Genomic DNA, 56,427 nt, shown 5'->3' with positions numbered 1-56,427 from the left:
TAATCGGCATGGCAAACTGGTACAAGAAGAGAGCTAGCGTGCTCCGGGGTCGGTGAAAGTCCGAACCGGCGGTTACAGTCCGCGACCCGGCCGATGCCATCGGCCGGTTGACCTGGTGAAATTCCAGGACCGACGGTTAAAGTCCGGATGGGAGGAAGCGCGCGAGGTGTCCGGCGTCCCAGCCGGGCTCCTGACGTGGTGCCGTGCCGGCACCCGAAAACCCCCCGGGGCCCGCCGTGGCTTGAAGCTACTGGCGAGTAGGAGACCCGGGTGGACATCTCAGCCGCCGACGCCGCGCACATGGCGCGCGCCGTCGAGCTGGCCGCGCGCGGACACGGCGGCACCAGCCCCAACCCGGTCGTCGGCTGCGTCGTGCTGTCGGCCGCCGGGCAGGTCGTCGGCGAGGGCTTCCACGCCTACGCGGGCGGGCCGCACGCCGAGGTCGTGGCGCTGGCGCAGGCGGGCGAGCAGGCGCGGGGCGGCACGGCGTACGTGACGCTGGAGCCCTGCGACCACACCGGCCGCACCGGGCCGTGCAGCCGGGCGCTGCTGGCCGCGGGCGTGGCCCGCGTGGTCGTCGCCGTCGCCGACCCCAACCCGAAGGCCGCCGGCGGCGCGGCGCGGCTGCGCGCGGCCGGGGTGAGCGTGACGCAGGGCGTGCTGGCCGAGGCGGCCGAGCGGGTCAACGAGGAATGGCTCACCTACGCCCGGCTCGGCAGGCCGCACGTGACCTGGAAGTTCGCCGCGACCCTCGACGGCAGGTCGGCCGCCGCCGACGGGACCAGCCAGTGGATCACCTCGCCGCAGGCGCGGGCCGACGTGCACCGGCTGCGCGCCGCCTCCGACGCGATCGTGGCCGGGATCGGCACCGTGCTGGCCGACGACCCCCACCTCACCGTCCGCCTCCCGGAGAACGCCGGGGCGCAGGCGGGGGAGGGCGACGCGGGGGCGCTGCTGGCCGGCAGCCCGCCGCTGGCCGGCCGGCCGCTGGGCGCCCGCCCGCCGCTGCGGGTCGTCGTGGACACCGAGGGCAGGACGCCGCCCGCGGCCCGCGTCCTCGACGACGAGGCCCCCACGCTGGTCGCCGTCGCCGACGACGCCGTGACGGGGCTCAAGGCCGGCCTGCTGCGCCTGCCCCGGCACGCCGACAGCGGCCTCGACCTGCACGCCCTCCTGCGCGAGCTGGCCGCCCGCGAGGTGGTCGCCGTGTTCCTGGAAGGCGGCCCCACCCTCGCCGGCGCGTTCCTGCGGCAGGGCCTCATCGACCGCGTCTACGCCTACCTCGCCCCCGCCCTCCTCGGCGAGGGCAGGGCCGCGCTCGGCCCGGCGGGCGTCGCCACGATCAGCGGCGCCCACCGCCTCACCTTCGACGAGTTTTCCCCCATCGGGCCGGATCTGCGGCTGACCGCGCGGCCCGCTCCGCATCAAGGCAGGGAGAAGTGATGTTCACCGGAATCATCGAGGAGAAGGGCGAAGTCGTCGCCATCGAGCCGGCGGGCGGGCAGGCCGGCGGCGGCGCCCGGCTGTCCGTACGCGGCCCGCTCGTCACCTCCGACGCCGCCCACGGGGACTCGATCGCCGTCAACGGCGTCTGCCTGACGGTCGTCGAGGTCAAGGACGACGTGTTCACCGTCGACGTCATCAGGGAGTCGCTGGACCGCAGCTCGCTCGGCGGCCTCACCGCGGGCTCGGCGGTCAACCTCGAACGGTCCGTACGCGCCGACCAGCGCCTCGGCGGCCACATCGTCCAGGGCCACGTCGACGGCACCGCCCGCCTGCTGTCCCGCGCCCCCGGCGAGAACTGGGACGACCTGCGCTTCTCCCTGCCCGGCCCGCTCAGCCGGTACGTGGCCGAGAAGGGCTCGATCGCCATCGACGGAATCAGCCTGACCGTCACGACGGTTGACGACGACAGCTTCGGCGTGAGCCTCATCCCGACCACGCTGAAGCTGACCACCATGGGCGACCGCCAGGTGGGCGACGTGGTGAACCTTGAGGTCGACGTGATCGCCAAGTATGTGGAGAGGCTGGTGGGCACCCGATGAGCTGGGTGGACGCATCGATTGACATCTTCGGTCTGCCGGTGAAGTGGACCGACCTGGTGGGCAACGTGTTCGCCCTCGCCACCGTGGCGTTCGCGATGCGCAAGTCCATGTGGACCTGGCCGGTCCAGTTCACCGGCTCGGTGCTGCTGTTCCTCGCCTCGATCAGCGCGCACGTCACCGGCAACGCGCTCAAGCAGGCCCTGTTCGCCGTGCTGGCCGTCTACGGATGGTGGAAGTGGCGGCAGGGCACCCAGGACCACGCCCTGTCCGTCCGGCCCGCCACGGGCGGCGAGCGGTGGCGGATGCTGGCGGCGCTGGCGGTGGGCACCGCGGTGGTGACCGTCCTGTTCAAGACGTTCGACCTGTCGTGGTACCCGGGCGCGCCGGTGTCCGTCGTGGCCTCCGACGCCTACATCTTCGTCGGCGGCGCGGTCGCCACCTGGGCGCAGGGCCGGGCGCTGGTCGACTTCTGGATCGTCTGGGTGCTGGTCGACCTGGTGGGCGTGCCGGTGGCCTTCAAGTCCGAGCTCTACGTCTCCGGCGCCGTCTACGGCGTGTTCTTCGTCATGGTCCTCACGGGCTTCGCCAAGTGGCTGCGCGAGTACCGCGCCGCCGCCCGTCCGGAAGTGGTGGCAGCGGCATGAGCGAGTTCAAGCTCGACCCGATCGAGCGGGCCATCGAGGACATCCGCAACGGCCGTCCCGTCGTGGTCGTGGACGACGAGAACCGCGAGAACGAGGGCGACCTGATCTTCGCCGCCCAGAAGGCCACGCCGGAGCTGTGCACGTTCCTGATCCGGCACACCAGCGGCATGATCTGCGTGGCCATGGACGGCAAGGAGCTCGACCGGCTCGGGCTGCCGCTCATGGTGTCCCAGAACCGCGAGCGCATGCGCACGGCGTACACGATCACCGTCGACGCCCGTGACGGCGTCACCACCGGCATCTCCGCCGCCGACCGCGCCAGGACCATCCGCACCCTCGCCGACTCGGCCACCGAGCCCAACGAGCTGGTCCGGCCCGGCCACATCTTCCCCCTGCGCTACCGCGAGGGCGGCGTGCTGGCCCGGCGCGGCCACACCGAGGCGGCCGTCGACCTGGCCAGGCTCGCCGGGCTGTCGGCCGCAGGGGCGCTGGCCGAGGTGGTCAACGACGACGGCACCATGGCCCGGCTGCCCCAGCTGCGCCGCTTCGCCGACGAGCACGACCTGGCGCTGGTCTCCATCGAGCAGCTCGTCGACCACCGCCGCCGCGCCGAGAGCATGGTCACCAGGGTCGCCGAGACCCGGCTGCCCAACGCGTACGGCATGTGGCGGGCCTACGGCTACTCCAGCGCCCTCGACGGCGGCGAGCACGTCGCGCTCGTCTACGGAGACCTCGGCGGCGGCGAGAACATCCTGGTCAGGGCCCATTCCGAGTGCCTGACCGGGGACGTGTTCGGCTCGCTGCGCTGCGACTGCGGCGTGCAGCTCGACCACGCCATGGGCGCCATCGCGCAGGAGGGCCGCGGCGTCGTCGTCTACCTGCGCGGCCACGAGGGCCGGGGCATCGGCCTGCTGGCCAAGCTCCGGGCCTACAGCCTCCAGGACAACGGCAGCGACACCGTCGACGCCAACGTCGAGCTGGGGCTGCCGGTGGACGCCCGCGAGTTCTCCAACGCCGGGCAGATCCTGGCCGACCTCGGCGTGCGCTCGGTGCGGCTGCTCACCAACAACCCGGCCAAGCTCAAGGGCATGGACGGCTACGGCATCAAGGTGCTCGGCCGCGAGCCCATGCCCGTGGCCCTGAACCCGCACAACGAGCGGTACCTGGAGGCCAAGCGCGACCGGCTCGGCCACGACATCTCCTCCAGCGTCCCGCACGAGATCTCGGAGGCGTCATGAGTGGCGAAGGCCGTCCCGGAGTGGCCGTGGTGGACGCGGCGGGCCTGGTCGTGGGCGTGGTGGCGGCGAGCTGGCACGCCAAGATCACCGACCAGCTCGTGGCGCGGGCCGTGCAGGCGTGCGACGACAGCGGCGCCACCGCGACCGTGGTCCGCGTGCCCGGCTCGCTGGAGATCCCCGTCGTGGCCCAGGCCCTGGCCCGGCGTTGTGACGCGGTGGTCGCACTCGGCGCGGTCATCAGGGGCGAGACCGCCCATTTCGACTACGTCTGCGACTCGGTCACCAGCGGGCTGACCCGCGTCTCGCTCGACGAGGAGACGCCCGTCGGCAACGGCGTGCTCACCTGCGAGACGATGGACCAGGCGCTCGACCGCTCCGGGCTGCCCGGCAGCAAGGAGGACAAGGGTTACGAGTCGGCCCTGGCCGCCCTGGAGACCGCCCTCCTCCTGAGGGACCTCCACTGACCTGCGGTAGGTTTCCCTCGTGCCCGAGCCCGTGACCCCGCCGCCCCTGCCCGTGACCTGGCGTCCCCGCCGGGGCCGGATCGTGCCCTACGCCTTCGCCCTGGTGGTGGTGGCGGGGGCGGTCCTCATGGCGATCTTCATCGCCGACCCGTTCAAGCTGCCCGACCGGGTGGCGATCGTGGGCTTCGGCCTGGCGGTGGCGTACGTGCTCCACCTGCTGGGCCGGGTCCGGGTGGAGGCCGACGAGCAGGGCCTGACCGTCGTCAACGCCCTGCGCGTCCACCGCTACACCTGGCCCGAGGTCATCGACGTCACCCTGCTGGTGGGCGACCCGTGGCCGAAGATCGACTTCTCCGACGGCCGGACGATCGGCGCCATGGGCATCCAGGGCTCGGAGAAGGCCCGCGCCCGCCGGGCCACGGCCGAGCTGGCCGCGCTGATCCACGAACGCGGCGAGGCGTCCGAGTCCGGCGACTGAAACGCGATGATGAGGGCGAGCCGATATCGCAGGGCCGGGGTCGCGACGTAGCCTGAAGGCGTGCTGCGGCGGACAATCAGGGCAATGGACATCGAGTCGCCGGACAAGCTCATCGAGCTGCTCGACCGGCACGACTACCTGGCCGACCGGGGGCTGGCCACGGCCGCCTTCCTGGCGCTGCGGATGGGGCGGCCGCTGTTCCTGGAGGGGGAGGCGGGCGTCGGCAAGACCGAGCTGGCCAAGACCCTCGCGAGGCTGCTCAAGGCCCCGCTGATCCGGCTGCAGTGCTACGAGGGCCTCGACGCGTCCCAGGCCCTGTACGACTGGGACTTCGCCCGCCAGCTCCTCCACCTCAAGGCCGCCGAGGCCGCCGGGATCACCGACGCCGCCCGGCTGGAGGGGGAGATCTACGACCGGCGCTTCCTGATCGCCCGCCCCCTGCTGAAGGCCGTGGAGACCCAGCCGAGCGTGCTGCTGGTGGACGAGATCGACCGGGCCGACGACGAGTTCGAGGCGTTCCTGCTCGAAGTGCTCTCCGACTTCACCGTCTCCATCCCCGAGCTGGGCACGATCAGGGCCGCGACGCCGCCGGTCGTCGTGGTGACCTCCAACCGCACCCGCGAGGTGCACGACGCGCTCAAGCGGCGCTGCCTCTACCACTGGCTGGAGCACCCGAGCTTCGACCGCGAGGTCGCGATCCTGCTGCGCCGCCTGCCCGGCTGCACCGAGGAGCTGGCCCTGCAGGTGGCGCGGGCGGCCGAGCGGCTGCGCCGGGCCGACCTGGTCAAGCCGCCGGGCGTGGCCGAGACCCTCGACTGGACCGAGGCGCTGCTGACGCTCGGGGCCAGGGAGCTCGACCCCGACCTGGCCGCGGCCACCCTGGGCGCCGCGCTGAAGTACCGCGAGGACGTCGCCGCCGTCCTGGGCGACGGGCTGCTGTCCGGTGGATGAGCTGGTCCGGACCGTGACGGGCTTCGTCAGGACGTTGCGCGCGGCGGGCGTGAACGCCGACCACGAGCGGACGCGGAGCCTGCTGCAGGCCCTCGGCCACCTCGACGCCGGGGACCGGGAGGCGTTCTACTGGGCCGGCCGGCTCACCCTGTGCGCCACGCCCGACGACCTGCCCCGCTACGACCGCTGCTTCGCCGCCTGGTTCGGCGGACGGCGGGCGGCGGCGGCCCGTGCCGGGACGACCAGCGTCACCCGGCACCTGGCGGCCGGCGACGGCGAGGAGGCGGGCGCGGGCGAGGACGCCGCCGCCCCGGCCACGGCCAGCCGCGCCGAGGTGCTGCGGCACCGGGACGTCGCCCGGCTCACCCAGGCCGAACGCGCCGAGGTGCACCGCATGCTGGCCCTGCTCGGCCGCGGCCGGGCCGCGCGCCGCTCCCGCCGTTTCGAGCGGGCCCACCGGGGCGGGCTGGACCAGCGCCGCACCGTGCGCGAGGCGCTGCGCAACGGCGAGGTGGCCCGGCTGCGCCGCCGCCGGCACACGACCAGGCCCCGGCAGGTGGTGCTGTTCGTGGACGTCAGCGGGTCGATGGCCCCCTACGCCGAGACCCTGCTGCGCTTCGCCCACGCGCTGGTCAGGAGCGAGCCGCGGGCCACGAGGGTCTACTCCGTCGGCACCCGGCTCACCGAGGTCACCGCCGAGCTGCGCCACCGCGACCCCGGCACGGCGCTGAACGCGGCCTCGGCGGCCATCCCCGACTGGAGCGGCGGGACCCGGCTCGGCGAGGAGTTCAAGGAGTACCTGACCCGGCACAGCGCCCGGGGGGCGATCGTGGTCATCGCCTCCGACGGCTGGGAACGCGGCGACCCCGCGCTCCTGGGCGCCCAGCTCGCCAGGCTGGCCCGGCAGGCGTACCGGCTCATCTGGGTCAATCCGCACAAGGGATATGAGGATTACCAGCCGCTGACCGGAGGCATGCGGGCCGCCCTGCCGCATCTGGACGATCTGGTGGCCGGGCACAGCCTGGCCGCCTACGAGGAACTCAGCGAAAGGCTCGCCCATGCGTGACGTGCTCCCGGAGATCATGCGGTGGTGGAGGTCGGGGCTCAGGTTCGGGCTGGCGACCGTGGTGAGCACGTTCAGCAGCGCGCCACGCCCGCCGGGCGCGGCGATGGCGGTGCGCGGCGACGAGGTGGTGGGCAGCGTCTCGGGCGGGTGCGTCGAGGGGGCGGTCTTCGAGCTGGCCTCCGAGGCCGACGCGCCCGTCCTGCAGCGGTACGGCGTCAGCGACGACGACGCCTTCGCCGTCGGGCTGACCTGCGGCGGCATCATCGACATCCTGGTCGAGCCGGTCTCCATCGAGACCTTCCCGGAGCTGGGCGAGATCTTCGCCTCGGTCGAGGCGCACCAGCCGGTCGCGGTCGCCACCATCGTCGCCGGCCCCGGCCCGATCGGCGCCCGCCGGATCGTCTGGCCCGGCCGCTCCTCGGGCACCCTGGGCCTCGACCGCCTCGACGAGGCCGTGGACGACGACGCCCGCGGCATGCTCGCCCAGGGCCTGACCGGCATCCGGCACTACGGCGGGCACGGCGAGCGGCGGCTGGACGACCTGTCGGTGTTCGTCCAGTCGTTCGCGCCGCCGCCGCGCATGCTGGTCTTCGGCGCGATCGACTTCGCCGCGGCCGTCGCCAAGGTGGGCAAGTTCCTCGGCTACCACGTCACCGTCTGCGACGCCCGGCCGGTCTTCGCCACCGCCAAGCGCTTCCCCGAGGCCGACGAGGTGGTGGTCAAGTGGCCGCACGACTACCTGGCCTCGGTGCGGGTGGACGAGCGCACGGTGATCTGCGTGCTGACCCACGACCCCAAGTTCGACGTGCCGCTGCTGGAGGTGGCGCTGCGGACCGAGGCGGGCTACATCGGGGCCATGGGCTCGCGCCGCACGCACGAGGACCGGCTGGCCCGCCTGCGCGAGTCGGGGCTCACCGAGGCCGAGCTGGCCCGGCTGAGATCGCCCATCGGCCTCGACCTGGGCGCCCGCACGCCGGAGGAGACGGCCGTGTCGATCGCCGCCGAGCTGATCCAGCTCCGGTGGGGCGGCTCGGGCCGGCCGCTGTCGCAGACGGGCGGGCGCATCCACGGGGAGCCGGCGTGATCGCCGGGCTGCTGCTCGCCGCGGGGGAGGGCGCCCGGCTGGGCACGCCCAAGGCGCTCGTGGAGTTCGGCGGCGAACGGCTGGTCGACCGCGGGGTGCGGCTGTTGGCGGAGGGCGGCTGCCGTCCGGTGGTGGTCGTGCTGGGCGCGGCGACTGTGCAGGTGCGCGGGGCGGTCAGCGTGCGCAACCCGGACTGGCGCACCGGCATGGGCTCCTCGCTGCGGGCCGGGCTGGCCGCGCTGCCGCCGGAGGCGACGGCCGTGGTCGTCGCGCTGGTGGACCAGCCCCTCGTCCGGGCGGGCGCGGTGCGGGCACTGGCCGCGTCGGGGGCCGGGCTGGCGGTGGCCACCTACGGCGGACGGCGGGCGAACCCGGTGCTGATCGCGCGCGAGCACTTCGCCGGGGTGGCGGAGCTGGCGGTGGGCGACGTGGGGGCGCGGGCGTTCATGAAGGCGCATCCCGGGCTGGTCACCGAGGTCGCCTGCGACGAGCACGGCGACCCCGCCGACATCGACACGCCGCAGGACCTGGAGCTGCTGGAGGGCCGCTAGAAGCGCAGCGAGGCGATCGCCGCGCGGTGGTCGCTGCCGGTCGCCGGGGCGACCCCCGCCTTGGTCGCCGTCATGCCCCTGAACAGGATGTGGTCGGGCCGGGTGATCGGGAACTCGGCCGGCCAGGTGAACCCGAACCCGTCGCCGGCCACGCTCTGGGCGTCGGTCAGCGGCGGGGTCAGGCCGCGCATGCCGCGGTCGGTGGTGGCGGTGTTGAGGTCGCCGAGCAGCAGGACGCGCTTGCTGGGGTCGCCGTCGACGAGCCGGCGGGCGTGCGCCAGGGAGGCGTCGCGGGAGGCGGTGTGGCCGGGCCTGGCCGAGGCCAGGTGCATGACGTAGACGGTGACCTTGCCCTTGGGCGTGGTCACCACCGCGCGCAGCGCCCGCGGCCAGCCCATGCCGACGTCGAGCGGGCTGGTCTCGCTGATCGGGTAGCGGCTCCACAGGCCGACCGTGCTGACCGGGTAGTGGTAGCGGAACATCTTGTTGAGCTGCTTGGCCGCGGGCCCGCCGGGGGTCAGCTCCTGGGCGGCCAGCAGGTCGAGCCCCTCGGCGATGGCCTTGACCGCCTCGCCGGAGGCGCTGTTGCGCACGCCGACGTTGACCGTGCCGACGGCCAGGTCGCTGGGGCCGCCGGGCGGCGCGGCCAGCAGAGTGGAGCCGAACATCGCCGCCCACACCAGGCCGGGCGCCAGCGCCGCGAGCGCGGCCGCCCTGGACCGCGCCAGCAGGGCGAGGAGCAGCAGCAGCGGCACCGCCACCCCCAACCAGGGGAGCAGGCTCTCCAGGACCGGCGTGAAGCCGCCGAGCGACGGGATCAGCGAATGACCCGCCAGGGCCAGGGCGACCACTGCGGAGGCGACGACGACGACCCGGCTCAGCACCCGAACCAGGCTAGTGCTTCGCCGCGCGACACGCCGACACGCTAACCTGTTGACGTCGCAACGGAACAACATTCGGTTCATCGGGAGCCCGGCATGCGCATCGGTATGGCACTCAACTACTCGGGCGGTTTCAAGGAGACGGTCGCCGAGCTGGCCGACTACGAGAAGGCGGGCCTCGACATCGTCTTCGTGGCCGAGGCGTACAGCTTCGACGCCGTCAGCCAGATGGGGTACATCGCGGCCAAGACCGAGCGGGTGCAGATCGCCTCGGGCATCCTGCCGATCTACTCCCGCACGCCGACCTTGCTGGCCATGACCGCCGCGGGCATGGACTTCGTCTCCGACGGGCGCTTCACGCTGGGCATCGGCACGTCGGGGCCGCAGGTCATCGAGGGCTTCCACGGGGTGCCGTACACCGCGCCGATCGGGCGCACCCGGGAGGTCATCGAGATCTGCCGCAAGGTGTGGCGGCGCGAGCGGCTGGAGCACGCCGGACGCAACTACCAGGTGCCGCTGCCCGCCGGGGAGGGCACCGGCCTGGGCAAGCCGCTGAAGATCATCAACCACCCGGTGCGCCCGCGCATCCCGATCGTGGTCGCCGCCATCGGCCCCAAGAACGTGGAGATGACCGCCGAGCTGGCCGAGGGCTGGGAGCCGATCTTCTACTACCCGGAGAAGGCCGCCGACGTGTGGGGCCCCTCGCTGGCCGCCGGCCGGGCGAAGCGCGACCCCGAGCTGGGCGAGCTCGACGTGATCGCCCAGGCGGCGCTGGCCATCGGCGACGACGTGACCGGGCTGCGCGAGTTCGGCCGGGCGATGGCCGCCCTGTACATCGGCGGCATGGGCGCCAAGGGCAAGAACTTCTACAACGACCTGGCCCGGCGCTACGGCTACGAGAAGGAGGCCGAGCAGATCCAGGACCTCTACCTGGAGGGCAAGAAGGACGAGGCCGCCGCGCTGGTGCCCGCCGAGCTGCTGGAGAACATGTCGCTGATCGGCAGCGAGGGCTTCGTCCGCGACCGGATCGCGGCGCTGAAGGAGTCGGGGGTGACGACGCTCAACGTCGCGCCGCTCGGCCGTACCCACGAGGAGCGCGTCCGCCTGCTGGAGAAGGTCAAGGAGCTGGCCGGCTGATCGGACGGGCTCCGGAAGGGGTGTGACGCACGTCACAATGCCGAGCGGGAATATGCCCCGTTTCGCATGGTGTTGTACGTCCTCGTGAGGTTCTCTGTGGTCATCGTGCGGCTCGTCGAGCGTCTGCACGTGGATCTGTGCCGTCTGCACGGATCCCTTTGTCGCTGATCGGCGCGTCCCCCAGACTCCCCCCTTCCTCACCCGCATGCCCCCTTCGCCGTGGCATGCCTGACTTCCGGAGCCTTCCTCCCGTGAAGAGATTCACCTTCTCCCTTCAGCTGCTGCTCGGCCTGGCCGTCGGCGTCGCCCTGGGGTTCGTCGCCAAGATCTGGGACGTGGCCTGGCTGGCCGAGACGCTGACCCAGGTCGGCAAGATCTTCGTCCAGCTCCTCAAGCTGGCCGTGCCGCCGCTGGTGTTCACCGCCGTGCTGGTCAGCGTGGCCAACCTGCGCAACGTCAACGGCGCCGCCCGTCTGGCCTCCAAGACCCTGCTGTGGTTCCTGATCACCGCGTTCGTCTCGGTGGCCTTCGCGATCGCGCTCGGCCTGATCATCAACCCGGGCCAGGGCGTCACCCTGGACACCGGCGCGGCCAAGGCCGTCGACACCGAGGGCGCCGGCACCTGGCTCGACTTCGTCACCGGCATCCTGCCCACCAACATCGTCACGGCCTTCACCGAGGTGAACGTCCTCCAGATCGTCTTCCTGGGTGTCGTACTCGGCGCGGCGGCCCTGGCGGTGGGCGAGAAGGCCGAGCCGTTCCTCAACCTCAGCCGTTCGGTGCTCGAACTGGTGCAGAAGGCCCTGTGGTGGGTCATCCGCCTGGCCCCGATCGGCACCGCCGGCCTCATCGGCAAGGCCGTCTCCACGTACGGCTGGGACCTGCTGGCCCCGCTGGCCAAGTTCAGCGTCGGCGTGTACGTCGGCTGCTTCATCGTGCTGCTGGCCGTCTACCCGACGCTGCTCGCGGTGTGGGGCAAGGTCAACCCGATCACGTTCTTCCGCAACGCCTGGCCCGCCATCGAGCTGGCCTTCGTCTCCCGGTCCTCGGTCGGCACGCTGCCCCTGACCCAGCGCGTCACCGTCGAGCGCAACGGCGTGGACCGTGACTACGCCTCCTTCGCGGTGCCCTTCGGCGCCACCACCAAGATGGACGGCTGCGCCTCGGTCTACCCGGCGCTCGCCGCGATCTTCGTGGCCCAGGTGTTCGGCGTGCACCTCGGGGTGGGGGACTACCTGCTGATCGCGTTCGTCTCGGTCGTCGGCTCGGCCGCCACCGCCGGTCTGACCGGCGCGATCGTCATGCTGACGCTCACGCTGAGCACGCTGGGCCTGCCGCTCGAAGGCGTCGGCCTGCTGCTGGCGATCGACCCGATCCTCGACATGATCCGCACCGCGACCAACGTGGCCGGCCAGATGGTCGTCCCGGTCCTGGTGGCCCGCTCCGAGGGCCGTCTGGACGAGGCGGTCTTCAACGCGCCGCCGCAGCCGCTCGACGACGCCCCGGCGTCGGCCGCCCGCACGCCGCGCGCGCCGGAGCCCGCGACGGCCTGACCGGAATTCGACCGAGGGCGGGTGGCCGTGCGGCCACCCGCCCTCAGTCGTAGGTGAGCAGATCGCCGGGCTGACAGCCCAGGGCCTCGCACAGCCGGGTCAGCGTGGAGAAGCGGATGGCCTTGGCGTGGCCGTTCTTGAGTATCGACAGGTTCACGACGGTGATCTCCACCTTGTGCGACAGCTCGGTGAGGGTCATGCCGCGCTCGGCGAGCAGTTCGTCCAGGCGTACCCGGATGGTGCCTGCGGGCATCAGATCGTGGCCTCGACCTCGTCGAGCAGGGCCACGCCCCGGCGGACGATCTCCGAGACCCCGAGCGCGCACAGGCCGGCCACCAGGCCCGCGAGCGGCACGCCCGGCGCCGGGACGAACGCCGGACCGGTCGTCAGCAGCATGCCGGACAGTATGGCCTGCGCCGCCGTGCCGAGCCCGGCCGACACGAGCGAACCGGCGATCAGGATCCAGCCCAGCCGCCGCAGGTGCCCGGCCGTCACCGCGGAGAACAGCGCCCGGTCGCCCGACCGCGCCCTGCGCAACGCGCGGACCACGGTGTAGAGCGCGAGCAGCCCGGTCGCCGTGGGCGGCGCCCACAGCAGGAGGTAGAGCAGCGCCGCCGCGGGCGAGGGCCCCACGGGGCGGAGGGTCACGTCGGCCGCGGCGCTGACGATCTCCACCCCCGGGACGGGGGTCACGGGCGGCGTCACGCCGGAGACGTGCAGCGGGACGCCGATGCCGTTGGCCGTGCCGAACACGGCGATCAGGACGGTGGCCCCCAGGGCGGTGAGCGCGCCGAGGCAGCCGAGGGCGAGGCCGATGCTCAACAGGACCTCAAGCCGGTTGATCCACTTCATGGGCATAACGATAATCGTAAATAACGAAAGTCGTTATGTCGAGGGACGGCGGGCGCGGCCTGACGGGGGATGCGAACCGTGGATCATGGGGCGGGGAGGGGCTGGGGGGCCCTATGGTGGGTCGGAAATAGCCCACTTTTCGAGTTTTTGGCGGGGATATGTCCGACGCTACGCCTTCGATGGTCGCCGACCGGTACCGGCTTGACGAGCTCATCGGCAGCGGTCCGATGGGTGAGGTGTGGCGGGCCTACGACACCCGCGCCGACTGGGTCGTGGCCGTGAAGATCCTGGGCGCGGGCGAGGCCGGCGCGGCCGGCGAGGCCGCCAGGGAGGCGCTGAAGCAGCACGCGCAGGCGGTGGCCAGGGTGATCCACCCCAATGTGGCCATGGTCCTCGACGTGGGCGACCAGGAGGGCGCCCCGTTCCTGGTGACCGAGTTCCTCACCGGCACCAGCGTGGGGGAGGACCTGGCGGCCGAGGGGCCCATGCCGATCGTCGAGGTGTGCGACCTGGTCGGCCAGGCGGCCGCCGGGCTGGACGCCGCGCACCGCGCCGGGGTGTTCCACGGGCAGATCGACTCCGGCAGCTTCCGGCGGGCGGCCAGCGGCGTGCTGAAGGTCGTCGGGTTCGGGCTGCCGGACGAGGAGCCGTCCCAGGCCGAGCGCCGCTACCTGGCCCCTGAGCGGGCCTCCGGCCGTCCCGCCACGGCCGCCGCCGACCTGTACGCCCTCGGCGCCGTCTGCTACGAGCTCCTCTGCGGCCGCCCGCCCGCCGCCGCCCCCGACCTGCCGGTGACCGGCATGCGCGCCACCCCGCCGTCCCCGCCCTCCGCCCCCGCAACCCCGGCCCCTGGAACCGAGGCTCCGGAAACCGCAGGCGCCGGGGCCGTGACTCCCGGGACCGTGGGTGGCCCGAGTGCGGCTCCCGGCGCCGCGGCGCCCGGGATTGCCGGGCAGGGGGTCGTCCCGCCCAGTGCGATCCGGCCCGAGATCCCGGCCGAGCTGGACCGGCTCGTCCTCGCGATGCTCGCGCCCGACCCCGCCAGGCGGCCTTCGGGCGGCGAGCCCGTCCGCCGGGCCCTGGCCGCCATCGCCCGGCCCGGCGCGGCCCCGGGAGCGGCCCCGGCGGCCGCCAACCCCGCCGGCGCCCCGGCGGGCCGGCCGGGCGACACCCAGGTCTACGACTTCAACGGCGTCCCGCGGGCCGGTGACACCGCCGTCTACGAGTCCGCCGAGCTGGACCCGGCGCCGCCGCGTACCGGGAACAAGCTGCTGATCCAGATGGGGATCGCCGTCGCGGTCATCGCCGTGGTGGCCGTCGCCATGGTGATGTGGGCGGGCTCGCGCGAGGAGACCCCGGTGGCCGAGCCGAGCGCGAGCAGGCCCCCCACGCCCGTCCTGACGCCGGACGTCGCGCCGCCCGCCCGCCCGACCTCCGAGCCGCCCCGAGCCAGCCCCACCGACCTCACCCCGAGCGACACCGCCACCAGCCTGGTCCAGACCGTCGGCCCCAAGGCGACCCTGGACTCCGGGCAGACCCCGGCGGGCGGCTGGGACCACTGGCTGGTGAAGTTCGACGAGGCGGTGACGGCCCAGGAGGACATCGGCGACATCGACCCCCATGTCGCCGAGAAGGTCCACGACAAGCTCAGGAAGGCCGCCAAGAAGCTCCAGGACGGCCATTTCGAGCCCGCCCGCGGCCAGATCGCCGGCGTCTACCGGGACCTGCGCAAGGCCCAGGTGAAGGGCGACGTCCCCCTGTCGGGCCCCCTCGCCTCCTTCCTGGACGACTTCGCCGTCTCCTGACCGTGACGGGGGGCGGGGGGCCCGTGGTTTCCCCTCTCCTGGCCGGGTGGGGGAGGGGGCGGGGCGCGCGTACATTGGCGGGATGACCATCGACCACGCGGCGCGCCGGGCACGCCTGGCCGCCGCGCTGCCCGCCCACGAGGTCCCCGCGCTCCTCGTCACCTCCCCCGTCAACGTCCGCTACCTCACCGGGCTGGTCAGCTCGAACGCGGCCGTCCTGGTCAGGGCGGACGGGTCGGCGCTGCTGGCGACCGACAACCGCTACATCGACAAGACCCGCGCCCTGGACGTGCCCGCGGTCGAGGCGCCCGACGTGGCCGGCCGGCTGGCGGCGCCGGGCGTGGGCATCGAGGCCGCCGCCATGACCGTGGCGACCTTCCGCCGCCTGGAGGCGGGCCTGGCAGAGAGCGGAGGCGACAGCGAGGGCCAGGGCCTGGTGCCGCTCGGCCCGCTGGTCGAGGAGCTGCGCGCGGTCAAGGACGAGGCGGAGCTGGAGCTCATCCGCACCGCCTGCGCCCTGACCGACCAGGCCTTCGCCGACGTGCTCCCGCTGATCGCGCCGGGCCTCACCGAGCGCGCCCTGGCCCGTCTCCTCGACAACCGCATGACCGAGCTGGGCGCCGACAAGCCGGCGTTCGACACGATCGTCGCCGCCGGAGAGAACGGAGCGATCCCGCACCACGCCCCCACCGACCGCGAGCTGCGCGCCGGCGACCTGGTCACGATGGACTTCGGCGCCCGCTACCACGGCTACCACGCCGACATGACCAGGACGGTCTGCCTGGGCGCGCCCGCCGCCTGGCAGCGTGACCTGTACGACCTGGTCAGGCGCGCCCAGCGGGCCGGCCGGCACGCCCTGACCCCGGGAGCCCGGGCCAAGGACGTCGACGCCGCCGCCCGCGGCCTGATCGAGGCGGCGGGCCACGGCGAGCACTTCCGGCACGGCCTGGGCCACGGCGTCGGCCTGGAGATCCACGAGGACCCGTTCCTGGGCCCCTCCAGGACCGGTAGACTAGAGGATCGAGTTCCGATCACCGTCGAGCCTGGGATCTACCTCCCCGAGCGGGGCGGGGTTCGCATCGAGGACACCCTCGTGACCCGTGAGGGCGGGCCGGAACTTTTCACCAAGACCACCAAGGAGCTGCTCGTCCTTTAGAGCGGCCACACGCGGGAGAGAACGAGTGGCGACGACCAACGACCTCAAGAACGGCATGGTGCTGAAGCTCGAGGGCGGTGAGCTCTGGAGCGTTGTCGAGTTCCAGCACGTCAAGCCGGGCAAGGGCGGCGCGTTCGTGCGCACCAAGCTCAAGAACGTCCTCTCCGGCAAGGTCGTCGACAAGACCTTCAACGCCGGCGTGAAGGTCGACGTGGCCAACGTCGACAAGCGCGAGATGCAGTACTCCTACAAGGACGGCGACGACTTCGTCTTCATGGACACCGAGACCTACGACATGGTCAACGTGCCCGCCCGCACCGTCGGCACCGCCGCCAACTACATGCTGGAGAACACCCTCGCCACGATCGCGTTCAACGAGGGCTCGGCGCTCTACGTCGACCTGCCCGCCGCCGTCGAGCTGCTGATCTCCAACACCGAGCCCGGCCTGCAGGGCGACCGCTCCACCGGCGGCACCAAGCCCGCCACGCTGGAGACCGGCGCCGAGATCAAGGTGCCGCTGTTCATCACCACCGGCGAGAAGGTCAAGGTCGACACCCGCAGCGGCGAATACCTCGGCCGGGCCTGAGGTGTCTGCACGCGGCAAAGCACGCAGGCGCGCCCTTGACATCCTCTTCGAGGCCGAGCTGCGCTCGGAGGATCCGCTGAAGATCCTCGCCGAGCGCGTCGAGCGGCAGGAGCCGCCGGTCAACGAGTACACCTCGGCCATCGTCGAGGGCGTCGCCCGCCACCATGCCCGCATCGACGAGCTGATCACCACCTACTCCGAGGGCTGGACACTCGACCGCATGCCCGCGGTCGACCGCAATCTGCTGCGCGGCGGCACGTACGAGCTGCTGTGGATGCCCGGCGTGCCGGAGGGCGTGGTCATCAGCGAGTGGGTGCACCTGGCGGGCGAGCTGTCGACCGACGAGTCGCCGCAGTTCATCAACGGCCTGCTGGCCCGGTTCAAGCAACTCAAGCCAAGCCTCACCCTTTAGACAAAGGCCGCGAAGGCCGTTTCGGAGTACGTTCCACTCAGACGGTCCGTACGGCTCGCGAAGAGGCGGCGGGAGGCGCGCCGGCGCGCGGCCTTCCGGTGCGGTCCCCGGCCTGGCCGCGGGGCCGTGAGCCGGTCCGGGGAAGTGGCGCGTCACCAGCCGCGACGCGCCCTTTTCCGGCCCTGTCCGGCCTTGTCCGGCTTTCTGGGTGAGCATGGGTCCCATGGTGACCGAAGACGAGGTGCGCGCCCTCGCCCTGGCGCTCCCCGAGACCGCCGAGAAACCCATGTACGGCACGCCCGCCTTCTACGTGCGCGGCAGGTGGTTCGCCCGGATCACACAGGAGGACGGCGTGCTCGCCGTGCCGGTGGGCGGCGTGGAGCTCAAGCACGAGCTGATCGCCGCCGTCCCCGGCACGTTCCTCTCCACACCCCACTACGACGGGCACGCCGTGGTGCTGGTGCGCCTGGCGGCCGTGGCGGCCGGCGAGCTGGCCGAGCTGCTGACCGACGCCTGGCGGCTGCGCGCGCCGAAGAGGATCGCGGCGGCCTTCGACGGTTAGGGTCCGGCCTGCGGGCGACGCCGCGTACGGCGTAGGCTGGGCCCGTCCGCACAGGGCGAGGGCCGCCCGCGGAGGAGAGAGAGGCGAGCCGACGTTGCGAGCAGAAGGCGTCACCACGAAGACCCCGGCGGTGCGCACCGCCGTCGTGTGGGGCGCGTTGCGGTCGGTGCTGGCCGAGCGTGCCGAGGCCGTCGGCCGGGCCACGCTCGACATCGTCGACGCCGGCGGGGGCACCGGCGGGTTCGCCGTGCCGCTGGCCGAGCTCGGCCACACCGTCACCGTCGTCGACCCCAGCCCCGACTCGCTGGCCGCGCTGGAGCGCCGGGCCAAGGAGAAGGGCGTGGGCGTGCGCGGCCTGCAGGGCGACACCGCCGACCTCGGCGACCTGCTCGACCGCGACAGCGCCGACCTGGTCCTGTGCCACAGCGTCCTGGAGTACGTCGACGACCCCACCGGCGCGCTGGCCGCCGTCGCCGGGCTGCTGCGCCCGGGTGGCGCCGTCAGCGTGCTGGCCGCCAACCCCGTGGCCAGCGCGATCCACCGGGCGCTGGCCGGGCAGTTCGACGAGGCCAGGGCCGTGCTGGCCGACCCGCGCGGCACGTGGGGCGACCGCGACCCCACGCCGCGGCGTTTCACCGCCGAGACCCTGGCGCAGCTGCTGACCGCCACGGGCTTCACCGTCGGCGCGGTCCACGGCGTGCGGGTCTTCGCCGACCTGGTGCCCAGCCGGCTCGTCGACGGCGAGCCCGGCGCGGCCGACGCGCTCGTGGCGCTGGAGCAGGCCGCCGCCGTCCACCCCGTGCTGCGGGACGTCGCCACCCAGGTGCACGTCCTCGGCCACCGCCCCTAGTCTGGAACGTCTGTTCGGATAGACTCGCAGGCGTGTCCCGCAAGCAGATCACAGGCATCGGCCCCGCGCCGCGGACCGGGGTCGATGACAGCGGCTGCCCGATTCTCCACGTCGACATGGACGCCTTCTTCGCCAGCGTCGAGCTGCTGGAACGGCCGGAGCTGCGGGGCCGCCCGGTGATCGTCGGCTCGCCGGCCGGGCGCGGCGTCGTGCTCAGCGCCACCTACGAGGCCAGGGCGTCCGGCGTGCACTCGGCGATGCCGATGAGCAGGGCGCGCCGGTTGTGCCCGCAGGCCACGATCATCCCGCCCAGCCACGGCAAGTACTCCGAGGTCTCCCGGGGCGTCATGGAGATCTTCCACTCGATCACCCCGCTGGTCGAGCCGATCGCCTCCGACGAGGCGTTCCTCGACGTCGGCGGCGCCCGGCGGCGGCTCGGCCCGCCCGCGACGATCGCCGCCATGATCAGGGAGCAGGTCCTCGACCGCTACGGCATCACCTGCTCGGTCGGGGTGGCCTCCAGCAAATTCGTGGCAAAGCTGGCCTCCAAGCAGTGCAAGCCCGACGGCCTGCTGGTGGTGCCCGAAGGGCAGGTGGTCGACTTCCTCCACCCGCTGCCGGTCGCGGCGTTGTGGGGCGTGGGGGAGCGCACCGAGCAGTCCCTCGTCCGGCTCGGCATCCGCACCGTCGGCGACCTGGCCAGAGTGCCGCTGGGCACGCTCCAGCGCGAGCTCGGGCAGGCCGTCGGCGGCCACCTGGCGACGCTGGCCTGGGGGCGCGACGAGCGTCCGGTGACCGCGCACGTGCCCGACAAGAGCATCGGCAACGAGGAGACCTTCGCGGCCGACGTCGACGACCCCGAGGTGATCCGGCGCGAGCTGCTGCGCCTGGCCGAGCGCGTGGCGGCCCGGATGCGTAAGGGCGGACACGTGGGCAGAACTGTAAGTGTGAAGCTGCGCCGGGCCGATTTCACCACGATCACCCGGTCGCGCACCCTGCGGGAGCCGACCGACGTGGCCCAGGTGATCTACGCCACCGCCTGCGAGCTGTTCGAGGCCGCCGGTCTCCAGCGGGTGCGCCTGCGCCTGGTCGGGGTCCGGATGGAGAACCTGCGCCCGGCCGGCGAGGCCACCCATCAGCTCGGCCTGGGCGAGCGCGAGACCGGCTGGCGCGAGGCCGAACAGGCGATGGACAAGGCGATCCGGAGATTTGGCCCCGATGCGGTGCTCCCAGCGTCGCTGGTACGTGGCAAGCTTGATGAAATAGAGACATGACGCCCATGTCCTACTCGATCGGTCAGTCGGGTAGGAGAAGGATGTCGCGATTTTGGGGGAAGGGGTGCGAGATGGTCCACAATGGAGCCATGACGTCACCTCCGGTTTGGTCTGCGTTGGACGTTTGCTTTCGCCTACGTCTACAGCCTCGTATTCTGGGGATAACCGACCGCGAGGTTCGGACACCCCGTGTCGTCCGTTGCCGTCTTCCCCGTCCTGGGGCTGTCCTTGGGAGGCGCCGTGCCGCTCTCTGAGCACGAGCAGCGCTTGCTCGACCAGATCGAGCAGGCCCTCTACGCCGAGGACCCGAAGTGGGCCAACACCGTGAGGATCAGTGACCCGCGCAGCCATTACAAGCGTCGCCTGATCAAAGCCTCCATCGGCTTTGCGCTCGGCGTCGTGATCATGATGGTCGGCGTGGTCATGAGTCAGATCCCGCTCGGCGTCGGCGGTTTCGTGGTCATGCTCGCCGCGTGTCTGTGGGGTCTGTCCAGCTGGAAGCGCATGAACGGGTTCGGCGACTCGCCGCCGGCCCCGGGCGCCGGCGCCACGGGCAGGCAGCCCCGGCGCGCCAACCGGGGCACCTTCATGGAGCGCATGGAGGAGCGCTGGCGCCGTCGTCACGACGAGCGCTGACCTCCTCGCCGCTCCTCGCCGGTCCCGAACCTTCCGCCCTACGCGAACGTGCGGCCGTTCCCCTTCCGGGGAGCGACCGCACGCTCGGTCCTGGGCAGGCGGCTCAGGCGCCCTTGTGGGCCGCCGTCCGCCGCAGCCTGATGTTCTCCAGCAGGTCGAAGCCGTCCAGCAGGCGCTCGCCCAGCGCCCGCAGCCGCCGCAGCGTCGAGGGCGGCAGCAGCACCGCCCGCATCCGCCGTCCCCGCGACACCGTCGCCGCCAGGGCCTGCCGCACCTTGCGCAGGTCCTTTCTCATGGGCCCGATCGTGCCCGGATCCCTGGCGAACAGCACCCGCTCGACCGTCGTCGCGATGGCCGTCATGGCGGCCGCCGACTCGGCGTCGAACTCGTACTGCCGGCTCAGCCGCCGGGCCAGCGCCCTGGGGGTCTCGCTGGCGCCGCGGGTCATGCCGTAGTCGCACAGCACGTCGTCCAGCTCGGCCCAGACGGCCGCGATCGACGGGTGGTGGGCGGTCGCGATCCTGGCCGTCAGGTCGTCGGCCGGTTGCGAGACCTTCCAGCCCAGCGCGCGCACCCGCCGGTTCCTGGTGAGCAGCCGCAACGCCGCCGGGACCAGCAGGAGCAGCAGCAACGCGCCCGCGCCGATGCCGATCTTGCCGATCAGCGGCATCGAGTCGTCCGGCGGCAGGCCGCCCGTGGCGATCAGGCCCTCACGGTCGAGCTCGCGCGGGTTGCGCCGGGTGGAGGGGTTGATCGGGTCGTCGGCGCCGGACTCGGTCGCGCCGCTGCTCGGCGAGGTGGACGGCGTCGTCGAAGGCGCCGGCGGGACCGTGTAGTCCGGCACCCGCGCGCTGCCCTGCCCCAGCGACCCGGACGGCGTCGGCTCGAACGGCAGCCAGCCCACGCCCTCGAAGTACAGCTCGGGCCAGGAGTGCGAGTCGCCGGTCGTGACCGTCCAGTTGTCGCCGGCCTTCGTGCCGCCGGTGTAGCCGATCGCCACCCGCGACGGGATGCCGACGATCCTGGCCAGCACCGCCATCGAGGCCGCGAACTGCTCGCAGTAACCCGTGCGGTCGCGCAGCAGGAAGTCCCGCAGCGCGGAGTTGCCGTGCCCCTGCGTGCGCAGGTCGTAGCGGAAGTCGCCGTCCTTGGTGAAGAACTGCTGGAGCTTCACCGCCGCCTCGTAGTTGGAGTTGGTCTGCGCCGTCAGCGAACGCGCCAGCCGGACGATCTCCGGCGGCAGGTTGTCCGGCAGCTTCAGGTAGCGCCGGTCCACGCTCGGCTGGACACCCTCCAGCGACTCCAGCAGCTCCGGCGTGGCGGCCGGCTCGCTGGTGGCGACCTCGTACTCCAGGCCGGCCGCCTCGTCGGGGATGGAGAAGACCATCAGCGTGCCCACGTCGGCGCGCCAGTCGCCGTCCACCCGGATCTGCCGCGGCGGGTACGGCAGCGGCAGGAACTGCAGCCGCTCGATCTCGTCGCTCATCCGGATCCTGGTGACGACGTTGCTGACCTTCGTGCTCGCGCTCAGCCCCGGAGGCGGCGGCAGCGGGCCGTTCTCCGTCCTGTTGTCCGGCGAGCCCTTCGGCTCGGTCATGCCGAACTGCTGGCCGTCGAAGGTGTCCAGCGCGTAGATCCGCAGGTATCTGGGCTTGTCGTCGTTGTTGTTGTAGGTGAGCACCACGCGCCGCTCGGGCAGTTCGAGCTGCCCCCGCAGGCTCGCGATCGGGCTCGCGATGCTGATCGAGTTGCCCTTGCCGCCGCCCCGGCCGCCCACGCCGAACTGGAAGAAGGAGACCGGCTCCATCACCGGCAGCGCGGCGGGCAGCAGCACGGCCAGCGCGATGGCGGCGAACCCGATGCGCTTGCCCGACAGCCGCAGTCCGCTGGTGTCGGCCCTGGCTCCGCCGGTGTCCGGACGCGGCCCGGTCGCCGCCCTGGTCCGGCGGACGAGCACCGCCCGTCCCCAGTGGCCCACCCGCTCGCGCCCGTCGGCGATCAGCAGGCTGACGAAGCCGAGCGCGGCGATGATGAAGGCGGGCCAGCTGATCGGCTCGGCCAGGATCGTCGCCGGGACCGTGGCCAGCGCCAGCAGCGGCAGCCCGGCCAGCGCCGCCCGCCGCAGCCGCGCGGCGAGCAGGTCCACGGCGATCGCGATGACGCCCACGCCGCCCGCGGTCAGCAGCGTGATGCCGTCCGTGGACGGCACGGGCGCGGCGTAGCGCTGGATGTCGGCCCAGCCGACCCCGAGCAGCCGGCCCAGCTCCCACACCGACTCCTTGGTCGGGATCACCAGCGCCCACGCCTTGCCGGAGGCGAAGACCACGGTCAGGAAGATCCATAACGCGGCCAGCCCGGCCGGCGGCGCGGCCCAGGCGGGCAGCGACAGGCGGGAGCCGATCAGCCCGGCGGCCATCACGGCCAGCACCGCGCCGAGCGACGTCCAGAACCAGGCGCCGCCCTGGAAGAGCGGATAGAGCAGGATCGCCGCGGCGAACGCGGCCACACCCGAGGCGGCCGTCAGCCTCATGCCGCACCTCCCGTGGGGTTGAGCGCGTACCTGCCGCGGTTGGCGGCGTCCGGCCAGACCGAGGCGATGGAGGTGCCGGCGGGCAGGCGGACGATCCGCCAGCCGTAACCGGCCAGGACGCCCTGAACGGCGTCGAAGTTCTCGTGCGAGCCCCGGCCTGCGCCCTCCCAGGTGCCGGCGTCGAGCAGGACCGCGACACCGGTGACGCCGCTGTGCCGCAGCCTGGCCAGCTCCCTGGCCTCCTCGGGGTCGAGCGCGCCGAGCACGGCCACGATCAGGCCGTCGCCGCCGCCCTGGCGCAGGGCCGAGACGCCCATCTCCAGCGAGCGGGCCGAGCTGTGCCGCACCACGGCGAGCGTGTCCAGCAGCGAGTAGCTGAGACCCTGGTCGGTCAGGTGCTCGGCGCCCTGGTCGGTCACCAGCCGCAGGCCCAGACCCTCGTGGGCGAGATGCACGCCGATCGAGGCCGCGGCCGAGACCGCCACCTCGAAGGAGGAGCGCGGGCCCTCGCCGCGGTGGGCGTGCCTGCGGGTGTCCAGCAGGAGCGCGCCGCGGCTCTGCCACTGCTGCTCCTCGCGGCGCACCATCAGCTCGCCGTGCCGGGCGGTCGAGCGCCAGTGCACCCGGCGCAGGTCGTCGCCCTGCCGGTACTCGCGCGGCGCCACGTCGTCGTCGCCGGCCGCGGCCACGCTCCTGGTGCGGCTGTCCCCGCCGCCCGTCCACTCGCCCGACAGCCGTACGTGCGGCAAGGCCACCACCTGCGGCGTCACCACGAGCGTGTCGCTGATCGTGAACGCCCGCGTCAGCTCCACCAGCCCGAACGGGTCGGCGATGCGCACCGACAGCGGCCCGATCGTGTACCTGCCGCGCAGGTCGGACCGGACCCGGTAGTCGATCTCCCGCACGCCCTTGGACTCGACCCGGTCGAGCACGAACCGCGGCCGCACGCCCAGCGCGTACGGCACGGTGTCCTCGATCAGCAGCAGCCCGGTCGGCAGCCTGGTCACGTTCTCCAGGCGCAGCGTCACCGTGGCCTCCCCGCCCACCTCCGCCCTGGGCGGGTCCAGCCTCCGCGCGCAGCTCAGCCGGTACCTGGTACGTGCCACCACCAGCGCGGCCAGCAGCGGCAGCGCCGTGACCAGCACGCCGATCCTGAACAGGTCGTTCTCGCCCAGGATCAGCGCCATCAGCAGCGCCGCGATCCCCGAGGCCAGGAACGACCTGCCGCGGGAGGTCAGCGCCCGCAGTCCGGCTCTCACGACGCTCGCGTCTCCGGCACCGGCACCCGCCTGACGAGGTCGGTCACCACCTGCTCGGGCAGCCGGCGCTGGCCCTGGGCCTCGACGCTGGGCAGCAGCCGGTGCGCCAGCACGGGCACGGCCAGGTCCTGCAGGTCGTCGGGGATGACGTAGTCGCGTCCGGCCAGCGCCGCGTGCGCCCTGGCCGCGCGGACGAGCTGCAGCGTGGACCGGGGGGAGGCGCCCAGCCGCAGGTCGGGGGAGTGGCGGGTGGCCACGACGAGGTCGATGGCGTACTTCTTGACCGGCTGCGAGACGTACACGCCGCGCACGGCCTCGATCAGGGCGCGCACCTCGGCGGTCGTGGCGACCGGCTCCAGCTTGTCCAGCGGCGAGGTGCTGCCGTGCACGTCGAGCATCTCCAGCTCGGCGGTCGGCTCCGGGTAGCCCATGGCGACCCGGGCGGTGAACCGGTCGCGCTGGGCCTCGGGGAGGGGGTAGGTGCCCTCCATCTCGATGGGGTTCTGGGTGGCGATCACCATGAAGGGGGCGTCCAGGGGGTACGTCACGCCGTCCACGGTGACCTGGTGCTCCTCCATGCACTCCAGCAACGCCGACTGCGTCTTGGGGGAGGCGCGGTTGATCTCGTCGCCCACGACGATGTTGGCGAACACCGGCCCGGGCTTGAACTCGAACTCACGCGTCTGCTGGTTGTAGGCGCTGACCCCGGTGATGTCACTGGGCAACAGGTCGGGCGTGAACTGCACGCGGCGCACCGGGCAGTCGATGGACCGCGCCAGAGCCTTGGCGAGCATCGTCTTGCCGACCCCCGGCACGTCCTCGATCAAAAGGTGGCCCTCGGCGAGCAGGACGGTCAGCGTGAGACGGACGGCGTCGCTCTTTCCCTCGATCACCGACTCGATGGCCTGCCGAATTCGGTGGGCGGTGGAGACCAGCTCGTCAAGCTGGGGAGGGACGTCATGGGTTAGTGCCACCAGGCCTCCATAGTGCGACGGCTGTCCCGCACGGTGCCATTACGGGAGCCATGCCATTCCTTTTCCATTGTCTGTACGACCCTACGACGCTGCGGGTTCTTGAGCGACATTTGTGGATATTCCAGGGAACCCCGCTGATGTTCCTGTTCTTGTCGCATAGCAGTGCGAATCCCGTGACACTGACCCCCTCGGCGGCCCCACTTTCCTCCACCCCCGCCTTCGCGCCCGCCGGAAGCCCCTATACCGCCGGTCTTTCCAACCCTCGACACGCCCATGAGGGTTGGCCCGCCCCCCCCGGCGCCCCCCACCCCCGCTCCACCGCTCTGACCTGCGGTAACGCAACGGAAACTGATGATGAAGACGGTTCGAATCAGTTGACGGTGGGGAGAAGTGGAGTATGGTGGTGCGCAGTGGAGGGCCCGGTGCACCAGCGCTGAGCGCTTCGCTGAGGCACGGGAGGTGGCGCCGATGTTCCTCGGCACCCATCAACCGCGTCTTGACGACAAGGGACGGCTGTTCCTGCCGGCTAAGTACCGTGAGGAGCTGGCGGAGGGTCTTGTGATCACCAAAGGCCAGGAGCGATGCCTCTACGTCTTTCCAGTAGAGGAGTTCCAGCGCATAACCGAGGCTCTCAGCACCGCCCCGGTCACCGCCAAGGCGGTGCGTGACTACAGCCGCGTCTTCTTCGCAAGCGCGTCCGACGAGAAACCAGACAAGCAGGGACGCGTCACGATCCCGCAGAGCCTGCGTCAATACGCCGGCCTGGAGCGTGACTGCGTCGTCATCGGGGCCAACACCCGGTTGGAGATCTGGGACTCGCAGGCTTGGGACACCTATCTCAACGCGCAGGAGCAGGCGTTCGCCGATCTGTCGGAGGAGGTGCTGCCAGGGATCTTGTAGTGACCACGGTCGATCCGTCGGTGATGTCGTTCGGCGAGGTCTCCACCCGCAACCACTGCCTGCCAACTGATGCACCTTCCCCGGTGTCAGAGGGCGGGCGTCCACGAAGAGGGTGCGGATGGGGACCTGGCCGGACGGCGCCGGGTGGGGACCCAGGAATGACTGACGATTGACCGATACGCGTCATCCGCGAGCAGGACGCGAGAGGGGGGGTTGGAGATGGACGACAACGCAGGCACGGGCGGTCACGTTCCGGTGATGCTCGACCGCGTACTGGAGCTGCTGGGCCCGGCGCTGTCGGGGCCGGAGCCGGTCGTCGTCGACGCCAATCTCGGGCTCGGCGGCCACTCCGAGGCCCTGCTCGCCGCCTTCCCGTCCCTGCACCTGATCGGGATCGACCGCGACCCGTTCGCGATCGACTTCTCCACCCGCAGGCTCGCCCCCTATGCCGGCCGCACCACCCTGGTCCACGCCTCCTCGGGCGACCTGGCCCAGATCGTCGCCGAGGCCGGGCATCCCACGGTCCACGGCGTGCTGTTCGACCTCGGCGTCTCCTCGCCGCAGCTCGACGAGGCCGAACGCGGCTTCGCCTACTCCTACGACGCCCCGCTCGACATGCGCATGGACACCGAGCAGGAGCTGACGGCCGAGCGGGTGGTCAACACCTATCCGGCCGCCGACCTGGCACGAATCCTGCGCGACTACGGCGAGGAACGTTTCGCGCCGAGGGTCGCGGGGCTTATCGTCAAGGAACGCGCCAAGGAGCCCATCACCTCCACCAAGAGACTCGCCGACATCGTGCGCGACGCGATCCCCGCGGCGACCAGGCGCACCGGCGGCAACCCCGCCAAGAGGACTTTCCAGGCGCTGCGCATCGAGGTCAACGCGGAGCTGTCCGCCCTGGAGGCGGCGCTGCCCGCGGCGCTCGACGCGCTGGCGCTGGGTGGGCGGGTCGTCGTGCTCTCCTACCACTCCCTTGAGGACCGGCTCACCAAGCAGGCCCTCACGGCGCGAACCAAGGACACCAGCCCGCCAGGGCTGCCTGTCCCGCTACCGGCACACCAGCCGAGGTTCCGCCTGCTGACGAGGGGAGCCGAGCTCCCCAGCGATGAAGAGCTCGCCCGCAACCCGCGGGCGGCCTCGGCCCGGCTACGGGCGGCAGAGAGGATCCGCGTTGACGATTGAGCAGGAGACCGGCCGGGTCGCGCCCGTCCGCCGCGCCATGCCCAAGCCGGGCACGCGCAGGCCGGGCGTCTCGCACCAGACCAAGCCGCGGCCCCGTCCTGACACCGGTGACCGGCGGCCGGCGGCCGCGCGTCCCGGCGAGAGCGCCGCGCCCGCGCGCCGTCCCGCCGCGCGGCGGCCCTCGACCAAGCGGCAGCGGGCGCCGTTCGTGCTGCTCGTCGTCGGGTTGATGTGCGGCGGGCTGGTGAGCCTGCTGCTGCTCAACATCATGCTCAACCGCGACGCCATCACCGACGCCAAGCTGCGTGAGGAGATCGCGGTGGCCCAGCAGGAGAAGGAAGCGCTCCGGCTGGAGTACGAGCGCAAGATGCAGCCCCAGAACATCGCCGACCGCGCCGAGGCGCAGGGCTACCACCTGGACAAGAACCTGCGGCCCTGGGACAAGGGCGAGCCGAGTGTCCCGGCGGTCCCGGAGCGGTGAGGGATTCAGGCGGCAGGGGACAGGGTCCCGGCCGCGGCGCTGGCGGCGCCGGCTCTCCTGGAGGGCCCGGCGCCGCTCGTCGTACGCCGGGCGGTCCGGGGCGGGCAGGGCGAGGGGGCTCTGCCCGTTCCGACGGGGCGGGCCGCCCGGGGGCGCCGGACGACTCGCCGCGCAAGCGTCCCCCCGACCCGTTCGACCTGCCGTTCGACGACGACCTGAGGGGCCGCCGGCCCCACGACCCCGACGACGACGCGCGCGGCAGCGCCCGCCGCGACTCCGCGGGCGGCTCCCGCGGCCGGCAGCGCCGCGACGACGGCGACCGCGCCCGGCCCCGCGACGACGACGAGGGCACCCGTTCGCGCCGCGACCCGGGCGACGGCCCCCGCCGCCGCCCGCGCGACGACTCCCGCGACGATTCCCGCAACCGCGCCGCCTCCCAGGGGCGCGACGACGACGACCGCCCGCGCGGGCGCACCCCGCAGAGCCGCGACGGCGACGACCGGCCGCGTGGCCGTGCCGCCCAGGGACGCGACGAGAGCGGCCGTCCGCGTGGCCGTGCCCAGGGGCGGGACGAGAGCGACCGGGCGCGCGGGCGCGCGTCCCAGGGGCGCGACGACGGCGCCAGGGACAGGGCGCCGCAGGAGGGGTCACGCCGTCGTGGCGACGGCCCCGGCCTCGACCAGGCCCGCGGCTCAAGATCCGACCAGGGGCGCGGCTCCCGGCCCGACCCGGCGCGTGGCTCGCGATCCGACCAAGGACGCGGCTCGCGGTCCGAGCCTGCGCGGCCCGGTTCGGGGCCGGGCCAGAGCCGGAGCTCCCGGCCCGACCAGGGGCGCGGCGGCAGGCCCGGTCAGACCCGCGGTCCCGGGGCCGGTCAGGGGCGCGGTCCGGCGTCCGGCCAGGGGCGCGCCTCCGGGCTGGACCAGGCGCGCGGGCGTGAGCGCGGCATGCTGCGCCGCGGCGCGGACGTGCCGCCCCCCAGGGGCCCGCGCCGCCCGCCCACCCCGCCGCGCCCGCCGCGGCCCCCGCTGGTGCTGCGCCTGGGCAGCCCGCGCCGGCGCATCAACATCGGCCTGATCGGCATGACGTTCGTCCTGTCGATCTTCGCCGGCCGGCTGATCCAGATGCAGGGCCTCGACTCCAAGGTCTACGAGGCCGCCGCCGTCGGCCAGCGCCAGCACGTCGAGGAGATCCCCGCCAAGCGCGGCACGATCACCGACGTCAACGGCAACGCGCTGGCCCGTACGTCGGAGGCCCGCGAGGTGTCCATCGACCCCTCCAAGGTCCCCGCGGACGTCCGCGCCAACGTCGCCGCGATCCTGGCCAGGCAGCTCGGCAAGACCGTGGAGGAGATGACCGCCAAGCTGTCCAGGACCGGCAGCCGCTACCAGCTCCTGGCCCGGGACGTCGACCCGGTCGTGGCCACCCGCCTGCTCCAGGCCCGCGTGCCCGCCCTCAGCACGAAGAAGACCTACCGCCGCGACTACCCGGCCGGCGACCTGGCCGGCAGCCTCATCGGCTTCGTCGGCGACGAGGGCAACGGCCTGGGCGGCATGGAACAGGCCAAGAACACGATCCTGGCCGGCCGCGACGGCAAGCAGCGCGTCGAGACCGGCCGCGACGGCCTGCGCATCCCCATGACCAGCAGCGAGCGCACCGCGCCCGTCAACGGCCAGGACGTGCGGCTCACCATCGACCGCGACATCCAGTGGGCCGCCCAGAAGGCGGTCGCCGAGCAGGTGCGCGAGTCGGGCGCGAGCAGCGGCGCGGTCATCGTCATGGACGTGCGGACCGCCCAGATCATCGCCATGGCCAACGCGCCCGAGCTCGACCTGGGCAACTGGCGCAGGGCCCCCGCGTCCTCCTACGTCAACAAGGCCGCCGCGGACGTGTTCGAGCCCGGCAGCACCAACAAGGTGATCACCGCCGCCGCCGCGCTGGAGGCCAAGGAGGTCACCCCCGACACGGTGTTCCAGGTGCCCGACAACATCAGGTGCGCCGACCGGGTGCTGCGCGACGCCCACGCCCACAAGCCCGAGGCGATGACCTTCCGGCAGGCCATGGCCCAGTCCAGCAACGTCGCCACGATCATGGCCGCCCGCAAGGTCGGCAGCGAGCGCCTGTACGCGATGCTCAGGGCGTTCGGGTTCGGCAGCACCCCGGCGGGCGGCGTGCCCAACGCCGAGGCGGGCCTGCTGCCCAACTACAAGAACTGGTCGGGCAGCCAGAGCTGCACGGTCGCCTACGGCCAGGGCGTGTCGGTGACCGCCCTGCAGACCGCCAGCGTCTACCAGACCATCGCCAACGGCGGCGTCCGCGTCGATCCGCAGATCGTGGCGGGCACCACCGACGCGTCCGGCAGGTTCGTCCCGGCTCCCGCGGGCAGGCAGACCAGAGTGGTGAGCGAGACGACGGCCAAGGAGATCACGACGATGCTGGAGACCGCGGTGAGCGCCGAGGGCACCGGCGCGCTGGCCGCCATCCCCGGCTACCGGGTGGCGGGCAAGACCGGCACCGCCGACCGCTACGACGCCGAGCTGGGCCGCTACGACGGCTACACGGCCTCCTTCGCCGGGTTCGCGCCCGCGGACGCGCCCCGGCTGGTGGTGCTCTCGGTGCTCCAGAACCCCAAGAACGGCCATTTCGGCGGCCAGCTCGCGGCCCCCGTGTTCAAGGATGTGATGACGTTCGCCATCAAGAGCAGGAAGATTCCTCCCACAGGCTCGGACGCGCCGCCGGTGCGTACGCGCGCGGGACAGTGAGCAGGGAAGGTACGCTCTCGCCGTGCGTCCCCCGTCGTCTATGCGTCCCAAGACCAGCCCGCCCCGTCCGCTGACCGGGCTCGCGACCATGCTCGACGCCGATTCCGGCACGTCGAGGTCGCCCCATGCCGCCCTGACCGGCGTCACCATCGATTCCCGCGCCGTGCAGCGCGGCGATCTCTACGTGGCGCTGCCGGGCAACCGCGTGCACGGCGCGACCTTCGCCGCAGAGGCGATGGCGCGCGGAGCCGTGGCCGTCCTCACCGACCCGGCCGGGCGGGAGGCCGCCGTGGCCACCGGCCTGCCGGTGCTGATCGTGCCCGATCCGCGCGCGCTGCTCGGGCAGGTCTCCTCCTGGGTCTACGGCCAGCCGGCCCACGACGTCCAGGTCATCGGGGTGACCGGCACGAGCGGCAAGTCCACCACCACCTTCATGGTGGAGGCCGGCCTGCGGGCGGCCGGCCACACGACGGGCCTGGTCGGCGGCGTCGAGATCGCCGCCGGAGACCTCCGCTTCGAGCCCACGCTGACCACGCCGGAGGCCCCGCAGCTGCACGCCCTGTTCGCGCTGATGCGCGAGCAGGGGGTCACCGCGGCCACCATGGAGGTCTCCAGCCACGCGCTGGCGCTCGGCCGGGTCGACGGCATCTTCTACGACGTCGCCCTGTTCACCAACCTCTCCCAGGACCACCTCGACTTCCACAAGGACTTCGAGGACTACTTCGCCACCAAGGCCAGGCTGTTCCAGCCCGAGCTGAGCCGCGTCGGCGTGACCAACATCGACGACCCGCACGGCCGGGAGCTGCTGCACCGGGCCAAGGTGCCGATGACCACGTTCTCGGCGCTCGGCGACCCGGAGGCGGAGTGGCGGGCGCTGGAGGTCCGGCTCGGCGCCGACGGCAGCGCGTTCCGGGTGGCCGGTCCCGGCGGGGTCGAGGCCGACGCGCAGATCTCGCTGCCCGGCCCCTTCAACGTCGCCAACGCGCTCGGCGCGATCGTCTGCCTGGTGGAGTCGGGGGTGCCGCTCCAGACCGCCGTGCACGGCGTGGGCAGCCTCACCGGGGTGCCCGGGCGCATGCAGCGCATCACCTCCGCCGAGGAGGAGTTCCAGGCGCTCGTGGACTACTCCCACAAGCCGGGCGCGGTGGAGTCGGTGCTGCGCTCGCTGCGTGAGGTGACCGCGGGCACGCTGACGATCGTGCTGGGCTGCGGCGGCGACCGCGACACCGGCAAACGCCCGATCATGGGCGAGATCGCCGCCCGGCTGGCCGATGTGGCGATTTTCACCAACGACAACCCGCGCTCGGAGGATCCGCTCGCCATCCTGGCCGCGATGATGGAGGGAGCGCTCGGCGTTCCGCCCCGCGACCGCGCCCATGTGATCATTGAGCCCGACCGCGCGGCCGCGATCGACCTGGCCGTCGGCCGGGCCGGCCGCGGCGACGTGATCGTCGTCGCGGGCAAGGGTCACGAGCAGGGCCAGTACGTCTCTGGCGAAGTGATCCCGTTCGACGACCGCGAAGTGGTCGCCGAAGCGATCGACGCACGCAACGAAAGCAGGAAGCACCGATGATCCCGTTGCCGCTGGCCAGGATCGCCGAGATAACCTCGGGCGCCCTGTCGGGCATGGCAGACCCCCGCGCCGTCGTGCGCGGGCCCGTAGTGATCGACTCACGCGCGGTGGAGCCGGGATCGCTGTTCGTCGCCCTCGCCGGCGAGCGGGTCGACGGCCACGACTACGCCGCGCAGGCGATCCGGGCCGGAGCGGTCGCCGTCCTGGCCTCCAGGCCGGTCGACGCGCCGGCGGTGATCGTCCCCGACGCCGCGGTCGCGCTGGCCGCGCTGGCCGCCGCGCAGGCCGCCGCGCTGCCGCAGGCCACCGTGATCGGCGTGACCGGCTCGGCGGGCAAGACCAGCACCAAAGACCTGCTGGCCAGGCTGGCCGGCCGGATGGGCCCGACCATCGCGCCCGTCGGCAGCTTCAACAACGAGCTGGGCCACCCGCTGACCGTGCTGCGCGCCGACGTCGACACCCGGTTCATGGTGCTCGAACTGGCCGCCCGCAACATCGGCCACATCGCGGACCTCACCCGCATCGCGCCGCCGACGATCGGCGTGGTGCTCAACGTCGGCACCGCGCACCTCGGCGTGTTCGGCGGCAAGGAGGCCATCGCCAAGGCCAAGGGCGAGCTGGTGGAGGCGCTGCCGCGCACCGGGGTGGCGGTGCTCAACGCCGACGACCCGCTGGTGTCGCAGATGGCCTCGCGCACCGACGCGCGCGTCACGTACTTCGGGCGCGGCGAGGGCGCGGCCATCAGGGCCGAGCAGGAGACGGTCGACGGGCGCGGGCGGGCCTCGTTCACGTTGCGCACGCCGTCCGGGGCCGCGCCGGTCATGCTCCAGCTCTACGGCGCCCACGCCGTGGAGAACGCCCTGGCCGCCGCCGCCGCGGCCTACGAGCTCGGCCTGCCGGTCGCCACGATCGCCGAGGAGCTGTCGGAGGCCACGCCGCGCAGCCGCTGGCGCATGGAGGTCACCGACCGGCCCGACGGCGTCACGGTGGTCAACGACGCCTACAACGCCAACCCCGACTCGATGCGGGCCGCGTTCGACATGTTCGGCGTGATGGGGCAGGAGCGGCGGCGGTTCGCGGTCATCGCGGCGCTGCGCGAGCTGGGCGAGGAGAGCGCGGCGCTCAACGCCGAACTGGGGCGGCTGGCGGGCGGTTCGGGCCTGACGGGCCTGGTCGTCGTCGGTCCCGACGCCGGCCCGGTGCTGGAGGGCGCCAACGCGGCGGCCTCGGCCGCCGCGGGACCGCCAGGTGGCGGAGGGCCATATGCTCCCCAGATGACCCGGATCGTACATGTCCCTGATGCCGAGGCAGCGGCGGCCGCACTGGCCGGCCTGCTGCGCCCCGGCGACGCGGTGCTCGTCAAGGGCCCCCGCGCGATGGGCCTGGAACGCACGGCGGAGCTCCTTCTCGGAGGTGCCGCTCAGTGATCAACATCGTCATCGCCGGCGCGGTGGGCCTCGTCCTGTCGATGCTGGGGACCCCCTTGGCGATCAGGCTGTTCTCGCGGCGCGGCTACGGCCAGGAGATCCGCGAGGAGGGAGTGCAGGCCCACCTGGGCAAGCGCGGCACCCCCACCATGGGCGGCATCGTGTTCGTGCTGGCCGCGCTGCTGGCCTACGGCGGCTCCCACCTGGCCACGCTGTCGCCGCCGACGGTGTCGGGCATGCTCGTGCTGTTCCTGATGACCGGCCTCGGCGCGGTCGGCTTCCTCGACGACTTCATCAAGATCTACAAGCAGCGCAGCCTGGGCCTGCGCAGCGGCGCCAAGGCCCTCGGCCAGCTCGTCGTCGGCGCCGTGTTCGCCGTGCTGATCACCCGCCAGCCCAACGTCTACGGCATCACCCCCGCCGAGACCCGGCTGTCGTTCCTGCGCGACATCGGCCCCTCGATCGGCATCGTCGGCTTCACCATCTGGGTGCTGTTCATGATCGTCGGCTTCTCCAACGCCGTGAACCTCACCGACGGCCTCGACGGCCTGGCCAGCGGCGCGACCGGCGTCGTGCTCGGCGCGTACGTGCTGATCGGCAACTGGCAGCTCCGCAACAACTGCATCGACCAGCTCGGGCCCAACTGCTACTGGGTGCGCGACCCGCTGGACCTGTCGGTGGTGGCCGCGGCCGTGCTGGGGGCGCTGGTCGGGTTCCTGTGGTGGAACGCCCCGCCGGCGAAGATCTTCATGGGCGACACCGGCTCGCTGGCCCTGGGCGGCGTGCTGGCCGGCCTGGCCATCGCCACCCGCACGCAGCTCCTGCTGATCATCCTGGCCGGGCTGTGCGTGATCATCACGGCGTCCGTCATCATCCAGGTCGGGTTCTTCAAGATGACCGGGAAACGGGTGTTCAGGATGGCGCCGCTGCAGCACCACTTCGAGCTGAAGGGCTGGGCCGAGACCACGATCGTGGTGCGGTTCTGGCTGATCGCCGGGCTCTGCGCGGCGCTCGGGCTCGGGCTGTTCTACGTCGAGTGGATGCCCAAGCCATGACGTTGACGTGCGTGGCCGGGCTCGGCGTCTCCGGCACCGCGGTGGCCGGGGCACTGGCCGGACGCGGCGAGCGGGTCGTGGTCGTGGAGGCCGTGGAGGGTGAGCGGCAGCTGGCCGCCGCGGCCGAGCTGGCCCGCGCCGGGGTCGAGACCAGGTTCGGCGAGATGGTGCTGCCCGAGGGCACGACCAGGCTCGTCACCACCGGCTGGGCCCCGCACCACCCGCTGGTCGCCGCCGCGCTGGCGGCCGGCGTCGAGGTCGTCGGCGAGGTGGAGCTGGCCTGGCGGCTGCGCCCGCCGCACGCCGCACCCTGGCTCGCGCTGACGGGCACCAACGGCAAGACCACGGCCGTGCGCATGCTCACCTCGATCCTCCAGGCCGCCGGGCTCGACGCCCTGGCCGTGGGGAACGTGGGCGTTCCGGTCGTCCGCGCCGTCGCCGAGCCGTACGACGCCCTGGCCGTCGAGCTGTCCAGCTTCCAGCTCCACTGGTCCAGCACCCTGGCCCCGCACGCCGCGGCGATCCTGAACATCGCCCCCGACCACCTCGACTGGCACGGCTCCATGGCCGAGTACGCCGCCGCCAAGGGCCGCATCTACGAACGCGCCGGCACCGTGATCTACAACGCCGACGACCCCGAGTGCGCCCGCCTGGCCGAGCCCTACCAGGGCGCCGTCGGCTTCACGCTGCGGGCGCCGCGCAGCGGCCAGATCGGCGTGGTCGAAGACCTGCTGGTCGACCGGGCGTTCGTGGCGGACCCGGTCGAGGCGGCGGAAGAGCTGGCCACGTTCGCCGACATCCGGCCCCTGGCCCCCCACAACGTGGCCAACGCCCTGGCCGCCGCCGCCCTGGCCCGCTCGCTCGGCGTGCCGTCCGAGGCCGTACGGCTGGGCCTGCGCGCCTTCAAGCCCGACCCCCACCGCCTGTCCCACGTCGACCGGATCGGCGACGTCGACTACGTCGACGACTCCAAGGCCACCAACCCGCACGCCGCCGCGGCCGCGCTGAGCGCCTACCCGTCGATCGTGTGGGTGGCGGGCGGTCAGCTCAAGGGCGCCGACGTCGACGACCTGGTCCGGCGGGCCGCGCCCCGGCTGCGCGGCGCGGTGCTGCTGGGCGCCGACCGCGCGGCGATCGCCGAAGCACTCGCGCGACACGCGCCGAATGTCCCCGTCGTGGACATCCCGGGCCAAGACACTGGTGTGATGGACACCGTCGTCACCGAAGCCGCGCGGCTGGCCTCCCCCGGGGATACCGTGCTGCTCTCCCCAGCGGGCGCCTCGCTCGACATGTTCCCCGGCTATCCGGCACGAGGGGAGGCCTTCGCCCGTGCCGTCCACGAGCTGAGGCGGCGGCGTGAGCAGTAGCACCGGCACCGCCGGCGCCCGCCCGGCCGCCGGCGAGCCCACCCGGTCCAAGGCCCAGGAGGGCCCGGCGAGCTGGGTCCGCGAGCAGCGCGCCGTGCTGAAGGAACTGCTCGACAAGCCGCTGACGACCTACTACCTGATCATCATGTGCAGCGCGCTGCTGCTCGCGCTCGGGCTCATGATGGTGCTGTCGGCCTCCGCGATCGAGGCCCAGCAGAAGACCGGCAACCCGTTCTCGTGGTTCATCAAGCAGTCGTTGTCGGCCGGCGTCGGCGTGCCCGTGATGTACGCCTGCTCGCGCCTGCCGCCGAAGTTCTTCCGCTGGGCGGGCTACCCGCTCATGGCGCTGGCGGTGCTGGCGCTGGTCATGGTGCTGTTCATCGGCGAGTCCGAGCTGGGCGCGCAGCGGTGGATCTACCTCGGCCCGTTCACCCTCCAGCCGTCCGAGCCGGCCAAGCTGGCGCTCGTGCTGTGGGGGGCCGACCTGCTGGCCAGACGGGCCAGGCAGGGCCGGATCGAGTGGCGGCAGATGCTGATCCCGCTCATGCCCGGCACCGCGATCCTGGTCGTCATGGTCCTGCTCGGCCGCGACCTCGGCACCACCCTCGTGCTCTTCATGATCTTCCTGGCGCTGCTGTGGGTGGTGGGGGCGCCGATCAAGCTGTTCGGCGGCATCCTGGCGCTGGCGGTGCTGGCCGCGGCCATCATGATCAAGGTGGAGCCGTACCGGATGAAGCGCATCGGGGCCTTCCTCGACCCGTGGGCCGACGCCCAGGGCGCCGGCTACCAGGCCGTGCAGGGGCAGATCGCGATGGGCTCTGGCGGCTGGTTCGGGCTCGGCCTGGGCAGCAGCCGCCAGAAGTGGAGCTGGCTGCCCCACGGCGAGAGCGACTTCATCTTCGCCATCCTCGGCGAGGAGCTCGGGCTGATGGGCACGCTGATGGTGGTGGCGCTGTTCGGCCTGCTCGGCTACGCGGGGCTGCGGGTCGCGGTCCGGGTCAACGACGGCTTCGTCCGCCTGGCCGCGGCCGCCATGGTGGCCTGGATCGTCGGGCAGGCGGCCGTCAACATGGGCGCCGTGCTCGGCGTCCTGCCCATCACCGGCATCCCGCTGCCGCTGGTCTCCTACGGCGGGTCGTCCCTGCTCCCCACGCTCGCCGCGCTGGGCATCCTGCTGTCGTTCGCCAAACGCGAGCCCGGCGCGCGCGAAGCCTTGGCCGCGCGTGGCCCCGGACCCGCCGCACGGGGCCTAAGCTGGCTTGGCCTGGGGGGTACGTCCAGAGGCCGAGTGAGACGTTAGGGAGTGACCGAGATGAGGGTGGTCCTCGCCGGTGGGGGGACGGCCGGGCACATCGAGCCCGCGCTCGCCCTTGCGGACGCGCTGCGCCATCTTGACCGGAGCGTCGGCATCACCTGCGTGGGCACCGAGCGCGGCCTGGAGACGCGGCTCGTGCCCGCCAGGGGCTACGATCTCGAACTGGTGCCGGCCGTGCCGCTGCCCAGGGCGATCACCCCGAGCCTGCTGACCGTGCCGGGCCGGCTGGCTGGGGCGATCAACGCCGTGTCGGGCGTCCTCGATCGGGTCGGCGCCGACATCCTGGTCGGGTTCGGCGGCTACGTCGCCACGCCCGCCTACCTGGCGGCCAAGCGCAAGGGCCTGCCGATCGTCGTCCACGAGGCCAATCCCCGTCCCGGCCTGGCCAACCGGCTGGGCGCCCGGCTGACCGACCACGTCTTCACCGGCTTCCCCGACGCCGCGCTGCCCAAGGCCGAGTTCATCGGCACCCCGCTGCGCCGCGAGATCGTCACGCTCGACCGGCTGTCCACCGGCGACAAGGCGCGCTCCTGGTTCGGGCTGGAGAACGACCGGCCCACGCTGCTGGTCTTCGGCGGCTCGCAGGGCGCCAGGTCGCTCAACCAGGCCGCGCTGGCCGCCGCGCCGGTGCTGCGCCGGGCCGGCATCCAGGTGCTCCACGTGCTCGGGCTGAACAACACCGTCGAGCACGAGCCGCCGCCCGGCGACCCCCAGTACGTGCTGCTGCCCTACGTCGACCGCATGGACCTCGCCTACGCCGCCGCCGACGTCGCGCTGTGCCGCAGCGGGGCCCTGACCTGCGCCGAGCTGACGGCCGTGGGGCTGCCGGCCGCGTACGTGCCGCTGCCGCACGGCAACGGCGAGCAGACCGTCAACGCCGAGCGCGTCGTGCGCGGCGGCGGCGGCCTGATGGTCGACGACTCCGACCTGTCACCCGATTGGATCATCCAGAACGTGCTGCCCATGCTCCACGACCCCGAACGGGTCGCCGTCATGTCGGAGGCCGCCTCCCGGCTGGGGCGCAAGGACGCCGATATCATGCTTGCCAGGAAAGTGTTGGAGATAGCCCGATGAGTCTCGTCAAGCTGGTCGATCCCGTAGCCGTCGAAGACCTCGGCCGCGTGCACTTCATCGGCATCGGCGGCGCGGGCATGTCGGGCATCGCCCGCATCCTGCTCAAGCGCGGCGTCCGCGTCACCGGAAGCGACGCGCGCAGCTCCGAGCTGGTGACCGAGCTGCGCGAGCTGGGCGCGACCGTGCACATCGGGCACGCCGCCTCGCACATCAGGGACGTCGACACCGTGGTGGTCTCCACCGCCATCCGCGACTCCAACCCCGAGCTGGGCGAGGCGCTCAAGCAGGGCCTGCGGATCATCCCGCGGGCCGCCGCGCTGGCCTCGGTGATGGCCGGCCGCACCGGCGTGGCCATCGCCGGCACCCACGGCAAGACCACCACCACCTCCATGCTCACCGTGGCGCTGCAGAAGTGCGGCGCCGAGCCGTCCTACTGCGTGGGCGGCCAGCTCGTCACCACCGGGCTGGGCGCCGACGAGGGCGCGGGCCGGGTGTTCGTGGCCGAGGCCGACGAGAGCGACGGCTCCTTCCTCATGCTGGCCCCCGACATCGCCGTGGTGACCAACGTCGAGGCCGACCACCTCGACAACTACGGCGACCCGCGCGCGGTGCACGACAGCTTCGCCCGCTTCGCCGACCGGGTGGGCTCGCTGCTCATCGTCTGCGCCGACGACCCGGGCGCCGCCGAGCTGGTCGGGCGGGCGCGCGAGCGCGGGCTGCGGGTCAGGACCTACGGCGAGCGGGGCGAGGACTACCGGGTGACCGGCGTGCGTCCCGACGGCTTCGGCACGGTGTTCTCCATCGAGGGCAGGGGAGACGTGCGGCTGGCCGTCCCCGGGGCGCACAACGCGCTCAACGCCACCGCCGCCATCGCCGTGGCCGACGAGCTGGGGCTGGCGTTCGAGGACATCAGAGACGGCCTGGCGGCCTTCACGGGGGCCAAGCGGCGCTTCGAGGCCAAGGGCGAGGCGGGCGGCGTCGCGGTGTTCGACAGCTACGCCCACCACCCGACCGAGCTGGCCGCCGACCTGCGGGCCGCGCGCGACGTCGTGGCCTCCTACTCGGGCACCGGCCGGGTCATCGCGATCTTCCAGCCCCACCTGTACTCGCGCACCCGGTTCTTCGCCGACGAGTTCGGCGCCGCCCTCGGGCTGGCCGACGAGGTCATCGTCCTCGACGTCTACGGCGCGCGGGAGGATCCCGAGCCGGGCGTGTCCGGCGCGATGGTGGCCGGGCGCGTGCCGCTGCCCGCCGAGCGGGTGGCCTACGCCCCCGACCGGGCGGCGGTGCCGGACCTGGTGGCCGGGCGGGCGCGGCCGGGTGACATCGTGCTCACGATGGGGGCGGGCGACGTGACGGAGCTCGGGCCGCAGCTCGTGGCGCGCCTGTCCTGAGCCGTACGGGCGTGGCGGGCGGGCGCCGGACGGCCCGGCGGCGTACGTTCGAAGCCGGCGTGCGAGGAGGGCGATGAAGGCGCGTAACGCGTTCCTGGTGCTGTTGACGGCGGGGGTGGTCGGCTCGGCCGCCTGGCTGGTGTTCTTCTCGCCGGTGCTGGGCGTGCGGTCGATCGAGATCGTGGGAAATCTCACAGTGACCAGCGAGCACATCAAGCAGCAGGCCGCCGTCCCCGACCTGCATCCGCTGGCCACGGTCGACCTGGCCGACGTCCAGGCGCGCGTGCTCGGCATCCGGCAGCTCGCGACGGCGAAGGTCGACCGGGTGTGGCCGGGCACGCTCAGGATCGAGGTGGTCGAGCGCGAGCCGGTCGCGGTGATCCCCGCGGGCGGCCGGTTCGCGGTGGTCGACAAGCAGGGCGTGGTGATCGAGGTCAAGGACACGTCGCCGTTCATGCTGCCGTTGCTCAAGGTCGACCGGCCGGCCGCGGGCGACCCGGCCACCATGGCGGCGCTCCAGGTCGTCCAGGCGTTGCCGCCGGTGGTGGCGGGCAAGGTCCGGCAGGTGCGCGCCGCCTCGGCCGAGGGCGTGACGCTGGAGCTGTCCGACGGCCGTACCGTCCTGTGGGGCGGGGCCGACAGGCCGCAGGAGAAAGGCCGCATCCTGGTCTCGCTCCTGAGCCGCAAGGCCACCCTGTACGACGTCAGCTCTCCCGACGTCGTCACCTTGAAGTGATCACGAGTGTCAGGGTCTGGCAACTCCGTGGCAAGGGCATCGCGTGCCTGTGCGAGGTGGGGGTCGCGGCGTGAGAGCCTGTAGATCGGAGCTTCGGCAGAGGAAGGCCCCGACCAGGCGCGACTCCGGAGCGAATCGGACAGCCCGCGACACGCCGGACGTGCTTGCGGCGCGGTTAGTTGACCCGCCTGGTAGGGGCCTCCTACTGTCCGTATCAATCCTCAGGTTGACATAAATCTAAATCTCAACCTGAGGTTGAGAGTTACGAAAACTGAGAAAAAGCGGAGACGATCCGCACCGAAATGGCAAGTCAACGAGCGGAAAGGCCCCTCGTCGTGGCAGCACCGCAGAACTACCTCGCGGTCATCAAGGTCGTCGGCATTGGCGGCGGCGGAGTGAACGCCGTCAACCGGATGATCGAGGAGGGACTCAAGGGCGTCGAGTTCATCGCCATAAACACCGACGCCCAGGCGCTGCTGATGAGTGACGCCGATGTGAAACTCGACGTGGGCCGCGAGCTCACGCGCGGACTGGGCGCCGGAGCCAACCCCGACGTGGGGCGCAAGGCGGCCGAAGACCACCGTGAGGAGATCGAGGAGGTCCTCAAGGGGGCCGACATGGTCTTCGTCACGGCCGGCGAGGGCGGTGGCACGGGCACCGGCGGCGCGCCGGTCGTGGCCAACATCGCCCGGTCGCTCGGCGCGCTGACGATCGGCGTGGTGACCCGGCCCTTCAGCTTCGAGGGGCGGCGTCGCGCCTCGCAGGCCGAGGCCGGCATAGAGACACTGCGCGACGAGGTCGACACCCTCATCGTGATCCCCAACGACCGGCTGCTGTCGATCTCCGACCGCCAGGTGAGCGTGCTCGACGCGTTCAAGGCGGCCGACCAGGTGCTGCTGTCCGGTGTCCAGGGCATCACCGACCTGATCACCACGCCCGGCCTGATCAACCTCGACTTCGCCGACGTCAAGTCGGTCATGTCGGGCGCGGGCTCGGCGCTCATGGGCATCGGCCACGCGCGCGGCGACGACCGGTCGGTCGCCGCCGCCGAGATGGCGGTCTCCAGCCCGCTGCTGGAGGCGAGCATCGACGGCGCCCACGGCGTGCTGCTGTCGATCGCGGGCGGCTCCGACCTCGGCCTGTTCGAGATCAACGAGGCGGCCCAGCTCGTCTCGATGGCCGCCGCGCCCGACGCCAACATCATCTTCGGCACGGTCATCGACGACGCCCTCGGCGACGAGGTGCGGGTCACCGTGATCGCGGCGGGCTTCGACGACGTGCCGCCGCCGGCCGAGAAGCCGCTGCCCAGGCCCGCCGCCCGGCCCGCCGCGCAGCCCGCTGCGCCGGTGTCGTCCTCGGCCCTGCGGCCCGGTGTGCCGGCTTCGCCCAGCGTGAAGTCCGAGCCGCCCGCGCCGCGCCCTGAGCCGAGGCCCGAGCCGCGTCCTGAGCCGCGTGCCGAGCTGCGGTCGGAGCCCCGCCAGGAGTTCAGGCCGGAGCCGCGCCAGGAGTTCAGGCCCGAGCCCAGGCAGGAGTTCAGGCCCGAGTCGCGCCCCGAGCCTCGCCCGGAGTCGCGCGAGTTCAGGCCGGAGCCGCGTCCTGAGCCCCGGCCGGAGCCGCGTCCCGAGCCGGTGCGGCCGGTGGAGTCGGTCCAGGCCGCCGAGCCCGTCGCCGCCCTCGGCGACGACGAGCCGCAGGCCCCGGTCTCCATCCCGAGGCCCACGCCCGAACCGGCCAACCCGCCCACGCCCATCACCTCCCGCATGTCGGAGCCTCCCAAACGTCCTCGGGTGATCTTCGAGGAGCAGGAGGAGGAGCTCGACGTCCCCGACTTCCTCAAGTAGCTCACCACCCACCGCCGCTCCCCGCAGGCGTACGGGAGCGGCGCCGTCGTGTGTGCCGGGATCCGACCCGCGGCACGGAAAGGGGGCCATCGTGGCGTACGGCGTACAGGCCGAACTGCGGGGCGATGGAGGCAGGGAGAGAGAGACAGACGTGCGGAGGGACGAGATCGCGGCCGGTCTCACCGAGATCGAGGACCGCATCGGCGCGGCCTGCCACGCGGTGGGCCGCGACCGCGGCGAGGTCACCCTGATCGCGGTCACCAAGACCAGACCGGCCGACGACGTGCGCATCCTGTGCGAGCTGGGTGTGCGCGACGTCGGCGAGAACCGCGACCAGGAGGCCGCGCCCAAGGCGCACGAGCTGGCCGGCCTGCCGCTGACCTGGCACTTCGTCGGCCAGCTGCAGACCAACAAGGTGCGGTCCGTCGTCGGGTACGCCGACGTGATCCACTCGCTCGACCGCCTCCGGCTGCTGGAGGCGATCAGCAAGGAGGCCGTGCGGCAGGGCCGCAAGGTCGGCTGCCTGATCCAGGTGGCGCTCGACGACGACCCCTCCAGGGGCGGCGCCCGGCCCGCCGACGTGCTCGCGCTGGCCGACGAGGTGGCGCTGGCCGACGGCGTGTGGCTGGGCGGCGTCATGGCGGTCGCCCCGCTGGGAGTGGAGCCCGCCCGCGCCTTCGCCGTGCTGCGCGAGGTCGCGACCCGCGTCCAGGAGCAGCATCCGCGGGCCACGATGGTCTCCGCGGGCATGAGCCAGGACCTCGACGAGGCGGTCGCCTACGGTGCGACACACGTGCGGATCGGTACGGCGTTGCTCGGTCGTCGCAGGCCCTTCGTCAGGTAATGTCCCCTCAAGTGGGTCTTCAGGCCCATGATCAAGTAGAGGTCGATCCGCGGTGAGCTCCAAGGGGGTACGGCTGCCGCCTCGGCCCCGGCGACGGGTCCGAGCCAGTGCGACCATGAGCAGGAGGACGACGTAGCGATGGCCGGCGCGATGCGCAAGATGGCGGTCTACCTCGGTCTCGTGGAGGACGACCGCTACGAGAGGTACGAGACCTACACCGACGAGTACGCCTACGACGACGATGTCCAGCGGACCGGCGAGGAACGGCCCGTGGCCGTCCAGGACCGCGACGAGGAGGCCGACTCCGCGGTCCCCGCGCCCAGGCCCGCCACGACGATCCTGGAGCGCCGCACGACCGACCTGGCGCGCATCACGACCCTCCATCCCCGGACCTACAACGAGGCCCGAACCATCGGAGAGCACTTCCGCGACGGCACCCCGGTCATCATGAATCTGACCGAAATGGTTGACAGCGACGCGAAGCGGCTCGTGGATTTCGCGGCAGGTCTGGTCTTCGGCCTACATGGAAGCATTGAACGTGTTACCAACAAGGTGTTCCTGTTGTCCCCTGCCAATGTCGAGGTGACCGCCGAGGACAAGGCCCGAATCGCGGAACGCGGGTTCTTCAACCAGAGTTAGAGTCTCTGTATGTCCATCGCACCCAACCGGGTCCACGCGCGGCCGGGAGGGCACACCAGAAGTGGAGGCGCGGCCGGGCCGTGGAGATCGTGAGTGGGATCTTGGTCGTAGTCCTGTCTCTGTATTTGGTACTGCTCATCGGCAGGATGATCTTTGAGACGGTGCAGGCGTTCGCCCGGCAGTGGCGGCCTTCCGGGGTCGTGCTGGTGCTGGCGGAGGCCACGTACACCGCGACAGACCCACCTCTCAAGTTCCTCCGCCGTTTCATTCCCCCGCTCCGGTTGGGTACGGTGGCCTTTGACCTAAGCTTCACTGTCCTGTTCATCGTCGTTCTGATCTTGATCCAGATCGCTGGGTCACTGGGCGGCCGGTGAGGCGGGCTGGTGGGGTGGCCGGTCGTGATCCAACTCGTGTCCGCGCTGAAGTGATTCGGGTTCACCGTCCCTCCGGACAGACTCCAAGCGCGCCAAGGAGACCAAAAAATGCCGCTGACGCCCGCTGATGTGCGGAACAAGCAGTTCAGTACCACCCGGCTGCGGCCGGGCTACGACGAGGAGGAGGTCGATGCCTTCCTCGACGAGGTGGAGGCTGAGCTCGACCGCCTGATCCAAGAGAACGAGGAGCTACGCGCCAAACTGGCCGAGTGCCTGCGTGGGAAGGTGCCGGGCGGCATGGGCATGCCCATGGCCTCCGCGCCCGTCCAGGAGCAGCCGAAGCCGGAGATGATGGCGCCGCCGCAGCCGGAGCCCATGCGGGCCCCCGAGCCGCAGCCGATGCGAGCCCCCGAGCCGCAGCCCGTGGCCATGAGCATGCCTCCCGCCGAGGACAACATGGACACCGCGGCCCGCGTGCTGGCCCTCGCCCAGCAGACCGCCGACCAGGCGATCGCCGACGCCCGCCGGGAGGCGGACGAGACGGTGACCCGCGCCCGCCGCGAGGCCGACGAGATCCTCACCAAGGCCCGCCGCCAGGCCGAGCAGGTCATCGGCGACGCCCGCGCCCGCGCCGAGACGCTTGAGCGCGACGCTCAGGAGCGCCACCGCCAGGCGATGGGCTCGCTGGTGCAGACCCGCGACGAGCTCGAGCGCAAGGTCGAGGAGCTGCGCAGCTTCGAACGCGAGTACCGCAGCCGCCTCAAGCTCTACCTGGAGAACCAGCTCGCCGAGCTCAACGTCTCCGCGGAGGGCAGCGGCGGGTTCCCGGTCATGTCCGGTCCGCAGGGGCAGGCCCCCGCCATGTCGCACGCGGTTCCCCAGGGTGGCCAGCAGCCTCTTCCCGGTGGCCCCAACCCGTTCGGCGGCGAGGCTCCGCAGGGCGCCTTCCCCGGCGGCGACGGTCCGCACAACGACCGCCGGTAAAGTAACGGGTCACTAGGACCTGTCACTCGAAAGAGCCCCCTGTGATCCTTATCAGTGCTGGTTTGGTGCTCGCGGCGGTCGTGTTGCTGATCGCGGGCTTCGTACTGGCTAAGCCGTTCCTGATCATGTGGTCCATCGTGGTCAGCGTGCTGTCCGCGCTGTTCCTGGTGATCGGGGCGTTGCTGCGGCGTCACGAGCTGTTTCCCGGTGGTGGGCGGGCCGCTGCGCCGGCCACCCCTCCGGCCCCGCTCCCGCCGCCCGGCCTGCCGTACAACCAGACCGGTCCTGCCGGGCCCCAGCCGCACCCGCGGCCACAACCCCACCCGCATCCGCACCCGCAGACGCTTCAGCGGACCGCCGTTCCGGCCTCCGCGCCTCGCCGCCCCGCGGCGAGCGGCATCTCGCCGGACGCGATCGTGCTGGTGATCCCGGGCCGCAAGAGATACCACGTGCCGGGCTGCCGCCAGCTGGCCGGACGGGATCACGAGGAGCTCACCTACGAGGAGGCACGCGAGGAGGGCTTCACGCCCTGCACCACGTGCCTTCCGGACGCCGCGCTCGGCGGACGGCAGTTGCCGCCTGCCGCCGACCCCGAGCCCGTCGTCGCCCCCGGCCCCGGTGCCACCCCCTCCGCCGTGGCGGAGAGCCGGGCCGAGACCTCCGCGGAGACCCGGGACCTGCGCCCGCCGGTCGTACCGCCGAAGCCCGACACGAAGGCTTCCACCCCCACCCCGGAGCCCGCCGCCCCCCGCGAGGAGGGCGCCACCGGGTGGTTCGGCCGTCCGGCCGCCGCCGCGCAGGCGAGCGACCCGGCCACGTCCCCCTCCTCGCCCGCCGCCGCGCCTGATTCCGAGGTCGGTGCGGACGACGAGCAGGGGGAGATCGAGACTTCCTACTTCCGGCCGCCGTCGGAGCGTGAGCGGCCCGCGCGTCCCTCTTCGCCGGACGACGCCAAGGGCCCGTCGGCCGCCCCTTCGCGCCCTGCCGCCGCCTCCAAGGGGGCGCCGGCTTCGGGGGCGTCCAAGAGTTCGGCCGAGGGCTCGTCCGAGAGCCCGTCGGCTGAGGGTGCGGCTCCGGCCAGGTCGTCCAAGGGCGCGGCCGCGGCCAAGGCCGGTGCGGGTGCGGCGGCTTCGGGCAAGACGGGCGATGACGCGGCTGGTTCCGGCAAGTCGGTCGAGAGCGCGCCGGGCAAGCCGTCCTCGGCCGCCCGGCCGTCGCCCGCCGACCGGCCCGCACAGCCTGCCGAACAGCCTGCCGATGACGGTGACGACGCGTCCGACCCGGACACGGCGCCGCAGCCTCGTGTGACCGCCTCCGGGCTGCCGGTCCAGCCGGAACCCTCTGGTGGGGCTTCCGGGGCTTCCGGGGCGTCCGAGCGGCCTTCTGGGGCTGCGCCGGCCCCTTCCGCCCGTCCGGCGGCGGCCGCCCCGGCGCCGAAGACCGGGAGCAAGGACACCGAGCCCGGCACGACCGGCAAGGAGAGCGCAGCGAAGGGCGAGACGCCCGGCGCCAAGCCCGGCAAGACGGGTGAGGGCTCGAAGGGCGAGGCCGGCGGCACGTCCGGTCCGGCCGGGCGTCCAAGGACGGTCAAGGTCATCACCGGCACCCGTCGCTACCACAGCGCCACCTGCCCGCTGATCAGGGGCGCGGGGGAGACGGGCGTGGAGACCATGACGATCCCCGAGGCCGAGGACGCCGGTCTGACCAGCTGCCCGGTGTGCCAGCACGACCGCGAGACGGCCAAGTAACCCCCACCCGCCCCAGGCCCGCCGCGCATTGACCGGCGGGCCTTCGGGGCTCAAGGACACCCATCCCATGGGGCCGGCTCAAGGGCCGTTCACACCAGCGGGCCTTCCGCGCTCGTCCGGCGTCCGCCAAGGCGGGCGTCAGGGGGTGGGGGCTGTGGTGCAGGCGAAGGAGCCAGGGGTGGGGCCGCGGCCAGCCTGTGGCGGCGGCCGTCGTCCAGTGGTGGCAGGACGGTCTCGAAGTCGATCTCGTCCTTCGGGCGGGGAGCCGTGGACTTGTGGAGGAGCCGCACCTCCGGGACGAGGCGCCGGAGGTCGTCCCGCATGATTGTCAGGGCTGTCAGGGGACGGCGGATCCGCGGGTCGAGGCGATAGATCCACTCGTCCTCGGCGGACTCGTCGAGCATGAGCTGCCAGCGCCACGGTGCGCCGGGTCTGATCGCGGCGTGCACGTCCCAGCCGGTCAGAAGCCGCCGGACGGCGAGCCGGTCGCGGCGCAGTGGCGCGACGATCTCCTCCAGGGGCGCGGCCTCCCAAGGGCCCCACGGCGAGTCGATTCGCGTCGTGTCCGCCCTTCTCCGGACGAGGTACCGCCGGGAAACCCCGAACGCCCCCGTGACCTGGCAGAGCTCACCGGGCTCTCCACGCGGCCGCCGTCCTGCTGGTGGACTTGGCCGTGACGGGACCGGCCCGCGGGGCGGGCCACACCTGGATCAGGTACTCCTCGACGAGGGCGTCGTCGTCCCGGGGGTCGCCGTCGTCGCGGTTGCGTCCGTGGACGCGCAGCCGGTAGTCGCCGGGGCCGGGCAGTTCCAGCTGTGCGGCCGGGTTCTCGCCGTCGCCCGTCGTCGCGAAGTCCATGAACGCCGATCGCCAGGCGACGGACACCTCGGCGACGTCCTGCCACCCGTCGGTGGCCAACGGCGGGGCGGCGTCCCACAGCTCGGCGGTGACGACGATGTCGCCGATCTCCTGGCCGCACACGATGCGCGCGCCGTCGCCGTCGGGATCGGCCTGGACCAGGCCCGTCGCGGTCATGTCCCACGCGAACTCCGTCACGAGGTCCTCGCCGGTCAGGTCGACGGTGGACGCGTCCACGAACACCCGAGCGCGAGCGCGGCGGATCGGAGTCGGCACAGAACTGGGTCCTTTCGGAATGCGAGAGGAGGCACGCACGCGGGGGCGCCACCGAGGTGATCGGTGGCGCCCCCCATGTGGACGGATCGCGGCCCGGGTCAGGCGCGGCGGAGGTGGAACGTCAGGCCCAGGTCCTCGTCGTGGTGGGCCGGGAGGTCGTCCTGGGCGCCCTCGGTGAGGGACGCGGCCAGGACCTCGTCGGCGACCGTGCCGCCGCCGGAGCGCAGCGCGGCGGCCAGGTCGGGCGAGGAGGCCGTCCACCACAGGTCGATGCGGTCGGTGATCGACAGGCCGGAGGACTTGCGGGCCTCCTGGACCAGCCGGATCACCTCGCGCAGCAGGCCGGCGCGGCGCAGCTCGTCGGACAGCTCCAGGTCGAGGGCGACGGTCTCGCCGGTGCCGGTGCCGATGGCGCCGGTCTCCACGGCCCAGCCCGCGCGCGGCTGCTCGGTGACGATCACCTCGTCGGGGCCGAGCATGATCTCGCCCAGCTCGTCCGCCTCGATCATGACGGGGGTGCCGCCACGCAGCGTACGGGCCACGCGGGTGGCGTCGGCGGCGGTCACCGCGGCGGCCACCAGCTTGGTGCGCGACCCGAACCGCTTCCCGAGCGCCCGGAAGTTCGGCTTCACTGTGTACGACACGAGATCGGCGTCGAATCCGGACATGTCCTCCAGGGCCTGGACGTTCAGCTCGTCCGCCACCAGCCCCCGCAGCTCGGCGGGCAGCGACGGCCAGCCGTGCGCGCCCACCAGCGCCCGGCGCAGCGGCTGCCGCGTCTTCACGCCGGAGGAGGCGCGGGCCGAGCGGCCCAGCTCGACCAGCCGGCGGACCAGGGCCATCTGGTCCGACAGCGCCGGATCGAGCAGGTCCTGGCGCACCTGCGGCCAGCTGGTCAGGTGGACCGAGGAGGGGGCGCCGGGCGCGCGCAGCACGTCCCAGAGGTAGTCGGTGACGAACGGCGTGATCGGCGCCATCAGCCGGGTGACCGTCTCCAGGCACTCGTACAGGGTGGCGAACGCCTCGCGCGAGCCCTGCCAGAAGCGGCGGCGCGAGCGGCGGACGTACCAGTTGGACAGGTCGTCGAGGAAGTCGGCCAGGCGGCGGCCGGCGCGCTGGGTGTCGTACTCGTCGAGGGACGCGGTGACCTCGGCGACCGTCCGGTGCAGCTCGGCCAGCACCCAGCGGTCCAGCAGCGGACGCTCGGCGGCCGGCGGAGCGGGCTCGGACGGGCTCCAGGACTCGGCGTTGGCGTACAGGGTGAAGAAGGAGGAGGTGTTCCACAGGGTCAGCAGGACCTTGCGGACGATCTCCTCCAGGGCGTTGTGCCCCACCCGGCGGGCCGCCCACGGCGATCCGGAGCAGGCCATGAACCAGCGCAGCGCGTCGGCGCCGTGCTGGTCCATCAGCGGGATCGGCTCCAGGATGTTGCCCAGGTGCTTGCTCATCTTGCGGCCGTCTTCGGCCAGGATGAGGCCGAGGCAGAGCACGTTCTCGTAGGAGGACTGGCCGAAGACCAGCGTGCCGACCGCCATCAGCGAGTAGAACCAGCCGCGGGTCTGGTCGGTGGCCTCGCAGATGAACTGCGCGGGGTAGACGCCCTCCGGCTTGCCGTGCTCGCCCCACTGCGCGAACGGCATCGAGCCCGAGTCGTACCAGGCGTCGATGACGTCGGGCACGCGGGTGGCGAGCTCGCCGCAGGAGGGGCAGTCGAAGGTCACGTCGTCGACGTACGGGCGGTGCGGGTCGAGCGCGGAGACGTCCTGGCCGGCCAGCGTGCTCAGCTCGGCCAGCGAGCCGACGCAGGTGACGTGGCTCTCGTCGGCCGAGCACACCCACAGCGGCAGCGGCGTGCCCCAGTAGCGCGAGCGCGACAGCGACCAGTCGACGTTGTTGCGCAGCCACTCGCCGAACCGGCCCCACTTGATGGTCTCGGGGAACCAGTTGGTGTTGGCGTTCTCCGACAACATCTGGTCCTTGACCGCGGTGGTGCGGATGTACCAGGACGGGAGCGCGTAGTACAGCAGCGCGGTGTGGCAGCGCCAGCAGTGGGGATAGGCGTGCTCGAAGTGGGTGCCCCGGTACAGCAGCCCGCGCCGGCGCAGGTCCTCGGTGAGCTCCTCGTCGGCGTCCTTGAAGAAGCGGCCGCCGACCATGGGCACGTCGTCGAGGAACCGGCCGTCGGGGCCGATCGGGTTGACGATCGGCATGTCGTACCGCTTGATGACGGCCATGTCGTCGGCGCCGAAGGCGGGGGCCTGGTGGACCAGGCCGGTGCCGTCCTCGACGGTGACGTAGTCGCCGAGCACGACGTAGTGGGCGCCGGGGATGTCGACCAGGTCGAAGGGGCGGCTGTAGCGGGTGCGCTCCAGCTCGCGGCCCGTGTAGCGGGCGACCTCGGTGACGTCCTCGCCGAGGACCGACAGCAGCGGCTCGGCCACCACCAGCACCTCGCCGTCGGCGGTCCTGGCCGCGACGTAGGTGACGTCGGGGTGCACGGCGACGGCCGTGTTGGACACCAGCGTCCAGGGCGTGGTGGTCCAGATCAGCAGCGCCGCGCCCAGCTCGGCCAGCGGCCCGGACGTCACGGGCATGCGCACGTAGACCGAGGGGCTGGAGACGTTCTCGTAGCCGCCCGGCTGGCCCAGCTCGTGGTCGGACAGGCCGGTGCCGCAGCGCGGGCAGTACGGCGTGATGCGGAAGTCGCGGAACAGCAGCCCCTTGTCGAAGACGACCTTCAGCGACCACCAGACCGACTCGATGTAGGACGGGTCCATCGTCCGGTACGCCTGGGACAGGTCGATCCAGTAGCCCATGCGCTCGGTCATCTGCTCGAACGCGTCGACGTGCCGCAGCACCGACTCGCGGCACTTGGCGTTGAACTCGGCGATGCCGTAGTCCTCGATGTCCTTCTTGCCGGTCAGGCCCAGCTCACGCTCGATGCCGACCTCGACGGGCAGGCCGTGGCAGTCCCAGCCGGCCTTGCGCGGGACGCTGAAGCCGCGCATCGACTTGTAGCGCGGGAACAGGTCCTTGAACACCCGGGCCTCGACGTGGTGCACGCCGGGCAGGCCGTTGGCGGTGGGCGGGCCCTCGTAGAACACCCAGGCGGGGTTGCCGGCGTTCTGCTCGACGGACCGCTCGAAGATCTTCCCGTCCCGCCAGCGGTCGAGGACCTCGCGCTCGAGCGCGGGCAGGTCGACCTGCGCGGGAAGAGAGCGGAATGATGGGGAAGACATGTCGGGCGGGACCTCCACGCGTCGTCGGCCGGTTGTGGCGTGCGCGAAGGGACGAAGCCTCGCGGCTCCGCGGTACCACCCTTCTTGGCCTCCGGGGAGGCCCTCTTCATTCGCTTGCTGCCGGGTCTAGTGAGCTCTGCCGAGCCGTTCTTCCGGCGGCTCCGGGGTGATATCCCTCACAGCGGGGCCCCATCAACGCCTTGCAGTCTCAAACCATAACGCAGAGTGGAGCCGAAGACTTCCAGGTTTCCTCCCGCAGCCGGGGGCGTTGGTACGCAAGGAGGAAATTTGTGGGAATGGACGTCCCCGGGGAGGAGTTGAACGGGCGAGGCGGGATAGTACGGGTGAGGTAAACCATCCGGCGGGTCGTTTGCCGTTCCGTTATGAGGATCCTAAGCTGCCCGCACCATTCACGGCCTTGATCAGCATGGAGGCAGCCATGGCGGCAGTCACGCAGACCGCTACACCGTCGATGTGGTCGGAAGAGGAGCTGGCCGAGGTACGCGGCAGGCTGCGGACCGAGATCGACGAGCTCGAGGCCGACATCCTCCGCCACGAGTCGGAGATAGCCTCTGGTGACGTCACCCAGGGCGCGGGCGACGACCAGGCGGACGCCGGCGCCAAGACGTACGAGCGCGAACGCGAGATCGCCCTTACCCTGAATGCGCGCGATCTGGTCGCGCAGAACGAACGTGCGATCGCCAGGATCGACGCAGGGACCTATGGAGTGTGCGAATCGTGCCACAAGCCGATCGGCAAGGAACGTCTTCAGGCGTTCCCGAGGGCGACGCTGTGCGTGGCCTGCAAGCAGAAGGAGGAACGCCGCTAGGCAGGCCACGCGGACGTCTCCTCGCGATCCTCACCTCGCTGGCGGTCGTCGTCTACGCGGCTGACCTGATCAGCAAGACGATCGTGCTGCGAACGCTCGAAGGCAAGGCGCCGCTCGTCGTCCTCCAGGACGTCCTGCAGTTCCGGGTGATCTTCAACTCGGGCGCGGCGTTCAGCATCGGCACGGGGATGACGTTCGTGTTCACGTTCATCGCGGCGGGCGTGGTGGTGGCGATCGTGCGCACCGCGCGCAAGCTCCACAGCCTGCCGTGGGCGATCACCCTCGGGCTGCTCCTCGGCGGGGCGCTCGGCAACCTGACCGACAGGCTGCTGCGCTACCCGTCGGGGTTCGGCCGGTCCACGCAGCTCCAGGGGCACGTCGTGGACTTCATCGAGGTCCTGCCCGGGCACTTCCCGGTGATCGACTACTTCCCGGTGTTCAACGTCGCCGACTCGGCGATCGTCTGCGGCGGCATCCTGGCGGTGCTGCTGGCCTGGCGCAACGTGCAGATCGACGGCACCAGGGAGACCGAGCACACCGAGGAGACCGCCGCGGGGACCACCGCGGAGACCGGGAAGGAGCCCAAGGATGGCTGAGCGGCGGAGCCTGCCCGTCCCCGACGGGCTGGAGGGCGAGCGGGTCGACGCGGCGATCTCGCGGCTGTTCGGCTTCTCGCGCACCCGCGCGGCCGAGCTGATCGCCGCAGGCGAGGTGCAGGTCGACGGCGGGCAGCCGGCCAAGTCCGACCGCGTGCACGCCGGCGCCTGGCTGGAGGTGACGCTGCCGCCCCCGGTCAGCACGCCGATGCCGGTGGCCGAGCCGGTGCCCGGCATGACGATCGTCTACGAGGACGACGACATCATCGTGGTCAACAAGCCGATCGGGGTGGCCGCCCATCCCACCGTCGGCTGGACCGGCCCCACAGTGATCGGCGGCCTGCTCGGCGCCGGGCACACGATCGCCACCAGCGGCGCGGCCGAGCGGCAGGGCATCGTCCACCGCCTCGACGCCAACACCACGGGCGCGATGGTCGTGGCCAAGAGCGAGCACGCGTACTCGATGCTGAAGCGGGCCTTCAAGGAGCGCACGGTCGACAAGCGCTACCACGCGCTGGTCCAGGGCCACCCCGACCCGTTCAGGGGCACCGTCGACGCGCCCATCGACCGCCACCCCTCGGGCGAGGGCAAGTTCGCCGTGGTCGCGGGCGGCAAGCCGTCGGTCACCCACTACGACACGATCGAGGCGTTCCGCGCGGCCTCGCTGCTGGACATCAAGCTGGAGACCGGCCGTACGCACCAGATCCGCGTGCACATGTCGGCCCTGCGCCACCCCTGCGTCGGCGACATGCTCTACGGCGCCGACCCCACGCTCGCGGCCCGGCTGGGCGTCACCCGGCAGTGGCTGCACGCGGTCTCCCTCGGCTTCGAGCACCCGGCCACCGGCGAGTGGATGTCCTTCAGCACCGACTACCCCGAGGACCTGCAGAAGGCGCTCGACGCCGTCGCCGCCGACACCTGAGCCGGCCGCTACTCCTCGCCGTCCTGCGACGGGTCGATCTGGCCGGGGGTCCTGGAGGGGGCGTCGTCCTTCTTCTTGTCCTGCTCGTCCCGCTGGGCCGTCGACTTGGTCGGCGTCGGCTTCTTCGCCGGGGACTTCGCGGGGGTGCTGGTCCGTTCGCCGCTGGTGGGCGAGGGGGCGCTGCGCCGGGGCGCGGCGGACTGCGAGGGATGCGCGGACTGCGAGGGATGCGGGGTCGCCGGGGGCGGCTCGGAGTCGGTGACGGTGGTCTTCGGCGGGTCCGTCGGGGCGTCGCTGCCGGGCGGGGTGACGACCGCCGGGATCGTCGGGGCGCGGCCCTGCACCGGCTGGTCCGACTGCTTCGTCCACCAGGCCGCGCCGCCGGTGACCAGGCCCACCAGCAGCGCGCCCGCCGCGATGGCCAGGATCGGCATCCTGCGCGGGCGGCGTACGGCCATCGGGGGCACCGGCACCGGGCCGGTCTGCTCCAGCGGCCCCCCGGTCAGGACCAGTCTCAGCCGCTGCTCGGCCTCCTCCAGCGACATGCGCTGCGCGGGGTTCTTGCGCAGCAGCCCGAGCAGCACGGGGGCGAGCACGCCCGCGCGGGCCAGCGGTTCCGGCTCGGCGTGCATGACCGCGCCGAGCGTGGCCAGGGCGTTGTCCCGGTGGAATGGGGAGTGGCCCTCGACCGCCATGTACAGCGTCACGCCCAGCGACCACAGGTCGGAGGCGGGCCTGGCCTGGCCGCCGGCCGCCCGTTCGGGGGCCATGAAGGCGGGGGTGCCGATGAGGATGCCGGTCCTGGTGACGGGGGCCTCGTCCTCGGTGGTGGCGATGCCGAAGTCGGTGAGCACCGCCCGGCCGTCCTCGGTGAGCAGCACGTTGTCGGGCTTGACGTCACGATGGAGCACGCCCGCCGCGTGCGCGGCGCGCAGCGCCTCCAGCAGTTGCAGCCCGATGGCGGCGACCTTGGCCGGCGGCAGCGGGCCGTCGGCGCGGATGGTCTCGCCCAGGGTGCGGGAGTGCACGAGCTGCATGACGATCCACGGATGCCCGCCCTCCTCCAGCACGTCGTAGACGGCCGCCACCCCCGGATGCGCCACCCGGCCGGCCGCCCGCGCCTCGCGGAACGTGCGCACGGCGAACACCTCGCGCTCAGGGCCGCTCAGATCCGGCGGCGGCAGCACCTCCTTGACGGCCACGTCACGGCCGAGCACCTCGTCGTGCGCCTGCCACACGGTTCCCATACCGCCCTGGCCGATCGTCCTGAGCAGCCGGTAGCGGCCACCGACCATCCCCGCAGAATCGGACATGCACGGCGACTACCCAAGAAACATCCGGGCAAGCGCGGTGACGACGGCCGCCGCCGCCAGGATCACCAGGAACGGCGCCCGCAGCACCAGGGCGACCACGGCCGCCACCAGCCCCGCCGTCCGCGCCGGGTCGAACGCGGGCCGGCCCTGCTCGGTGAACATCTGCACCGCGATCAGCGCCGACAGCAACGCCACGGGCACCAGTTCGGCGAACCTGCGCACCGCCGGATGGTCCAGCACCCGGCGCGGCGCGGCCAGCCCGGCCAGCTTGAGCGCGTAGCAGCCGAGGCAGACCGCGACGATCGCCCACCAGACCGTCATCGCACCATCACCACCAGCACCGCGACCGCCGACAGCAGCACCGGCACGCCCGGCGGGAAGAACGGGCTGGCCGCCAGCGCGACCGCCGCCCCGGCCACCGCCAGCACCCGCAGCCGCCCGCTGGCGGCCAGCCGCGGCCACAGGATGGCCAGGAACGTGGCCGGGCCCACGGCGTCGAGCCCGAGCACCCGCGGGTCGCCCAGGAAGGACGTGCCGACCGCGCCGGCCAGGGTGGTGAGGTTCCAGGCGACGTACAGGCTGGCGAAGGTGGCGAGGAAGCCGGTGCGCGCCGACGGCTCGTCCGGCTGGGCCAGCGTGACGGCGGTGGTCTCGTCGATCACGCCGTGGGCGGCCAGCAGCCGGCGCGGGCCGCGGACGTTCAGCAGGTCGGCCAGGCGCAGGCCGTAGAGGGTGTTGCGGCCGCCGAGCAGCAGCGCGCCCGCGGCCGCGGCCGTCAGGTCGCCGCCCGCGCCGATCGCCCCGGCCAGCGCGAACTGCGAGGCGCCGGTGAAGGCCAGCAGGCTCAGCACGCACGCCTGGGGCACGCTGAGCCCGGCGGTGATCGCCGCCGCGCCGAACGCGAGACCGGACAACCCCACGGCCAGTCCCACACCGAGGCCGTCACGCACCGCGGCGGAACGGCGAGTTGTCGTTTCCATGGGAAACAGCTTATGAACTGGGCAAATATCCGGTCTTGTACGTTCCTGCGGCCTTTTGGTAGGCGGCGGGTGGGACGCCCACGACGCGCTTGAAGTGGCGGTTCAGGTGGGCCTGGTCGGTGAAGCCGACGTCCGCCGCCACCTGCGCCGGGCGTACCCCCTCAAGGAGCAGCCGGCGGGCCTGCCGCACGCGCAGCGAGGTGAGGTAGGCGTGCGGCGGCAGGCCCGTCACGGCCTTGAACGCGCGCAGCAGCGGGAACGGCCGCACCCCCACCGCCGCCGCCAGCGCCTCCAGCGTCGGCGGGTCGAGCAGGCTCTCGTGCAGCAGGGCCATCGCCTCGCGCACCGCCTGCCGGCCCGCGCCCGGCGGGCTCGCGTCCGGCCTGGGCGCGGCGTGCCTGCTCAGCAGCTTGGCGAACAGCGTGCGCGACAGCGTGGAGGCGGCCAGCGCGTCGCCGCGCTCGGCCGCCTGGTGCGCCCGCCCGAGCAGGGTCGCCACCTCCGGGTCGCGCACCACCTGGTGGGGGAAGTACGGGGTGGCCAGGGGCGCGTCGAGCTCGGCCGCGATCCCGGCCAGCGCCTCGACCGACGGATACAGCATCCGGTACGCCCACCCGCCCGGCGTGCCCGCCTGACCGGTGTGCACCGAGTCCGGGTTGACCAGCACCAGCTCGCCCGCGCCCGCCCGGTGCAGGGTGCCGCGGTAGTCGAACTCCTCCACGCCCGC

Annotated in this window: 54 protein-coding genes and 1 riboswitch (1 of these 55 running past the window's edge); of the genes, 41 read left to right on the top strand and 13 right to left on the bottom strand. The window is 72.6% G+C overall.

Annotated features, from left to right (window positions below):
• The first annotated feature begins 34 nt into the window (after window positions 1–34).
• Window positions 35–165: riboswitch (FMN riboswitch) on the top strand.
• Window positions 166–270: 105 nt separating this feature from the next.
• The 10 genes from ribD to ACIBK9_RS29735 all read left to right on the top strand — a co-directional run bounded on the left by ribD (window position 271) and on the right by ACIBK9_RS29735 (window position 8,521).
• On the top strand, window positions 271–1,443 hold the full coding sequence (ribD, locus tag ACIBK9_RS29780; protein WP_387666354.1) for a bifunctional diaminohydroxyphosphoribosylaminopyrimidine deaminase/5-amino-6-(5-phosphoribosylamino)uracil reductase RibD: 1,173 nt from the start codon (window positions 271–273) through the stop codon (window positions 1,441–1,443).
• Window positions 1,443–2,045 carry a riboflavin synthase gene (locus ACIBK9_RS29775; protein WP_358293980.1) on the top strand — a complete coding sequence of 201 codons (603 nt, stop codon included), beginning with the start codon at window positions 1,443–1,445 and terminating at the stop codon, window positions 2,043–2,045. The genes ribD and ACIBK9_RS29775 overlap by 1 nt, the downstream gene beginning before the upstream one ends.
• Window positions 2,042–2,689, top strand: coding sequence for a nicotinamide riboside transporter PnuC (locus tag ACIBK9_RS29770; protein WP_397162172.1), 648 nt, complete (start codon window positions 2,042–2,044; stop codon window positions 2,687–2,689). The genes ACIBK9_RS29775 and ACIBK9_RS29770 overlap by 4 nt, the downstream gene beginning before the upstream one ends.
• The gene (locus tag ACIBK9_RS29765) at window positions 2,686–3,927 is read left to right on the top strand and encodes a bifunctional 3,4-dihydroxy-2-butanone-4-phosphate synthase/GTP cyclohydrolase II (protein ID WP_397162171.1); all 1,242 of its coding nucleotides are present in this window, start codon (window positions 2,686–2,688) and stop codon (window positions 3,925–3,927) included. The genes ACIBK9_RS29770 and ACIBK9_RS29765 overlap by 4 nt, the downstream gene beginning before the upstream one ends.
• The gene (gene ribH, locus ACIBK9_RS29760; RefSeq protein ID WP_397162170.1) at window positions 3,924–4,391 is read left to right on the top strand and encodes a 6,7-dimethyl-8-ribityllumazine synthase; all 468 of its coding nucleotides are present in this window, start codon (window positions 3,924–3,926) and stop codon (window positions 4,389–4,391) included. The genes ACIBK9_RS29765 and ribH overlap by 4 nt, the downstream gene beginning before the upstream one ends.
• Window positions 4,392–4,410: 19 nt before the next feature.
• The gene (locus ACIBK9_RS29755; RefSeq protein ID WP_397162169.1) at window positions 4,411–4,869 is read left to right on the top strand and encodes a PH domain-containing protein; all 459 of its coding nucleotides are present in this window, start codon (window positions 4,411–4,413) and stop codon (window positions 4,867–4,869) included.
• 84 nt (window positions 4,870–4,953) lie between these two features.
• A complete protein-coding gene (locus ACIBK9_RS29750) occupies window positions 4,954–5,820 on the top strand; it encodes an AAA family ATPase (protein WP_387666364.1) in 867 nt (288 codons plus the stop codon).
• Window positions 5,813–6,886 carry a VWA domain-containing protein gene (locus ACIBK9_RS29745; protein WP_397162168.1) on the top strand — a complete coding sequence of 358 codons (1,074 nt, stop codon included), beginning with the start codon at window positions 5,813–5,815 and terminating at the stop codon, window positions 6,884–6,886. The genes ACIBK9_RS29750 and ACIBK9_RS29745 overlap by 8 nt, the downstream gene beginning before the upstream one ends.
• Complete coding sequence (locus ACIBK9_RS29740; RefSeq protein ID WP_358293969.1) at window positions 6,879–7,970, top strand: XdhC/CoxI family protein; 1,092 nt, start codon at window positions 6,879–6,881, stop codon at window positions 7,968–7,970. The genes ACIBK9_RS29745 and ACIBK9_RS29740 overlap by 8 nt, the downstream gene beginning before the upstream one ends.
• The gene (locus ACIBK9_RS29735) at window positions 7,970–8,521 is read left to right on the top strand and encodes a nucleotidyltransferase family protein (protein ID WP_352353663.1); all 552 of its coding nucleotides are present in this window, start codon (window positions 7,970–7,972) and stop codon (window positions 8,519–8,521) included. The genes ACIBK9_RS29740 and ACIBK9_RS29735 overlap by 1 nt, the downstream gene beginning before the upstream one ends.
• Here the strand turns inward: ACIBK9_RS29735 and ACIBK9_RS29730 are convergent.
• On the bottom strand, window positions 8,518–9,405 hold the full coding sequence (locus tag ACIBK9_RS29730) for an endonuclease/exonuclease/phosphatase family protein (RefSeq protein WP_397162167.1): 888 nt from the start codon (window positions 9,403–9,405) through the stop codon (window positions 8,518–8,520). The two genes, ACIBK9_RS29735 and ACIBK9_RS29730, sit on opposite strands and share 4 nt — an antisense overlap.
• A 93-nt stretch (window positions 9,406–9,498) precedes the next feature.
• On the opposite strand from ACIBK9_RS29730, the gene ACIBK9_RS29725 reads away from it, so the two are divergent.
• Both ACIBK9_RS29725 and ACIBK9_RS29720 read left to right on the top strand, forming a co-directional pair.
• Window positions 9,499–10,539, top strand: a complete 1,041-nt coding sequence (locus tag ACIBK9_RS29725) for an LLM class F420-dependent oxidoreductase (protein ID WP_397162166.1) — start codon at window positions 9,499–9,501, stop codon at window positions 10,537–10,539.
• Between the two features lie 251 nt (window positions 10,540–10,790).
• Window positions 10,791–12,092: a dicarboxylate/amino acid:cation symporter gene (locus ACIBK9_RS29720; RefSeq protein ID WP_352327130.1), complete on the top strand. Its 1,302-nt coding sequence runs from the start codon at window positions 10,791–10,793 to the stop codon at window positions 12,090–12,092.
• A 43-nt stretch (window positions 12,093–12,135) separates the two neighbouring features.
• Here the strand turns inward: ACIBK9_RS29720 and ACIBK9_RS29715 are convergent, their stop codons facing one another.
• A complete protein-coding gene (locus ACIBK9_RS29715) occupies window positions 12,136–12,345 on the bottom strand; it encodes a helix-turn-helix domain-containing protein (protein WP_397162165.1) in 210 nt (69 codons plus the stop codon).
• On the bottom strand, window positions 12,345–12,944 hold the full coding sequence (locus ACIBK9_RS29710; protein WP_397162164.1) for a DUF2975 domain-containing protein: 600 nt from the start codon (window positions 12,942–12,944) through the stop codon (window positions 12,345–12,347). The genes ACIBK9_RS29715 and ACIBK9_RS29710 overlap by 1 nt, the downstream gene beginning before the upstream one ends.
• Window positions 12,945–13,102: 158 nt before the next feature.
• Here ACIBK9_RS29710 and ACIBK9_RS29705 point away from each other — a divergent pair, with 158 nt between their 5' ends.
• The 8 genes from ACIBK9_RS29705 (at window position 13,103) to ACIBK9_RS29670 (ending at window position 20,225) form a co-directional block, all read left to right on the top strand.
• Window positions 13,103–14,749, top strand: coding sequence for a serine/threonine-protein kinase (locus tag ACIBK9_RS29705; protein WP_397162163.1), 1,647 nt, complete (start codon window positions 13,103–13,105; stop codon window positions 14,747–14,749).
• An 82-nt stretch (window positions 14,750–14,831) separates the two neighbouring features.
• Window positions 14,832–15,905 (top strand): M24 family metallopeptidase, encoded by a 1,074-nt coding sequence (locus ACIBK9_RS29700; protein WP_397162162.1) that lies wholly within the window; start codon window positions 14,832–14,834, stop codon window positions 15,903–15,905.
• Between the two features lie 25 nt (window positions 15,906–15,930).
• Window positions 15,931–16,491, top strand: coding sequence for an elongation factor P (gene efp / locus ACIBK9_RS29695; RefSeq protein WP_352326968.1), 561 nt, complete (start codon window positions 15,931–15,933; stop codon window positions 16,489–16,491).
• Window position 16,492: 1 nt separating this feature from the next.
• Window positions 16,493–16,903: a transcription antitermination factor NusB gene (gene nusB / locus ACIBK9_RS29690; RefSeq protein WP_387666389.1), complete on the top strand. Its 411-nt coding sequence runs from the start codon at window positions 16,493–16,495 to the stop codon at window positions 16,901–16,903.
• Between the two features lie 223 nt (window positions 16,904–17,126).
• Window positions 17,127–17,465 (top strand): MmcQ/YjbR family DNA-binding protein, encoded by a 339-nt coding sequence (locus ACIBK9_RS29685; protein WP_397162161.1) that lies wholly within the window; start codon window positions 17,127–17,129, stop codon window positions 17,463–17,465.
• A 94-nt stretch (window positions 17,466–17,559) separates the two neighbouring features.
• Complete coding sequence (locus tag ACIBK9_RS29680; protein ID WP_364331452.1) at window positions 17,560–18,315, top strand: methyltransferase domain-containing protein; 756 nt, start codon at window positions 17,560–17,562, stop codon at window positions 18,313–18,315.
• A gap of 32 nt (window positions 18,316–18,347) precedes the next feature.
• Window positions 18,348–19,589, top strand: coding sequence for a DNA polymerase IV (gene dinB, locus ACIBK9_RS29675; protein WP_397162160.1), 1,242 nt, complete (start codon window positions 18,348–18,350; stop codon window positions 19,587–19,589).
• A 240-nt stretch (window positions 19,590–19,829) separates the two neighbouring features.
• Entirely contained in the window at window positions 19,830–20,225 is a 396-nt protein-coding gene (locus ACIBK9_RS29670; protein ID WP_364331446.1) for a DUF3040 domain-containing protein, read from the top strand.
• Window positions 20,226–20,328: 103 nt separating this feature from the next.
• On the opposite strand, the gene ACIBK9_RS29665 is transcribed toward ACIBK9_RS29670, so the two are convergent.
• From ACIBK9_RS29665 to ACIBK9_RS29655, 3 genes are read right to left on the bottom strand one after another with little or no spacing between them, the layout of a single operon-like run.
• Window positions 20,329–22,755, bottom strand: a complete 2,427-nt coding sequence (locus tag ACIBK9_RS29665; RefSeq protein ID WP_397162159.1) for a transglutaminaseTgpA domain-containing protein — start codon at window positions 22,753–22,755, stop codon at window positions 20,329–20,331.
• Entirely contained in the window at window positions 22,752–24,014 is a 1,263-nt protein-coding gene (locus tag ACIBK9_RS29660; protein ID WP_358293949.1) for a DUF58 domain-containing protein, read from the bottom strand. The genes ACIBK9_RS29665 and ACIBK9_RS29660 overlap by 4 nt, the downstream gene beginning before the upstream one ends.
• Complete coding sequence (locus ACIBK9_RS29655; protein ID WP_352326975.1) at window positions 24,011–24,988, bottom strand: MoxR family ATPase; 978 nt, start codon at window positions 24,986–24,988, stop codon at window positions 24,011–24,013. The genes ACIBK9_RS29660 and ACIBK9_RS29655 overlap by 4 nt, the downstream gene beginning before the upstream one ends.
• Before the next feature lie 468 nt (window positions 24,989–25,456).
• Between ACIBK9_RS29655 and mraZ the strand changes: the two genes are divergently transcribed.
• The 18 genes from mraZ to ACIBK9_RS29565 all read left to right on the top strand — a co-directional run bounded on the left by mraZ (window position 25,457) and on the right by ACIBK9_RS29565 (window position 46,687).
• Window positions 25,457–25,888 (top strand): division/cell wall cluster transcriptional repressor MraZ, encoded by a 432-nt coding sequence (gene mraZ, locus ACIBK9_RS29650; protein WP_352326976.1) that lies wholly within the window; start codon window positions 25,457–25,459, stop codon window positions 25,886–25,888.
• A gap of 219 nt (window positions 25,889–26,107) precedes the next feature.
• Window positions 26,108–27,073, top strand: coding sequence for a 16S rRNA (cytosine(1402)-N(4))-methyltransferase RsmH (gene rsmH / locus ACIBK9_RS29645; protein WP_387666398.1), 966 nt, complete (start codon window positions 26,108–26,110; stop codon window positions 27,071–27,073).
• The gene (locus ACIBK9_RS29640) at window positions 27,063–27,554 is read left to right on the top strand and encodes a hypothetical protein (protein ID WP_358293945.1); all 492 of its coding nucleotides are present in this window, start codon (window positions 27,063–27,065) and stop codon (window positions 27,552–27,554) included. The genes rsmH and ACIBK9_RS29640 overlap by 11 nt, the downstream gene beginning before the upstream one ends.
• Complete coding sequence (locus ACIBK9_RS29635) at window positions 27,551–30,316, top strand: penicillin-binding transpeptidase domain-containing protein (RefSeq protein WP_397162158.1); 2,766 nt, start codon at window positions 27,551–27,553, stop codon at window positions 30,314–30,316. The genes ACIBK9_RS29640 and ACIBK9_RS29635 overlap by 4 nt, the downstream gene beginning before the upstream one ends.
• A gap of 40 nt (window positions 30,317–30,356) precedes the next feature.
• Complete coding sequence (locus tag ACIBK9_RS29630) at window positions 30,357–31,889, top strand: UDP-N-acetylmuramoyl-L-alanyl-D-glutamate--2,6-diaminopimelate ligase (RefSeq protein ID WP_387667465.1); 1,533 nt, start codon at window positions 30,357–30,359, stop codon at window positions 31,887–31,889.
• The gene (gene murF, locus ACIBK9_RS29625) at window positions 31,886–33,316 is read left to right on the top strand and encodes a UDP-N-acetylmuramoyl-tripeptide--D-alanyl-D-alanine ligase (RefSeq protein WP_397162157.1); all 1,431 of its coding nucleotides are present in this window, start codon (window positions 31,886–31,888) and stop codon (window positions 33,314–33,316) included. Before ACIBK9_RS29630 ends, murF begins: the two co-directional genes overlap by 4 nt.
• Window positions 33,313–34,371, top strand: coding sequence for a phospho-N-acetylmuramoyl-pentapeptide-transferase (gene mraY, locus ACIBK9_RS29620; protein WP_352325068.1), 1,059 nt, complete (start codon window positions 33,313–33,315; stop codon window positions 34,369–34,371). Before murF ends, mraY begins: the two co-directional genes overlap by 4 nt.
• Window positions 34,368–35,738 (top strand): UDP-N-acetylmuramoyl-L-alanine--D-glutamate ligase, encoded by a 1,371-nt coding sequence (gene murD, locus ACIBK9_RS29615; protein WP_397162156.1) that lies wholly within the window; start codon window positions 34,368–34,370, stop codon window positions 35,736–35,738. Before mraY ends, murD begins: the two co-directional genes overlap by 4 nt.
• Window positions 35,728–37,038 (top strand): putative lipid II flippase FtsW, encoded by a 1,311-nt coding sequence (ftsW, locus tag ACIBK9_RS29610; protein ID WP_397162155.1) that lies wholly within the window; start codon window positions 35,728–35,730, stop codon window positions 37,036–37,038. The genes murD and ftsW overlap by 11 nt, the downstream gene beginning before the upstream one ends.
• A gap of 12 nt (window positions 37,039–37,050) precedes the next feature.
• Window positions 37,051–38,127 carry an undecaprenyldiphospho-muramoylpentapeptide beta-N-acetylglucosaminyltransferase gene (gene murG, locus ACIBK9_RS29605; RefSeq protein WP_352358438.1) on the top strand — a complete coding sequence of 359 codons (1,077 nt, stop codon included), beginning with the start codon at window positions 37,051–37,053 and terminating at the stop codon, window positions 38,125–38,127.
• Entirely contained in the window at window positions 38,124–39,521 is a 1,398-nt protein-coding gene (gene murC / locus ACIBK9_RS29600; RefSeq protein WP_358293937.1) for a UDP-N-acetylmuramate--L-alanine ligase, read from the top strand. The genes murG and murC overlap by 4 nt, the downstream gene beginning before the upstream one ends.
• Window positions 39,522–39,594: 73 nt before the next feature.
• Entirely contained in the window at window positions 39,595–40,257 is a 663-nt protein-coding gene (locus tag ACIBK9_RS29595; protein WP_364331415.1) for an FtsQ-type POTRA domain-containing protein, read from the top strand.
• A 335-nt stretch (window positions 40,258–40,592) separates the two neighbouring features.
• On the top strand, window positions 40,593–42,098 hold the full coding sequence (ftsZ, locus tag ACIBK9_RS29590) for a cell division protein FtsZ (protein WP_397162154.1): 1,506 nt from the start codon (window positions 40,593–40,595) through the stop codon (window positions 42,096–42,098).
• A 151-nt stretch (window positions 42,099–42,249) separates the two neighbouring features.
• Complete coding sequence (locus ACIBK9_RS29585; protein ID WP_352358431.1) at window positions 42,250–42,942, top strand: YggS family pyridoxal phosphate-dependent enzyme; 693 nt, start codon at window positions 42,250–42,252, stop codon at window positions 42,940–42,942.
• A gap of 138 nt (window positions 42,943–43,080) precedes the next feature.
• Window positions 43,081–43,581, top strand: coding sequence for a cell division protein SepF (locus ACIBK9_RS29580; protein ID WP_357968056.1), 501 nt, complete (start codon window positions 43,081–43,083; stop codon window positions 43,579–43,581).
• 80 nt (window positions 43,582–43,661) lie between these two features.
• Window positions 43,662–43,955, top strand: a complete 294-nt coding sequence (locus tag ACIBK9_RS29575; RefSeq protein WP_125630468.1) for a YggT family protein — start codon at window positions 43,662–43,664, stop codon at window positions 43,953–43,955.
• A gap of 108 nt (window positions 43,956–44,063) precedes the next feature.
• The gene (locus ACIBK9_RS29570; protein ID WP_352325076.1) at window positions 44,064–44,939 is read left to right on the top strand and encodes a DivIVA domain-containing protein; all 876 of its coding nucleotides are present in this window, start codon (window positions 44,064–44,066) and stop codon (window positions 44,937–44,939) included.
• A 41-nt stretch (window positions 44,940–44,980) separates the two neighbouring features.
• The gene (locus ACIBK9_RS29565) at window positions 44,981–46,687 is read left to right on the top strand and encodes a hypothetical protein (protein WP_397162153.1); all 1,707 of its coding nucleotides are present in this window, start codon (window positions 44,981–44,983) and stop codon (window positions 46,685–46,687) included.
• An 89-nt stretch (window positions 46,688–46,776) separates the two neighbouring features.
• Here the strand turns inward: ACIBK9_RS29565 and ACIBK9_RS29560 are convergent, their stop codons facing one another.
• The 3 genes from ACIBK9_RS29560 to ileS form a co-directional block, all read right to left on the bottom strand.
• On the bottom strand, window positions 46,777–47,136 hold the full coding sequence (locus ACIBK9_RS29560) for a hypothetical protein (protein ID WP_397162152.1): 360 nt from the start codon (window positions 47,134–47,136) through the stop codon (window positions 46,777–46,779).
• A gap of 178 nt (window positions 47,137–47,314) precedes the next feature.
• A complete protein-coding gene (locus tag ACIBK9_RS29555) occupies window positions 47,315–47,821 on the bottom strand; it encodes a hypothetical protein (protein ID WP_397162151.1) in 507 nt (168 codons plus the stop codon).
• 98 nt (window positions 47,822–47,919) lie between these two features.
• Window positions 47,920–51,060, bottom strand: a complete 3,141-nt coding sequence (gene ileS, locus ACIBK9_RS29550; protein ID WP_397162150.1) for an isoleucine--tRNA ligase — start codon at window positions 51,058–51,060, stop codon at window positions 47,920–47,922.
• A 439-nt stretch (window positions 51,061–51,499) separates the two neighbouring features.
• Between ileS and ACIBK9_RS29545 the strand changes: the two genes are divergently transcribed.
• The 3 genes from ACIBK9_RS29545 to ACIBK9_RS29535 are packed head-to-tail and all read left to right on the top strand — an operon-like array spanning window position 51,500 to window position 53,407.
• Window positions 51,500–51,889, top strand: coding sequence for a TraR/DksA C4-type zinc finger protein (locus ACIBK9_RS29545; protein ID WP_357705396.1), 390 nt, complete (start codon window positions 51,500–51,502; stop codon window positions 51,887–51,889).
• On the top strand, window positions 51,853–52,485 hold the full coding sequence (gene lspA, locus ACIBK9_RS29540; protein ID WP_397162149.1) for a signal peptidase II: 633 nt from the start codon (window positions 51,853–51,855) through the stop codon (window positions 52,483–52,485). Before ACIBK9_RS29545 ends, lspA begins: the two co-directional genes overlap by 37 nt.
• Window positions 52,478–53,407, top strand: a complete 930-nt coding sequence (locus ACIBK9_RS29535) for an RluA family pseudouridine synthase (RefSeq protein WP_358293923.1) — start codon at window positions 52,478–52,480, stop codon at window positions 53,405–53,407. The genes lspA and ACIBK9_RS29535 overlap by 8 nt, the downstream gene beginning before the upstream one ends.
• An 8-nt stretch (window positions 53,408–53,415) precedes the next feature.
• Here the strand turns inward: ACIBK9_RS29535 and ACIBK9_RS29530 are convergent, their stop codons facing one another.
• The 4 genes in view from ACIBK9_RS29530 to ACIBK9_RS29515 are tightly spaced (at most 10 nt apart) and all read right to left on the bottom strand, a layout consistent with a single transcriptional unit that may run on beyond the window.
• The gene (locus tag ACIBK9_RS29530) at window positions 53,416–54,720 is read right to left on the bottom strand and encodes a protein kinase (protein WP_397162148.1); all 1,305 of its coding nucleotides are present in this window, start codon (window positions 54,718–54,720) and stop codon (window positions 53,416–53,418) included.
• A gap of 9 nt (window positions 54,721–54,729) precedes the next feature.
• Window positions 54,730–55,041 (bottom strand): AzlD domain-containing protein, encoded by a 312-nt coding sequence (locus ACIBK9_RS29525; RefSeq protein WP_358293921.1) that lies wholly within the window; start codon window positions 55,039–55,041, stop codon window positions 54,730–54,732.
• On the bottom strand, window positions 55,038–55,700 hold the full coding sequence (locus ACIBK9_RS29520; RefSeq protein WP_397162147.1) for an AzlC family ABC transporter permease: 663 nt from the start codon (window positions 55,698–55,700) through the stop codon (window positions 55,038–55,040). The genes ACIBK9_RS29525 and ACIBK9_RS29520 overlap by 4 nt, the downstream gene beginning before the upstream one ends.
• 10 nt (window positions 55,701–55,710) lie before the next feature.
• Window positions 55,711–56,427: the 3' portion of an AraC family ligand binding domain-containing protein gene (locus ACIBK9_RS29515; protein ID WP_397162146.1), read on the bottom strand. Its footprint extends 147 nt past the window's final position; only the last 717 of its 864 coding nucleotides appear in the window; its start codon lies off the right edge, out of view — the gene reads right to left on this strand; the stop codon is at window positions 55,711–55,713.

Source organism: Nonomuraea sp. NPDC050227, from assembly GCF_044459705.1.
Lineage (GTDB): Bacteria > Actinomycetota > Actinomycetes > Streptosporangiales > Streptosporangiaceae > Nonomuraea.
The sequence above is the reverse complement of the archived record's forward strand: the minus strand, read 5'-3'. Positions and strand labels throughout refer to the sequence as shown.

Coding starts and splice junctions, on each gene's coding strand:
- ACIBK9_RS29570 (WP_352325076.1), top strand. CDS start 44,064: ATGCCGCTGACGCCCGCTGATGTGCGGAACAAGCAGTTCAGTACCACC.
- ACIBK9_RS29700 (WP_397162162.1), top strand. CDS start 14,832: ATGACCATCGACCACGCGGCGCGCCGGGCACGCCTGGCCGCCGCGCTG.
- murD (WP_397162156.1), top strand. CDS start 34,368: ATGACGTTGACGTGCGTGGCCGGGCTCGGCGTCTCCGGCACCGCGGTG.
- ACIBK9_RS29520 (WP_397162147.1), bottom strand. CDS start 55,700: ATGGAAACGACAACTCGCCGTTCCGCCGCGGTGCGTGACGGCCTCGGT.
- ACIBK9_RS29725 (WP_397162166.1), top strand. CDS start 9,499: ATGCGCATCGGTATGGCACTCAACTACTCGGGCGGTTTCAAGGAGACG.
- ribH (WP_397162170.1), top strand. CDS start 3,924: ATGAGTGGCGAAGGCCGTCCCGGAGTGGCCGTGGTGGACGCGGCGGGC.
- ACIBK9_RS29535 (WP_358293923.1), top strand. CDS start 52,478: ATGGCTGAGCGGCGGAGCCTGCCCGTCCCCGACGGGCTGGAGGGCGAG.
- ACIBK9_RS29750 (WP_387666364.1), top strand. CDS start 4,954: ATGGACATCGAGTCGCCGGACAAGCTCATCGAGCTGCTCGACCGGCAC.
- rsmH (WP_387666398.1), top strand. CDS start 26,108: ATGGACGACAACGCAGGCACGGGCGGTCACGTTCCGGTGATGCTCGAC.
- ACIBK9_RS29580 (WP_357968056.1), top strand. CDS start 43,081: ATGGCCGGCGCGATGCGCAAGATGGCGGTCTACCTCGGTCTCGTGGAG.
- ACIBK9_RS29530 (WP_397162148.1), bottom strand. CDS start 54,720: ATGTCCGATTCTGCGGGGATGGTCGGTGGCCGCTACCGGCTGCTCAGG.
- ACIBK9_RS29765 (WP_397162171.1), top strand. CDS start 2,686: ATGAGCGAGTTCAAGCTCGACCCGATCGAGCGGGCCATCGAGGACATC.
- ACIBK9_RS29665 (WP_397162159.1), bottom strand. CDS start 22,755: ATGAGGCTGACGGCCGCCTCGGGTGTGGCCGCGTTCGCCGCGGCGATC.
- ACIBK9_RS29685 (WP_397162161.1), top strand. CDS start 17,127: ATGGTGACCGAAGACGAGGTGCGCGCCCTCGCCCTGGCGCTCCCCGAG.
- ACIBK9_RS29775 (WP_358293980.1), top strand. CDS start 1,443: ATGTTCACCGGAATCATCGAGGAGAAGGGCGAAGTCGTCGCCATCGAG.
- ACIBK9_RS29715 (WP_397162165.1), bottom strand. CDS start 12,345: ATGCCCGCAGGCACCATCCGGGTACGCCTGGACGAACTGCTCGCCGAG.
- ACIBK9_RS29770 (WP_397162172.1), top strand. CDS start 2,042: ATGAGCTGGGTGGACGCATCGATTGACATCTTCGGTCTGCCGGTGAAG.
- ileS (WP_397162150.1), bottom strand. CDS start 51,060: ATGTCTTCCCCATCATTCCGCTCTCTTCCCGCGCAGGTCGACCTGCCC.
- murG (WP_352358438.1), top strand. CDS start 37,051: ATGAGGGTGGTCCTCGCCGGTGGGGGGACGGCCGGGCACATCGAGCCC.
- ACIBK9_RS29595 (WP_364331415.1), top strand. CDS start 39,595: ATGAAGGCGCGTAACGCGTTCCTGGTGCTGTTGACGGCGGGGGTGGTC.
- murC (WP_358293937.1), top strand. CDS start 38,124: ATGAGTCTCGTCAAGCTGGTCGATCCCGTAGCCGTCGAAGACCTCGGC.
- ACIBK9_RS29525 (WP_358293921.1), bottom strand. CDS start 55,041: ATGACGGTCTGGTGGGCGATCGTCGCGGTCTGCCTCGGCTGCTACGCG.
- ACIBK9_RS29545 (WP_357705396.1), top strand. CDS start 51,500: ATGGCGGCAGTCACGCAGACCGCTACACCGTCGATGTGGTCGGAAGAG.
- ACIBK9_RS29710 (WP_397162164.1), bottom strand. CDS start 12,944: ATGAAGTGGATCAACCGGCTTGAGGTCCTGTTGAGCATCGGCCTCGCC.
- mraZ (WP_352326976.1), top strand. CDS start 25,457: ATGTTCCTCGGCACCCATCAACCGCGTCTTGACGACAAGGGACGGCTG.
- ACIBK9_RS29705 (WP_397162163.1), top strand. CDS start 13,103: ATGTCCGACGCTACGCCTTCGATGGTCGCCGACCGGTACCGGCTTGAC.
- murF (WP_397162157.1), top strand. CDS start 31,886: ATGATCCCGTTGCCGCTGGCCAGGATCGCCGAGATAACCTCGGGCGCC.
- ACIBK9_RS29630 (WP_387667465.1), top strand. CDS start 30,357: ATGCGTCCCAAGACCAGCCCGCCCCGTCCGCTGACCGGGCTCGCGACC.
- ACIBK9_RS29740 (WP_358293969.1), top strand. CDS start 6,879: ATGCGTGACGTGCTCCCGGAGATCATGCGGTGGTGGAGGTCGGGGCTC.